This window comes from Pedobacter miscanthi, from assembly GCF_032678605.1.
In the GTDB taxonomy this organism is placed as follows: Bacteria; Bacteroidota; Bacteroidia; order Sphingobacteriales; family Sphingobacteriaceae; genus Pedobacter; species Pedobacter miscanthi_A.
On the sequence record NZ_JAVTSU010000024.1, the window covers coordinates 57672 to 101201 of the forward strand.

A 43530-nucleotide genomic window follows, 5' to 3' on the forward strand; every position below is an offset into this window, starting at 1 on the left:
CCATCATCAACTGGAGGATTGATGGCAATCAGGATATGATTGTTTCCCACAACCATTCAAGCGACACCAAAAATGCCAACTACATTTTTACCCGCGAATCAAATTTCCTTCAAAAGAAAGCCATCGAGGTTTATGCCCGTGGGGTAAACGGTACCATGGTTCATCCGCAAAACGGGGAACTGTATTATTCGAGGTATAGAGCCGGTGATATCCGCAGGTACGATTTTAATACCAAAGAAGATAAACTGGTATTCTCCAATCCCTATAGTGCGGTAGCCGTTTACATGGTGATGCATCCTTCAGGAGATTATGCCTACCTGGTAGAATTTGAAAAACATTTCATTATGCGTACCGATTACGACCGCGTAACCAAAACTTTTAAAACGCCTTATACCATTTGTGGCGCTGCAGGTACCGCCGGTTATGCCGATGGCATTGGTACCAATGCCCGGTTAAATAGTCCGGTGCAGGGGGTATTTGTTAAAAATCCAGATTACGAAGCAGCAGGAGGAGATCAGTACGATTTCTATTTCTGCGATAAAGCAAACCACGCCATCCGCACTTTAACACCACAGGGAAGGGTAAGCACCTTTGCCGGAAGGGGAAATAACGGTACAAGCGGTTATGCCGATGGCGATTTACGTACCGAAGCCCGCTTTAATAATCCACAGGCCATTACTTATGATGAAACCAGGAAATGTTTTTACGTGGGTGATACCGGTAACTGGCTGATCCGCAAAATAGCTAAAGAAGAATAATTTATAAACATGCAAAATATAATGATGAAATTTATTTTACTAACATGCATGGTGTTGCTTGGCATTTCCTTTAATGTACTGGCGCAGGATGTAATTGTGAAAGGGGTGGTAACCGATGAAAAAAAACTGCCCGTTCCGGGTGTAAGCATAAGCGTGAGCAACCTGCCAGGCTTGGGCGCCATTACCGATGGAGATGGAAAATACAGCATAAAAATGCCTGCCTACCAAACCTTGGTGTTTAGTTATGTGGGTTACGAAAAGAAAGAAGTGCTGGTAAAGGAGCAGCGCATCGTAAATGTTACCTTAAAAGAATCGGATGCCAGTGTACTTAACGAGGTGGTGGTAACCGCTACAGGCTCCGAAAAAAAAATCGCCATTACAGGTGCCATTACAACCGTAAATGTAGAGCAGCTCAAGTCCAATCCTTCTACCTCCATGGCTGATGCATTGGCTGGCGTTGTTCCAGGCATTCAGGCCATGCAAACTTCAGGCCGGCCGGGCAGTATTTCCGAATTCTGGGTACGTAGTATTTCTACTTTTGGAGCCAGTAATGCCGCGCTGGTATTGATTGATGGTTTTGAGCGCGATATGAACGAAATCAACGTAGAAGATGTAGAATCCTTTTCGGTGTTAAAAGATGCTTCTGCCACAGCCATGTACGGTAGCAGGGGAGCTAACGGCGTAATTTTAATCAAAACCAAACGCGGTAAAGAAGGCAAAGTAAACATCAATGCCAAGGTAGAAGGTTTTTATAATACGCTTACCAAACTTCCGCAGTTTGTTGATGGATATACTTATGCATCGATGGCCAACGAAGCAAAAATTGTGAGAAACCAGGAACCTCTTTTTTCGCGTACGGAGCTTGAAGTACTACGTTTGGGCTTAGATCCTGATTTGTTTCCCAATGTAGATTGGATGGACGTGGTATTACGCGATGCCGCAAGAAGTCAGCGGAGCATCCTTAACCTGAGCGGTGGTGGAAAAACTGCTCGGTATTATTTATCGGGAAGTTACCAGAACCAGCAGGGAATGTACAAGGTAGATGATGCCCTGAAAGATTATAACACCAATGCCAGTTTTAACAAATATACTTATCGTTTAAGTGTAGATATGGACATTACCAAATCTACCTTGTTAACCGTAGGCGTATCAGGCTCATTACGCAAGCAAAACGATCCAGGGGTGGGTAGCGATGCGATATGGACCGCCCTGATGGGCTACAATGCCATTACCTCACCACTGCGGTACTCGGATGGAAAAATTCCTGCCAGCGATGATGGGGATAATAATCCAGATAATGATATGGACCGTTTTAATCCATGGGTGCAGGGTACCATGACCGGTTATAATGAAAGCTGGAGCAACAATATCCAAACCACGTTAAATTTAAACCAGGGGCTTGATTTCATTACCAAAGGCCTTCGTTTTGTGGGTCGTTTTGGTTACGATACCTATAACAACAACTATATCAGGCGTTATAAATTCCCTGAATTATGGAGTGCCAACCGTTACCGAAATACCGCAGGCGAGCTGGTGTTTAAACGGATAAAAGAAGAACAGAAAATGACACAATCTTCTGGTTCGGATGGGAACAAAAATGAGTTTTTCGAATGGGAAACGCATTATAACCGGAACATCGGTGCTCATAATTTCGGCGCTGTGATTAAATATACCCAGGCTTCCAAGGTTTTTACCCAAAACATCGGTACTGATCTTAAAAACGGAATTGCCCGCCGGAATCAGGGCTTTGCAGGCCGTGTTAACTATAACTGGAACTCACGTTATTATATCGATTATAATTTTGGTTATACCGGTTCCGAAAATTTTCATAAAGATTACAGATTCGGCTTTTTCCCAGCCATTTCGGGCGCCTGGAATGTGGGTGAGGAACCCATTATCAAAAAACTGGGTTGGGTAGATATGTTCAAAATCCGTTATTCGTATGGAAAAACAGGAAATGATAATTTAGGGAATATCAGGTTTCCTTACCTGTACAGTTTAGAGCAAATGGCTGCAGGAGGCTATAATTTCGGTGACTTTGACTCTTCAAACCAATGGACGGGGATCCGTTATTCTTCTGTAGCTTCTCCTAATGTAACCTGGGAGGTGGCAACCAAACAAGATTTGGGAATCGACTATTCATTGTTCCACGACAAGTTTAGCGGTGCGGTAGATTATTTCCGCGAACGCCGTGAAGGTATTTACATGAGCCGGAATTTTTTACCCGGATTTGTAGGGCTGGAAAATAATCCATCGGCCAATGTAGGCGAAGTAAAAGCACATGGATTTGATGGCAGTTTTACCTTTAAACAAAAGATCAATAATATCGATTTAACGCTACGTGGCAATGCGACCTATAGCAAAAACGAAATCATCGAAAGGGATGAAGAAAACACCATTTACGCTTATAAACTGCAGGAAGGGCACAGGGTAGACCAGGCTCGCGGGCTGATCGATTTAGGTCTTTTTAAAGATTATGATGATATCCGCAACAGTCCGAGGCAAAGCTTTGGAGACGTAATGCCCGGTGATATTAAATACAAGGATATTAATGGCGACGGGGTAATTGATGATAACGATATTGTAGCCATAGGTGCTACCACCAGGCCGAACCTTACTTATGGATTTGGAATGTCGGCAAGCTGGAAAGGCTTAGATATTAATGTGCATTTTCAAGGCATCGGAAAGTCGACTTATTTTATTAATGGTTCTTCTGTTTACATGTTTAGTTTGGGGCAGAACTGGGGAAATATCCTGAGTGAGGTGGCCAACAGTAACCGTTGGACTTTAGGTGCAAATGAAGACCCGAATGCAGCTTATCCACGTTTAACCTACGGACCAAATGCAAACAACTACCGCTCATCTACCTACTGGCTCAGAGATGGTTCTTATCTGCGTTTAAAAACACTGGATATTGGCTATTCTTTACCCAAAAGCCTGGTGAACAAGGCGCATCTTAATAACGTAAGGTTCTTTTTTATAGGTACCAACCTGTTCACATTCAGCAAATTTAAACTTTGGGACCCCGAGCTGGGTAGTTCAACTGGGAAAGTATATCCGTTGAGTAAAACATTATCATTAGGCGTATCAGTTAATTTATAAGCAATGAAGAATATGAAAAAAATAATAATGGTATTAAGCTTCGTTGGCGCAATTTTAACCGTTGGCGGATGTAAGAAATTTCTTGATTCAGATTACCTTTTTGATGAAAGGTTAACCACCGAAGAGGTTTTTACCAATCCCGATTATGCAAACAGGTGGCTGGCACAGGCATATTCCTTTTTGGGCAGCAACTATATGCAGGATGTAAGCAGCAAAAAATCTATACCCTTTAACTTTGCCGATGATATGTATTACGGTGATGAAAGTGACGGCTACAAAAGATGGAAAAACGGGCAGTACACCGAAAATGGTTTGAATGGCGAAAGTAAAGAAATATGGAATACCGCCTATAAAGGCATCAGACAGGCCTCGATTTTTATCAATAATATCGATATCAATACAAAATTTACAGCAAAAGAAATTGCCGATTTAAAAGGGCAGGCCCGTTTTTTAAGGGCTTATTTTTACTGGGTATTACTTCGTACCTACGGACCGGTGCCTATTGTACCCAACGAAGGTATTGATTATACAAAAGAGTACGATGACATTGCACAGCCACGAAATACTTATGAAGAATGTGCGGTTTACCTGGCTGCCGAGCTTGCAGAAGCAGCCAAAGGGCTTTCCCTTCAGCAAGGTATACAGCAGGTAGCTAGGCCAACCCGTGGTGCTGCTTTAGCGCTTCGGGCCAGAATATTATTGTATGCTGCAAGTCCGTTGGCCAATGGTAAAGCGCCTGCAGAGTTGGCAGCAGCCATGGTTAATAAAGAGGGCAAGCCTTTACTTTCCAGAACTTATGATGAATCTAAATGGGCCAGGGCAGCGGCAGCAGCAAAAGATGTGATGGATCTTGGACAGTACCGTTTATACGTAGCCTATAAAAAAGCAAGTGGAGATGCCGCTTATCCGGCAACCGTTACTCCACCTTTTGATGCTAATTTTTCCAACGCTGCCTGGCCATCCGGCTGGAGCGATATCGATCCTTTCGAATCGTACCGTTCTTTATTTAATGGAACAGTTCCCGCTTATCAAAATCCCGAACTGATTTTTACCCATGGCCAGAATCAGGGGGGAGAAGGTATCAATGTGCTGGTATTACATCAATTGCCACGTCTGGAAGGAAAAGGTTATAATTCGCATGGTATGACACAGAAACAGGTAGATGCTTATTATATGAATGATGGCAGCGATATCCCCGGAATGAACAGCATGTACGCAGGCAGACAGGGTTACGAAGGTCGCTACAACTCCGCACCACGGGCAACGGGTTATGTAAAACAGGAAGAACTCGCCAGTTTTCCCGAATTGGGTCCGTTGGGCGTTGGTGTAAATAAACAATATGCCCGCCGTGAGCCCCGTTTTTATGCTTCAGTTTCGTACAATGGCTCTACATGGAATTTATTAAATGCCGAAAGTGTAAGGGATGAAAAGAGCAATATGCAGATCTTTTACTACCGTGGCGACCCAAATGGCTATAAAAATACTTCCTACTGGCCACGTACAGGAGTGGGGATAAAAAAATATGTGCATCCCGATGATATTAGTAATGTGGCCGTTACAGCATACGATCAGAGCAGGATGAAGCCTAAAGTAGATCCTGCCATCCGTTATGCCGAAGTACTGCTCATTTATGCCGAAGCATTAAATGAATTAAACGGCTCTTACAACATTCCTTCGTGGGATGGCAGCCGTACACAGACCATATCAAGGAATATTTCAGAATTGAAAAGAGGAATCCAGCCCATCCGCATCCGTGCAGGATTAGCAGATTATGCAGGAGATGTATATGCCGATCCGAATAAATTCAGGATAAAATTAAAAAGAGAACGCCAGATTGAACTATTTGCGGAAGGACAACGTTATTTCGACCTTCGCCGCTGGACAGATGCCCAATCGGAAGAGTCGGCACCAGTTTATGGATACAATGCCTATGCCACCAAACTGCAGGCAGATCTTTTTCATACTGTGGTAGAAACACCTTCTCTGCCTTCCATTTTTACGCTTAAAATGTGGTTTTGGCCTATTCACTACGATGAGCTAAAACGCAACAAATACCTCACCCAAAATCCGGGCTGGACAAATCCTGAATAATTTATTAGCATTTAAAACGATGAAAAAGAGTATATATATTCTATTTTTAGTGGTAACAACAGCGATAGGCTTTGTTTCCTGTAATGATGAGTGGAAAGACGAGCAATTCGTCCAGATGGCATCATTTAAATCAAACCCAACGGCACAAGGGGTAACCTGGTGTTATATCCGTTATAATGCCCAGGGTAAATTGCGCTTTAACCTTCCGGTAATTATCAGCGGTTCTACGCCTAATGTTAAAAACCGGACCATACATATTGGTTTAGATCCGGATACGCTGGCAAAATTAAACCAGGAGCAATACGGGCATCGCCAGGAATTGTATTTTAAACAATTGGGTAACAAGTATTACACCATGCCACCGAGCGTTGATGCCCCGGCGGGAGTAAGTACGGTGACCATCCCAATTGATTTTACCCTTGGCGACCTCGATCAGGCGGATAAGTGGGTATTGCCTTTACAGATTTTAAGCGATCCATCTTACGATTATCAGGCAAATCCAAATAAATATTACCGCCGTACCATGTTGCGGATTACGCCTTTTAACGATTACTCTGGCGAATATGGCGGTACTTTATATAAAATCTACCTCGAAGGTGATACCGAACCTTTAACGTTAAATACGCACCGCACTTTTGTGGTGGATGATAAAACCATTTTCCTTTATGCCGGAATCAGAGATATCGATTACCTGGATCGTAAAAACTATAAGGTGTTTATTAAGTTTACCGATGAGAAAATTGATATTCAAAAGAAGAAACTAGAAATCCGGAGTGATAACGCGGTAAACAATAAATTTAAATTGGGTGCATCACAATCTTATTATACCAGAGATGAAGCATGGGATCCAAAACTTCCTTATTTAAAACATGTTTATACCACACTGTTTTTATCGTACGAATTTGAGGATTATACAACAGTGCCCGGCCAAAGGCTAAAATATAAGGTAGAGGGTACATTGTCCATGCAACGCGATTTAAATACCCTCATACCTGATGAAGATCAGCAAATTCAATGGTAAAAGGAGATAACTTTTGATCATAAAATTGTTTGTTTCATTGATAGATTTGTCATCCTGAGCCTGTCGAAGGATCTGTTTTCTAATGGTCGGTGTCTCACCGACCATATTTACATGGCGTTTCGACAAGCTCAACATGACAGATTCTAATAGAAATATAATTATAAGCCTTGCGCAGGCCTATTTACTCAGGTTTGGAACTAATAACTTATTTTGGGAATCCAATAAATTTTGCTAAATTCAAGTATATTTGAAAAAATGAAGAAGAAACGAAGTTTATTATTTTTCAAGTCAACCATTTCAGTAATTGAAGTTGTATTTTGGGTTGGAATATGCTTATTGACCTGTTTATAGGATTCATTAGCGGTAAGGGAATGTATCAAAGATCTCTACACTCCGCGTTGCTTCGGTTGAGATAATTTTTCCTAATGGTGGGTGTCTCACCGATCATATGTATCACCCTTCAACAAAAGATCTTTTCAATAGCTTTACTGTTCTTAGGTGATCAATTAAACCTGCTTTTTATTTTTACAACCACCCTAGGCACCTTAGCTCGCCTGAGTTTTTTATGTAGCTAAACAATAGGTTCACTAAAATTCCAGAGGTTTTATTAATTATTCACTATTTTACAATTGTTAAAGGAGCCCGTTTGCGAAGAATCTCCTTTTACCACAATACCAGCCCTGTAACCCATTCCCCAGGGTACATATTTTGCTGCTAAAAATACTGTACTATAAAAATTAGACCATTCTTTTCCTGTTTTTTTATAGAAAAACTCAATCTTTTTTCCATCGTCGCTGATCTGCATTTTTAATTCAACCGATCCTGATAAATTTTCTTTAATATCTTTAAGAATCGTATATTTTCCTTCAAAATTATCAAAAACAATAAAACCTTCTTTTGAAGCGGTAATTCCTATGCCGCCGAGTTCACCAGGCCATTTGCTTTTAAAAATGGCACCACCCAGGCAGATACCTGTTTTTGCAGCACCAGGATTTACCTCAGCTGTAATGCTAAAATTTACTGTTTTAATATACTGTCCCAAAAAGGTACCAAGCGCGTGGTTTTCATTAGAAGCGGCAAGGTGTAATCCTTTATCAAAAGACATGGCTGGCCTTTGCGATTTTGAAGGCCATTGCCAGGCAAGATCAAGTTTATTGTCATTCTTAAAGTTGTCCGAAAAATTCAGGTCAGCTTTGGGTCGGTTTGGCACTGTTGCATTATGCAGTACAGGCCAGCCATCCGTACCAACAACTAATTCTTCAATAATGCCTTCTCTGCCTACAAAAACATCGTAATTTTTATTAAAGGCGTGGTAAAGCATAAACAACCTGTTATCTGTAGTTTTTACCACAGTACCGTGGCCCGGACAATTCCATTTGTCGTTGCTTACCATAATCGGATTATTGCCGTATTTCTCCCACACACCGCTATTTAGGTCTTTAGTTCTGGCAATTCCTGTTTTGTAATTGCACTTGGCATCACAACAGCCACCAACAGAGTAAAGGCTATAAACGTATTCTCCTAAAGTAAAAAAGCAAGCACCTTCAACAAGTCCGGTTTCCCATGGCTGGCTATTGGTAAAAACTTTGCTCTTTTGGCCGAGTAGTTTTGTACGGCTCTCGTTAATTTCCTGTTTCCAGATCCAGCTTTCTTTGCCACAACCATTGCCGTCATTTTTCCAGAAGGCATAAATTTTACCATTCTGCTGTAACTCAAAGGCATCTATTGCACCGCATTCATCCTCTATTATCACAGGGCCGTTATCTGTAAATTTACCCGTTTCAATTTGGTCTGCATCAATCCATGCTGTGCCGCATTGTAAACCCGGATTACCTTTTGTTTCCCTGTTGTGCGCCGTGTAATAGGCATAAATCCGGTTCTGTTTTTGATCGTAAACCAACTCCGAAGCCCAGAAATTGTTTTCGCCCCATTGGTTTTTCATATCCTTAAAACCATTAGGGAAAACGTGGTTAATCAGTTTCCAGTTTTTTAGGTCTGTAGATTTATAAATGGTAAAATAGGGTGCCCACTCATTCGTAGTAGAAGTAGCATAATAGGTTTTTCCTACCCTGATGATAGAAGGGTCAGGATTATCGCCCGGCAGGGCAGGATTTATCAATAAAGGAGCAGTGTTTTCAGTATTCGAATTTGCAGATTGTGTTTTTTTTAATCCGCAGGAAACAAGGCAAAAGCTAATCAGCAAATAAACAAGATGGGTAGTCAAAGTTGGTATATATGGCTTTTGTGCAGCTAAATTTTTTTGGTTTTTTGTTGGGCGAATGCCTTTTACGGATTTTTTAAAAAATGTAGATAATCGAAAATTGATCATGTATTTTAAGGTATAAATTGTCTTTTTGATATTTGGTTATTTTTCCGAAAATAAACAATTATACACAGGGAGGAAGGGCTGGCAAAGTCAGGGCGCCTCTTACAAGTGAATGTTTTGTTACGGTTTATAACCGTATAATTCCTTCTTTTGTGCTTCCCTTTTAATAATTTTTGTTGTTGTAAATTATTGATTTTTAATGGATTGATTCCATTTTTGTTTGTCTGGTTGTGTTTTTTTAAAGGAGTTTTTAGTTCCGGTAATCAACTTCTTTTGCGCCTTTTGCTCAGGTAAAATGAGACAAATCAACAATAAATTGAACATATTTTACAAGGTGCATTGGCTTACTTTGGCAGTAGAAAACCAATTATAAACTTGTAAAGGCAATCAAATTGCAAATGCTATGACCGTCAGCATGGAGGATACTAATGGAACCTTTTTTCTCTCCTGCTTAATGTGGGTTTAAGTTCCTGGCGCACTATTAAACTAAATCTTTAAACACATAAACAATTACTATAAATTAAATTCAATGAAAAACTACAGGTTAATTTTTACGCTGTTTTTGGGCTTTTTTGCCGTAAACTTAGCTTATGCACAAAATGTTCTTAGCAAAAGCGAAAAAAAAGAAGGCTTCAAATTGCTTTGGAATGGCAAAGACGCAACCGGCTGGCGTGCCATCTTTAAAGAAGGGTTTCCTGCCAAAGGCTGGGAAATGAAAAACGGTATTTTAACGGTATTGGCATCAAACGGACAAGAACAGGGTTCAGGTGGCGATATTGTGACCAAGGCTGAATATTCTGCCTTTATATTAAAGTTCGATTTTAAACTTACACCAGGTGCCAACAGCGGCATCAAATATTTTGTAACCGAACAAGAGAAAACCAACTTATCAGGCATTGGGTTAGAGTTCCAGGTGTTGGATGATGAAAAACACCCGGATGCAAAACTCGGTAAAAACGGTAACCGCAAGCTCGCCTCTTTGTACGATCTTATTCCATCTAACAAACCCGCCTCGGTAATTAAACCCATTGGCATATGGAACAGTGGTGAGGTGAGGGTTTATCCTAATAACCACGTAGAACATTGGTTAAACGGTGTAAAGGTGGTTGAGTATGAACGCGGATCAGACGATTTTAAAAAACTGGTTGCGGGCAGTAAATACAAAACGTGGAAAAACTTTGGTGAGGCTAAAAAAGGACATATCCTGATTCAGGATCATGGCAACACGGTTTCGTACAAAAACATTAAAATAAAAACACTTCAATAATGGGCGCGATGGAAGAATCAAGAAGAGATTTTATAAAAAAGGCAGCAATTGCTGCAGCCGGAACCTATGTAGGTAGTTTCGGGATGTCGGCAAAAAGTTATGCCAATATCATCGGGGCCAACGATAGGGTAAGGGTGGGGGTAGTCGGCTTTTCCGACCGCTTTAAGGATACGCTTTTTCCATGTTTTTTAAACCACAACAAAGAATTGAATTTTGATATTGTTGCGCTCTCTGATTTATGGAATTACCGACGTAATTTAGGAGCCGATTATATTAAAAATAAAATCGGTCACGGTATTACAAGCTGCAAAAACAACGATGAGCTTTATGCCCTGAAAGATCTCGATGCAGTGATCATCAGTACGCCCGATTTTGCCCATGCATCACACGCGATAGAAGCGGTAAACAATAAAAAAGATGTGTACTGCGAAAAACCCTTCGCCGAAACCATGGAAGATGCCCGTGCTGCATTAAAAGCGGTAAGGTCTTCTAAACAGATTTTACAGATTGGTTCGCAACGCCGAAGCGGGCAAAATTATCAGGCAGCTGCAGATTTTATTAAACAGGGCAAATTTGGCAATATTACCATGGTAGAGCTAAGCTGGAATGTTAACCAGCCAGGCCGCTGGCGCCGTCCGGATCTGGTAGCGAAATTAAAAGAAGAAGATACCGATTGGAAACGCTTTTTGTTAAACCGGCCGTACGAAGCGTTTGATCCGAGGATATACCTGGAATACCGTCTTTTCTGGCCATATTCTTCAGGGATGCCCGGGCAATGGATGAGCCATCAGATTGATACTGTACATTGGTTTACCGGTTTATCTCATCCGCGTAGTGTAACCGCAAACGGAGGTATTTACCAATGGAAAGATGGTCGCCGCAACTGGGATACCACCACAGCCGTTTTTGATTACGGTCCGCTTGATGATATGACCAAAGGTTTTCAGGTGGTATTTACTTCAAGAATGCACAATGGCGACGAAAAACCAGCTGAGATTTATTATTCAAACGGTGGGGAGTTAAACCTGATTACCAATACCATATCGCCACAGGGTGGTTTAACTGCACGCGCAGCCGCGGCAATGAAAATGAAACCAAACCTGCTGCCCGACATCAAACTTGCTGCACCATCTGCAGCCGCAGCCTCGGCTAATACAGGTGCCGATGTATTAAGTTCTAACCACATGCGTAACTGGCTGCAGTGTATCCGCAGTCGAAAAGAGCCTCATGCTCCTGTAGAAGCAGGTTATCAGCACTCTATAGCCAACATCATGACGAATGCTGCCGTACGCACGGGAGGAAAGGCAACCTTTGATGCCAGCCGTCAGGAAGTAATGGTAGAGGGAAAAGTATTTAAATATTAATGCAGCTCAATTGATCAGGGATGGCAGGATTAATATGCTGTCATCTTTGAATTTTCTCGTCATTTTGTCGTTTGTCTTTTTACCACAGGTGCGTACAGATTTACTCCAGGGTATGTGTCCTCACAGACCTTTATTATATTTCAAAAATCCTTCACCAGCGTTCAGGATGACAGATAAAGTCTTGAACCAGGGGTTGCGTTTTTAGACCTGTGCCATGGTTCGTACCCCCACGAACAATAAGTAAAGCCTTGAGCTATATACAGGCTAACAACGGTAATATCATAAAAAACAAGTTAAGCAAAGTGGTTCGTGGAGACACGAACCAAGGCGACGAAAATCCTTCACCAGCGTTCAGGATGACAGATAAAGTTCTGAACCAGGAGTTACGTTTTTAGACCTGTGCCATGGTTCGTGCCTCCACGAACAATAAGTAAAGCCTTGAGCTATATACAGGCTAACAACGGTAATATCATAAAAAATAAGTTAAGCAAAGTGGTTCGTGGAGACACGAACCAAGGCGACGAAAATCCTTCACCAGCGTTCAGGATGACAGATAAAGTCTTGAACCAGGAGTTACGTTTTTAGACCTGTGCCATTGTTCGTACCCCCACGAACAATAAGTAAAGCCTTGAGCTATATACAGACTAACCACGGTAATATCATAAAAAACAAGTTAAGCAAAGTGGTTCGTGGAGACACGAACTACGGCGACGAAAATCCTTCACCAGCGTTCAGGATGACAGATAAATTCTTGAGCCAGGGTTGCGTCCTTAGACCTGTGCCATGGTTCGTGTCTCCACGAACAATAAGTAAAGCCTTGTGTCATATACAGACTAACCACGGTAATATCATAAAAAACAAGTTAAGCAAAGTGGTTCGTGGAGACACGAACTACGGCGACGAAAATCCTTCACCAGCGTTCAGGATGACAGATAAATTCTTGAGCCAGGGTTGCGTCCTTAGACCTGTGCCATGGTTCGTGTCTCCACGAACAATAAGTAAAGCCTTGAGCTATATACAGACTAACCACGGTAATATCATAAAAATAAGTTAAGCAAAGTGGTTCGTGGAGACACGAACCAATGCGACTGTGTTCAGGATGACAGATGAAGTCCAGCCCCATCATTCATGGCCTGTATCTTTACTTAACGAATTCATATATTCCTGCGGTGATACTTTAAAATACCTTAAAAAATTTTTGTTAAACAGGCTTTGAGAACTATAACCAACCATTTTGGCGATTTCAAAAAAGGTAAATTCGTTTTGGGCAATCAGTTTTGTGGCTTTTTTAAGGCGGGTAACATCAATCAGTTCTTTTGGCGATAAAGAAGAAATGGCCTTTATTTTCCGGTAAAGGGTAGGCCGGCTCATGTGCATGTGTTCTGCAAGCTGATCGATATCCAAATAAGGATCCTGAATGTTTTTACGTACATATTCATCCAGCCTTTTTAAAAATGCCTCTTCGGTTTTAGAGTTTGCCATTACCCGCACATCCTCAAAAGGCGAACTGGCAAAATGGGCCTTAATTTTTAAACGGTTTTGAAGCAGATTGGCCACCTGAACCCGCAATAATTGTGGCGAAAATGGTTTTTTGATATATAGATCTGCACCAACTTCCAGGCCTTCTATGTGGGCTTTGTAAGTATTTTTAGAAGTGAGCAATATAATCGGGATGTGGCAATATTCTACGTTTGATTTAATCAGCCTGCAAAGTTCGAATCCGTCAATCCCCGGCATCATAATATCCGAAATAATAAGGTCTACGATTTCATTATCCAGAATTTCCTGGGCAACTTCGCCGTTAATTGCCAAATGCAATTTGTAAACGTTTCCGAAAACCTGTGTCAGAAACTCCAGAATATCTTCATTGTCATCAATAATCAGAATGCTGTCGGTCATATTTATTTTATCTTTTTCCAACTACTCAGTTTAAATTCAAATTTTTGGTGAATGGGTAAAGTTAGCGCAAACACCACATTATTCACTTCACCCTCCACTAGTTTTAGTGAACCATTGTGCAATTCGGTTAACGATTTTGCCAGCGAAAGCCCGATACCTGTTCCCGGTTTATCTTTGCCGTATAACCTGAAAAAAGGCTCAAATATCTGCGACTGGTATTGTTGCGGAATACCTCTGCCATCATTGGTAAAGGTAATGGTAAACTGTCCATCTGTTTGTTGAGATGTAGTTAAACGTACCATTACCTTGCTGGTTCCGTATTTAATGGCATTTGAAATGAGGTTGTTGCAGATTTTCACCAAAGCCTCCCTATCGGCAAAGGCAATGATGTTGTTTTTAGGCAGTTCGAGATCCAGTGAGATATTGCTCTTTTGGGCTTCTGGTTTAAAAGCATCAATTTGCTCCTTAAGCAAGCTATTAATGTTGGTATTCACAAAGTTTAAACCGAACTGATGCATCTCCGTTTTGCGGAAATCGAGTAATTGGTTGGTTAATTTTGCTAAACGGTTTGCATTTTTTTCTACCATAAGCAGGCTGCTTTTTATCGGCTGTTCCTGTGCCTCTTCCAGCATCATTTCAACCGGACCTAAAATTAAGGTTAATGGCGTTTGGATCTCATGTGCAATATTGGTGAAAAATTCAATTTTAGACTGGTATATTTCTTTTTCCTTTTCATGTTCGAAAAGCTGCAATTTATTGAGGTTTTTATGTTCTATATAACGGTGATAATAGCGGATAGCCAGAAAAAGGACAATTGCAGCCATCAATAAGTAGCAAATATAAGCGGTAATACTTTTCCAGAAAGGCGGAAGGATTTTGATAAAAAGACGACGTTCCTTGCCTGTCCAGCTTTCTACATTACTTTTTGCCCTGACCAGAAAAGTGTAATTACCCGGCGATAAATCGGTAAAATATGCTTTTCTATTGTTATTAAGATAAGTTGTGCCCTGATCTACCCCATTCATCACATATTCGTATCGGGTAACCTCAGGTGAAGAATAATTGAGTGCAGCAAATTCGATGCTAAAGTTATTCTGATCGTGAGCCAACACAATGGTATCGGTATAAGAAATGGACTTGGTGAGCGGGCTATTTTTAACATTCGGAAAAACCTCCTTGTTATTGATCTGGAAACCGGTAATGAAAGTGGGTGGTGCGGTATCTTTTTGTTCAAAATCTTTTGGGTTAAAAGAAATCATTCCCCTTACCGATCCGAAATACATTCGCCCGCTCGGATCTTTATAGGCAGAACTGAAATTGAATTGATCGGTAATTAAACCGTTTGATTTGGTGTAGATTTTAAATTTCTCCGTACGCATATCAAAACAAATCAAACCTTTTAGCGAGCTGATCCATAAATGTTTTGAACTATCTTCGAGCACACGGAACAGGATATTGGTGGGTAAACCATTTTCTGTGGTAAATTTTTTCAAAACCTTTCTGTCGGCACTTAACCTGATCAAACCACCACCTTCGGTAGTAAACCACATGGCATGGCTGCTATCTTCCATAATCCCGCATACCGGAAATTCGCGGACGATGTTGTTTTTAATTTTGTCGCCAAACGTAATATTACCCTGTTTACCAGTTTTGGGATGGAAATAAAATGCTCCACGGGATACACTGCCCGTCCAGATATAACCAAACCGGTCTTCCCAGATATCATAAACATAGGAGTTTACCGGGATCTGTTTAACCCTTTTAAAGGTTCTTTTCTTTTGATTGAAGATAAACAAGCCAGATCCCATGTTGTAACCGGTACCTACATAAATGGTACTGTCTTTAGCCTGGTGGATCGAAAGCACAAAATCGCTCGTTTCTTCATTTTCCTCACCAATGGTTTTAAAACGGTTTCTAACTTTCCCCGTGTTAATATCCATGATTTCCATGCCGTGCAAAAACGGACCTACCAGTAACTGATTGCCAAAAGCTAACAAACCATGAATATTTGGATAGGATAAGTTGCCTGCTTTGCCATTGGCGGCGTAATTGGTGAAAGTTCCGGTTTTGGGGCTAAATTTATTTACGCTGGCATCTTCAGTACCAATCCACAGGTTGCCCTGGCTATCAGGGCAAATTTCCCGCACGGCATTGCCCGAAATGGAATTGGTACCAAGCAAAGGGTAATACTTTTCAAAACGTGCATTATTTTTCGAAAAATAACTCAGTCCGCCAAAATAAGTACCAGCCCACATACCGCCCTCATTATCCTTACAAACGGTATAAACAGCATTATCCGGAATAGAATAAGGGTCTCCTGGCCGTTTACGCAAGTTGCTGTTGGCGTTGGTTGCCAGGTTGTAAATGTAAATACCCGATTCTGTGGCAATCCAATATTCCTGATTTTCACCGGCCGTAATATCGCGCACATAAATATCTGTATTATCGCTGTTTTTAAGGATCAGTGATTTGATAATGCCCGTTTTGGTGTTGTAACTCTTTAAACCACGTTTAAAACAGCCCACCAATATATTGTTATTGCCCGCAGGAAAAATTTTACTAATCGACCGCAGATTTGAAGGTACATTCCGGCCGATAATGCTGACACTGGTTTTAGATCCATCCTGAGGGTTGTAGGTTACCAGTTCTCCGTTATCATTACCAATTACAATGTTGCCATGCTCATCAATGGCAATGCAGGCCGCACTTATTTTAAGGTTGATGACGCGGTTATCTTCCTGGATGTATTTGAAAAGTTCTCTGTTGGCTAAAAAATAGAGGTTGTTTTGATGGTCTACCACAATATAGTTAATGTACTTTTGCAGGGTAGAATCAAGGGAGGTAAATACTTCTTTATAAGGATCGTATTTAAAAACACCACGGCCGGTACCCACCCACAGCATCCCTTTTTTATCTTCTGCAAGGCTAACAATAATGTTGTTACCAATATTGCCGAATTTGTTTTTTTCGTTTTTAAAGGTTTTAAAGGTATAACCATCAAAGCGGTTTAAACCTCCCCGGGTACCAATCCAGATCATGCCTTTTTTATCCTGTATAATGGTATTTACCGAATTATGCGCCAAGCCATCATCTGCCTGGTACTGCTTAAAATAATGAGATTGCCCTTCGCAGTTAAAAACGGCAAAAAAAGGGCTTAACAGCAAGAAAAATAATACAAAACGCATATTCAAGTAATACCAAATATATTAAATCGGATTGTGGTATAATCTATATTTTAACCCACCATGATTTTGTTTGATACCGGTTGTTTTTTAACTCCTGATTATCAGTTGTTTGTAATTTTTTAAGGAGCTGCTTTGAGACAAATCGACAAAAAGATGAACAAATTTTATGGCAACCATTCTTTTACTTTGGTTTACAGCTAACCCAATAATAACCTTAAGCAAATTGCTCCGGCAGCATCCTGCCTTTGCTGTTTATTATTTTTTATGGGTCAATATCAATTTGAGATAAAACGACAAAGGAATGAACAGTTTTTGTAAACAGCATTTTTTTACTTTGATATCAGGAAACCAAATATAAAAATACCGCATCACCGCTTGGCAAAATGCTGCTTAGTCACCCCATGCCGATTTAACTATATAAAGTTTCCTGTACCCAATAATTTAACCAAATATGAAATATAGAGTTCTACCCAAAAGAATTATAGCTGTAACTTTTTTGCAGGTTGTGATATTGGCCTTTTCCACCAGGGCAAACGCTGCCAATAATGCCGGTATAACTGAAGCGTTGAATAAAGAACTTTTGTTTGCAGCTATTCACCAGGTTGATATCGTTATAACAGGTAAAGTAACCGATGAGCAAACAAAATCGCCCATACCAGGTGTTTCGGTTAAAGTAAAAAATGGAACCGCAACAGCCGTAACCGATGAAAACGGCATTTATAAAATAAGCGTAGCTCATGAGCAAACCGTTTTGTTGTTCACTTATATCGGATATGATGTGCAGGAAGTAACGGTTGGCAACCTTAAAAACATCAATGTGGTGTTAAAATCTTCGCAAGCTAACCTGGATGAGGTTGTGGTGGTGGGTTACGGAACACAAAAAAAGGCTGATGTAACTGGATCGGTGGTGAGGGCAAATCTCGATGATTTTAGAAATGCACCCACTACAAACGTAGCCAGCCTTTTGCAGGGAACCGTGCCGGGGTTAAATGTGGGGCAGGTTAACCGGGCCGGTGCAACACCAAGCATCAGTATAAGGGGGCAGAATACTTTGGGCGGTAATCAGAACGCGCTGATTATTTTAGATGGCGTACAGTACAATGGGTCGTTAACATCAATCAATCCTGATGATATTGCCTCTATTGATGTGTTAAAAGATGCCAGCTCTACAGCAGTATATGGTGCACAGGCGGCAAACGGGGTAATTTTGATCACCAGTAAAAAAGGTGCTATCGGGCAGACTAAAATATCCTTTTCAACACAATATGCTACCCAAAAACCCAATATTGATTTAAAACCCATGGGCAGGGATGAATATTTGGACCATGTGAAATATTTATATTATGATCAGGCCTTTCTGGCACCCGATTTTACCCGGCCAAACCCTGCATTCGATCTGGTTTCGAGGGTAGATGCATCCATGAAAGATGCACAGGGAAACTTGTTGCCAAACGATTTTAGCTGGTATGATGAGGCCACCAGAACGGGTTCTATTATCGATAATCAGCTCAGTGTATCCGGTGGAAGCGATAAGATTACCTATCTTTTATCAGGAAGCCTGACCAAAAACTCCGGTTTCATCCAAAACGACCTTTTTAAAAGAAAAACCATCAGGGCCAACATCGAAAGTAAAGCAACGAACTGGCTCACCATCGGTTTGCAATCCTTCGGAACCTTTACCAATGAAGATGGCGTAGAGCCAAACTTTACAGATATCAACCTGATGTCGCCATTGATTTTACCATGGGATAATAACGGAAACTATAAAATTAATCCTTTTGCCACCAATTTGGTTAATCCCTTTCTAAACTATGAGGCAAATGATTACGATCGCCACAATTATTTCTTTGCCAATGTTTATGCCAATGTGCAACTACCTATAAAAGGCCTTAGTTACAGAATAAGTTTCGGCAACAATTACCGTATCGACCTGAAAAATATTTCGAACCTTTACGATGCCAACCTTACCGGTCAGGCTTCGAAAGAAAATACAACCTATTACGATTATACCTTCGATAACCTGTTAACGTATAATAAAACCATAGGCAAACACAGTTTAACGGCAACTTTACTTTATGGGGCCAGCGAACGCGAAAATAGCTATACCAGGGCATATTCTACCGGTTTTTCGCGGTTAACACTGGGTTACGATAATTTACAGCAGGGAACCAACCGGTTTGCCATCTCAAACGCCTGGAAAGAGTCTTTGAACTACCAGATGTTGCGCTTAAATTATAATTACGAAAGTAAATACCTGTTTACGGGTACGCTAAGGAGAGATGGTTTTTCTGGTTTTGCCGAAAATAATAAATATGGCATTTTTCCATCCCTATCCGTGGGCTGGGATATTTCAAAAGAGTCGTTTTTCAAAGTCAACTGGATCGATAACCTGAAGCTGAGGGTAGGTTATGGGGTGGCCGGAAATCAAACCTCGCGTTATTCTTCACTGGCCGCTGTTGGTGTAGGGGCTTCGTATGTTTTTGGCGATGGCGGTTCAACCCAATTGGGGCAGCAGGTTAATACACTTCCCAACCCCGATTTAAGATGGGAGCGTACCACAGGTGCCAACCTCGGTCTTGAATTCAGTATCCTTAAAAACAGGTTATCAGGGGTAGTAGAGTATTATAACACCAAAACCACTGATCTGCTTTATTCGGTTAATATTCCGGTAATAACGGGTTTTAATAACATTCTCACCAATATCGGACAGCTGAACAACAAAGGTATTGAGCTTTCTTTAAACTCAAAAAACATCAATAGTGGCGGATTTCAGTGGAATTCTACCCTGAGCTTTGCCCGTAATACCAATAAAATTGTAAAACTTTTAGGTGATCTGAATGGCGACGGTGTAGAAGATGACCTGCCGCAAAGCGGACTTTTTATCGGCCAGCCAACCGCGGTAATTTATGATTATCAGGTAAACGGAATTTACCAGGTGGGCGAAAAAATCCCGACCGGTTATTCGCCGGGTACTTACCGCATTGTAGATCAGAATGGTGATGGCGTAATCAACGCTAACGACAGGGCAATTTTAGGATCATCTGCACCGGCTTACCGGGTAAGTTTGCTCAACAATTTCCAGTATAAAAATTTCACCCTGAGTATTTTCTTTAATGCTGTGCAGGGGGGTGAAAAATCTTACCTCTCGGGCAATACGCCAAGGGTAATCAGGGATGATAATGCCGTGAGGAACAATTACCTGAGTGGGATAGACTTTTGGTCGCCCGATAATCCAAACGGAAAATACCCACGGTCATTTGTTTCGGCTACATTAAATCCACCGCTTTTTCAGAACCGGAGTTTTGTGCGCTTACAGGATGTATCACTTTCTTATAAATTCAGTGGAAAACTGATCGAAAAGATGAAACTGCAGAATTTAAATCTATTTGTTAGCGGAAGAAACCTGGCCACCTGGACCAACTGGGAAGGCTGGGACCCGGAAACCAATCAGGGACTGACCAATGATGGCAGACCTGTTTTTAAAGGCTACTCAGTAGGTCTTAATGTTACATTTTAAACTAAAAGTGATGAAAAAAATAACCCTTACCATTATAGCTGCAGTTACCGTTCTGAGTTTCTCTTGTAAAAGGGATTTCCTGGACGAAAAGCCGCTAGATTTTTTAACAACCGATAATGCTTATATCACGGCGAAAGACTACGAAGCAGCCTTGAATAACCAATATAACCGCATAAGAAGCGAATTTTACAACAGTGGTGAACAACGTCCCTTTGATTATGTATTCGGCTGTGATTTGGTTTTTGATGGTCAGCCGGCTACCACAAGGCACACCAATATGATTGCTGCCTATTCTCCTTTAAGCACCGAAATCCCTCTGATCCACTGGACTTCGTTATACAAAATCGTGGCAGAATCGAACACCATTATTGACCGTATTCCGGCCTCTGCACTCACTGCTCCCGAAAAAATACTGATGGAAGCGAGGGCGAAATTTTTCAGGGGAATGGCCTACCGTACTTTGGCCTATTTATACGGAGGGGTTCCCTTAAATATCACCGAAGCGGTTAACCCTAAAACCGACTATGTAAGGGCCCCTAAAACTGCAGTTTTGGAGCAGGCCATCAGCGATCTCAAATTTGCTGCTACAAACCTGCCAGGCATTAATGCCGTGCAGGATGGGGAAGTAAACAACCTTGCCGCTTATCATCTTTTATCGGAAGTGTACCTTGCTGCAGGGCAATTTCAAAATGCTGCAGATGCTGCTACGAGTGTAATTGGTAACCCCAATGTAGGTTTAATGACCACCAGGTTTGGTGTGAAATCAACCGATGCCACTAAAAATGTGTATTGGGATCTTTTTCAAAGAGGAAATCAGAATCGTAAAAACGGAATCAATAGAGAGGCGCTTTGGGTAATACAGTTCGAAACCGATGTTCCGGGTGGCGGGACGGTATCAACAGGAATTGCCGGATCCTATCAGATGGAAAGGCATTTTGCCCCACAATTTCTTAATTTCAGACTTGCCGGGAGTGGTGTACAGCCATTTTTGTATCCCGTTAGCGATTATACCGGTGGTAGGGGGATTGGCTGGGCCATACCAACCAAATATTTTTCGGACGTCATCTGGCAAAGCGATTTTAATAACGACCTCAGAAATGCTCCTTTTAACTTTGTACGCGAGTTTAAAGTAACCAATCCTGCCCATCCCCGTTTTGGCGAAACCATATCAACCATCAACCCGCCAGCAGGAATAACCGTGCCCAGAAGAGATTTTTATCCCTTCCAGTCAAAAGTGACCACTCCAGGTGATCACCCGGATGGCATGTTCCAGGATAAATCGCAGCTTTTGCTTAAGGCAAGTGCCGGTGGTACTTACGCCGATCAATATATGTTCAGGCTGGCCGAAACCTATCTGTTAAGGGCTGAAGCTTATTTAGGTTTAAACCAGCTGGATAAGGCAGCAGCAGATATCAATGCGGTACGTAGCAGGTCTAATGCATCAGCTGTATTGCCGGCAAACGTAAATATTGATTACATTCTGGATGAACGCATGCGCGAACTGGGTTCTGAAGAAAAAAGAAGGATCACTTTGATGAGGCTGGGTTTGGTTTACGACCGCGTAAAAAAATGCAACCCTTATTATAATGACGTTTTAACCACCTATAACCTTTGGCCGGTTCCGGCCTCAGAAATTGAGCGTAATAATGGTGCAAAACTGGCACAAAATCCGGGATATTAATCGCTATACAGACTTTATTATATCAAAATACTCAACGCTAAAGGTCATAACATGGAAGAAATAATCGAAAAATCGGTTAAAAAGGTAGATGTGCTGATTGATCTTTTGGGTTACGGAATCGTGGAGCTATCAGTAGCGTACAGCCTGAAATTTACCGGTTTATCGCCCAGGGCTTATGATATTGACTGCCACATTGATCAGCTTGATCCGGGCTTACACGGCTGGCTTTATTCTCCTGATTTTAAATTGGTTTTTTCAGAAATAGAAACTGAAATAGGCCATGTGGTTTGCTTTAGCGGAGCAGGCTTAAATAAAAATGTTTACTATCAAACCATGCTGAATGTGGTTTCTGACTATATTTTTTTAAAGGAAAAACTTTTCCGGTGAAATAACTTTTAACCAAATGATAAACCAATATGTATAAAAAATTACTCACCCTGCTTGTGCTCTTCATCCTTTGTCAGCACTTGTTTGCCCAGGATAAGCTGCTAAAAGATTTTCCGGAAGGTTTTGGTCCAAAAGAAGTTGGAAAACGTATTGCTTACCGCTTTTTAGATAAAAAACACATGCTTCACGCCGGAAAATGGATCAGTTATCCCGAAACTTTCAATTGGACAGGAGCGCTTAAATATGCTGCAATAACCAAAGACAAAAAACTCTTATCGCTTTTAGAAGAACGTTTTGAAAAACTCACTACACAGGAGAAAGAATTATTGCCCATCATGAACCATGTTGATTTGAATATGTTCGGGAGCCTGCCATTGGAGTTGTATCAGATTACCAAAGATAAAAAGTATTTCGAACTGGGCATACCTTACGCTGATACGCAATGGGCGGTTCCGCAAAACGCAGATGCAAAACAAAAGGACTGGGCTGATAAAGGTTTTTCGTGGCAAACCCGTTTATGGATTGACGATATGTATATGATTACCATCGTTCAGGCAAAAGCTTATAAAGCAACCGGCGAGCGGAAATATATTGATCGTGCTGCTAAAGAAATGGTATTATACCTGGATGAATTACAACGTCCGAACGGGCTTTTTTACCATGCACCCGATGTGCCATTTTATTGGGGCCGTGGCAATGGCTGGATGGCTGCCGGCATGACAGAGCTTTTACGTTTGCTGCCTAAAGACAGTAAAGAGCGCCCGCGGATTTTGAAAGGCTACGAAACCATGATGAAGAGTCTGAAAAGTTATCAAACACCCACAGGCATGTGGAACCAGCTAATCGATGAACCCGATTGTTGGGCAGAAACCTCAGGATCGGCCATGTTTACTTATGCTTTGATCAGCGGCGTAAAAAATGGCTGGCTGGATAAACAGGAATATGCTGCGGTTGCACGTAAAGCCTGGCTGGCTTTGGTGCCCTACATTAATGAAAAAGGCGATGTTGCCGAAGTTTGTGTGGGAACAAATAAGAAAAATGATAAACAATATTATTATGATCGTCCGCGTAATGTAGGCGATTCTCACGGCCAATCACCTTACCTCTGGTGTGCTTTTGCCTTATTGGAAAAATAGCCTTACAGTGTGCTTTATTTGGTCTAGCCCCGGTTGCTCTCATACGACAGGGGTGTGCACACTCCGATAATCCTGGGGATATTATCCCCAGGTTATCTTTTAGCCTGCTGGCGTTTACAAAGTAGTTAAAGGTTGGTAAGTAAGCTCTACCACACCTGATTTGAATACCCTTGTGCCTGTTAATTTTAACCCGATCCGTTCTTTCAAATCTTCAAATAATGGCTTTCCGCTACCCAATACTATCGGGTGTACCGATATTTTGTAAATATCAATCAGTTTTAAATCAATAAAGGTTTTAATCAGTTTTGCGCCTCCGTATAACCAGATATCCTTACCCTTTTGTTTTTTAATTTCTGCTACTTTGCCTGCGATATCAGAAGTAATAAAAATGGCTTTTTCATTTTGCCTTTCCTGACCCGAAAAAACAAATTTATTCTTAGTATGTATAGCCTGCCACATCATTTTCTCCGCAGGAGGTGTATTTTCTTCAGGTTTAAAATTTCCCCAGGCATCATAACTTATCCTGCCATAAAACATGGTGTCGATACTTTCAATAAAGGCATCAAAATTCATATCATCATCCATGATACACCAATCAATCTCTCCGTTTGGTCCCTCTATAAAACCATCGAGGGTAACGGCGAGGTTTAAAATTACTTTTTTCATATCCATTTCTTTTAAGCAAAATTACAAACAGGCTGTTAACCATACTTTGGAAAAATGCGACAAAATCAAAGTTGTGAAGGTGCTAATCCCGTATTTCTTTTGATTTCGTTGCTCAGGTGCGAGTGGTCATAAAAACCGCATTCAAAAGCAATTTCAAGTAAACTGCGTTTCTGACCCGGATTTTTGATGATGGATAATGCATGCTGAAAACGAACGATATTTGAATATTCTTTCGGTGTTATGCCTACATGTGTTTTAAATTTCCGTTCCAGCTGCCTGATGGTAGTGCAGTTTCGTCTGGCAATTTCATAAATGCCGGTTTGGCCTTTAGCCTGGTGGATATCGGTGATCACCGCTTGTATTTGCGCATCCGTTTTTCCTATCCTGTTGCTGTAAAACTGGTTGAGGTAAGCCATTGGATTTTCGGTTATTTTTTCGGTATTAAACGAAAGTGCCCGGTCAAATTCAACGGTACTGTTAATCAGTTCATTTTGCGGTGCGTAGTGGTAAAAGTTTGAAAAAGCCGCCGGCTTTAAACATACACCCAATAAATGCGTACCGTTTTCAATAAAACTCTCATTAAAGGAAGTCATTGCACCAACAGCATAAGTTTTACCATATTCCATAGCATGGGTACCGTTATCTGTTTTACAGCTTTCGCCCAGGTTAATCACCAGTCCGGAGCAACCGTCAGGAAAGTTTCGTTCCCATTGGCTGTCATTTTTATCGCCCTTCAGTTCCCAAAAAGCATGGATAAAGGGTGATAATGCTGCGCAGGGTTTTGTTTCTGTAAACTCCATGGATAAAATGCGATGATGTCTTTGTCTGCTTTCCTGATTCAAATTTAAGAAAAACCAGACATTAGGTAAAACTGATCATTATTCCTTGCTGATTTTTTTATTAAAATCTTGTTCCAGGTTTTTCAATACCAGATCATAACCTTTACGGTCTATAAAAGCGGCAGGGTTATATTTGTCGGCAGGTTTGTGTTTTTTATGAAGATCAAACTGACTGGCGTGCGAGGAAAGCCAGATATCAAACGATAATTTTTTAAGCGAACCGAAAGTATAGGCATAATCCTTTTCAATATTCGGATAGGCTGGTATTTCAGAAAACTTTTTTTCGGTTACAATACTGGGCATATTGGCAATCAGCACTGAATACTCCTTTTTGTCATCTTCGGTTTTAAGCAGAAAACTACACGAACCTTTGGTATGTCCTGGATGGTGAAGCATCACAATGCTGGTATTTCCAAGCTGGATCTGGTCTCCGTCTTTTAACAAACGGTCTGGCATGATGGGAGCAAAAGTGGTTTTTCCACCACCGAGGGCATAATCAGTACGGCCGCCATTTTTCATCACTTCTGCATCTTTTTCATCAACCATCATTTTTGCGCCGGTAAGTTTTTTAATTTCTGCCATAGCGCCCAAATGGTCGTAATGTGCCTGTGTGGTTAATAAAATCTTGATATCCTTGAAATTAAAGCCCAAACTGGTTACGTTTTTTTTAATTTGCCCAGCTGATGAGCTTAGGCCGGTATTAATTAAGATATTCCCTTTTGAAGTGGTAATAAGGTAACAGGCCAGATCGTAAGTGCCCACATAATAAATATTGCCAACAATGCGGAATGGGGCATAGGGGGCCGACCATTCTTTTTGGGTATCGGTAGGTTCCTGTACGTTTTGCGAAAATACAGCGAGCGGAAAAAGAAGGAAATAAAGAATGAATTTATTTTTCATAAAGCAGGGAGAATAAAGTTTTTTTATCGAACCAAAACTAGTTAAAATTAACCTTCAGTTCTGCATCATGATGATGATTTTCGATCAGCATAATCATGATTTGGAGATGATGCTGATCAATTCGGCTGCCGGCAAAAAGCGACGTATGAAACAGGTTTAATTGCCGCTAAAGATCCACAACGGTAATGGTGGATAGATTTTTTTAAGCATTAAATAATTAATCGGGTTTTTTATAAGTTACAATATCAATTCCCAAACCATTCGGATCTTCGATGGCAAAATGCCGGTCTCCCCATGCTTCATCACGGATTGAAAAACTAATTTTTACATTTTTTTTCTTTAGCTTTTGATAAAAATCATCTACATCGGCAACTTCAAGGGTGAGGTAAGCACCAAAACCGGCATAAGCCTTATGAAATACAGGTTGTTGGGTAGCATGATTGGGGAGCAAAAAACTAATTTCAGTCTGACCATCGGGTGTGTGCATCAACACATAAAAATCATTTTCAAATGTAAGTTCAAAACCCAATACTTCGCTATAAAAAACTTTGCTCTCTTTTAGCTTTGAGGTGATAAAACCGGCGTTCAATTTCATTTTTTCTTTCCTTTCATTGTAATTGCCCATCTGTAGAAAAATACTTACCAATAAGAATATGACAGATGTAATTACAGACAGTTGTTTCATGGTATCAATTGTATTTTCTATTACAAAGAAAATAAGCGCCACTGACAACCCTATGGCAGTCTGAAAAAAGAAATGTTTTTTTAATTAAAAGGGCTCTTAATGTTCGTTAATCAATGCATTACGTCGTTTTGTTAAGTGTTTTGCGTATTTTACCCCATCACAAAAAGGTGAAAATACCTCCCTTATCTATATTTTTATTTCTAATTCTTTTGCTGATATTTGATACAACCAGAAGTTGTATAGGCGGCGTGTGCGCTGGCTTCCTAATCAACCAAACAATAACATGTTAAAAGAAAAAGTAATAGTTGCAGGCTACAACGATACATCCGGTTTTTTAACCCTGCTGGATAAACTAAAACAAACCATAACTTTTACTTATCATATTGTTTCTGCAACCATGGCTAGAGGTTTAGCGGGCATATTAGGCTCAATGAAACCCGATCTGGTTAATTTATCTTTTCGTAATAACCAAAATGTGCTTAATGAAATCGGGCCACTAACCGTACAGTTGTTGATTCCTCAAAAAATGAATAAATTTTCAGCCGGTGGTTTTTGTTTTTTCGCTTATTCCTATTTTTTTAATGGTGTTCAAGCTAGCTACGCTGGTCTTTTTGGCAACAAAAAGAAAGAGCTCATCGGCGGCGGCGGACCTGTACCGATTTTCCATAGGTAGCCGAGGAAAGACTGTGCGGATGGACAACGTCACTAATATTTTTTTATACCATAAATTATCCTTCAGGATGACAGATTGTACGAGAAAACTTATCTTCCCAGTCAACGATTTGTCTACGCCTTATTTCCCAATCAGAATTGATGTATATGAAAAGTATATGGATATATTTCTGTTATTTAATACAAGATGTCTAATTTTAGATTATCATCCCGATACAATTATCCATTACACACTACTTTATAAACCAATAACAGCTAAAAATAAGTTATGATTGAGTCAAACATTAAGTCTCCCGGTGTTTACATCAATGAGCAAAATGCCTTTCCCAACACGGTAGTCTCCGTGGCTACGGCGGTATCGGCATTTATAGGTTATACGCCACAGGCCGAGTATAATGGGGTGTCTTATACCAATGTGGCACATCGAATTACTTCTTTTGCCGAGTTTCAGGCTATTTACTGTTATCCCAATCCTGCACCACCAGCAAGCCCGGCGATACAATATAGCCCTGAGTATTACCTGGTACAGCAAAAAAGCCAGCCAGCCAACCGCGATTACATGATCATTAATGGCTTGTATTATGCCATTTTACCCGATCCCAATACCATTTACTATATGTATAACAGTATTGAGCTATTTTATCAAAATGGAGGTGGCGAGGCTTATATCGTATCAGTAGGCACTTATGGCCCTCCATCTGCACAGCCTATGGGCGTTGGACAACAGATTGTAAACCCGAATGTATCCCTATCGCAGTTACAAAGTGGCCTTTACCTTTTGCTTAATGAGCAGGAACCTACCATGTACATTTGCCCTGAAGCTACTTTGTTATCTGTAGAAGAAAACGCTAGCCTGATGCAAAGTATGCTGGCACAAAGTGAAGCCATGCAAACAGCCATTTCTATATTCGATTTAATTGGTGGCCGTAATCCAGATCCTTTAACTTACTCCACTGATATTGATGTTTTTAGAGGAGGTACTGGTGAACAGGGACTGAATTATGGCACCGCATATTATCCGTTTATTGGTACCACCATTATGGAAAGTACCGATATTAATTATACCAACCTTTTTGGTGGTGATGTTAAACAGTTAGATCCTTTACTTAATCCGCCTTCAAATCCTAACCCTACAGCAGCTACCATTCTCCGTAATATCGAAAATCCTCCGGGGGCGCCGTTAACCGTAACGCAATATAACAATGCGCTAATCAATGCCAGTAAAGTATATGCCACCATTATTAAAAACGTACTTGTACTGGCCAATATCCTTCCGTCAAGTTCGGGCATGGCAGGGGTAATGACTACTGTTGATAATCAGGAAGGTGTATGGCAATCTCCTGCCAATACATCAATCGTTGGTGCCGTATCTTTACCCATCAACCTGTCAGAAACCCAGCAGAGCAACCTTAACGTCGATCCTGTTTCGGGTAAATCGATCAATGCCATCCGCTTTTTTAACGGGATTGGTATCCTGGTATGGGGCGCGAGAACATTGGATGGCAATAGCCAGGATTGGAGATACCTTTCGGTAAGAAGAACCATGATTATGCTGGAGCAATCGTGTAAGCTGGCGGCACATTCTTATGTTTTTCAGCCTAACACAAAAAATACATGGGAAGCCGTTAAATCAATGATCAGCAGTTTCTTGAACAGCATTTGGAAAGAAGGTGGATTAATGGGCGCTACAGCAGCCGATGCCTATTCGGTAGAATGCGGTTTAGGCACGACCATGACTCCTGATGATATTTTGAACGGATTTATGAATGTAACCGTTAAAGTAGCCATTGTACGTCCGGCTGAATTTATTGTCCTTACCTTCCAGCAGGAAATGCCGGTTTCTAGTTAACAGATTTATTTATTATAATTTTAAAAAAAAAAAAACAATATTATGGCAGATGATGGAGGCGCACAAGGCGCAACATGGCCAATGCCCAAATTTCGTTTTGAAGTGGACCTTGGAACAGGATTAAAAGGCGTTGCATTTCAGGAAGTATCCGGAATGGATGTCGAAAATCAGGTAATCGAATACCGTAGAAGCAACAGCCCGCTTTTTTCTACAGAGAAAATGCCTGGTTTGGTAAAATATGGCAACGTAACCATGAAAAGGGGCATTTTTGTTAATGACAACGTTTTCTGGAATTGGCATGCAGAGATTAAAATGAATTTGATTAAAAGAAGAACCATATTAATTAAACTGCTTGATGAGGCTGGTAATGTAACCATGCAATGGCAATTGGATAATGCCTGGCCAACAAAAATCAGCAGTACCGATTTAAAATCAGAAGGAAATGAAGTGGCCATTGATACTTTAGAGATTGCGCACGAACAGTTAACCATTACAAATGGCAAGTAACAGCTACCCGGCAGGATTTTATTTCATGCTCTCATTAAAGGGAGAAGATGCTGCATTTCAGGAAGTTTCGGGGATTTCGAAAGAATTAGGTATAGAAGAAGTGATCTCGGGAGGGGAAAACCAGTTTAAATACAGGCTTCCCACCACTTCCTCCGGTCAGAATTTAGTGCTGAAAAGGGCACTGGTGCCTGAAGGTTCGAGCCTGGTCGACTGGTGTATCGCCTGTATAGATGGCGGGCTTAACGGTGCCATTCAAACCAACGATATTTCGGTAAGCTTGCTCAATGCCAATGCGGAGGTACTGGTGATGTGGGCTTTCCATAAAGCTTATCCGATAAAGTATGCTGTATCCGATCTGAAATCGCAGGAAAACGCCATCGTGATCGAATCTATCGAACTCGCCTACACCTATTCTGAGATTATAGAAAGCAGCAGTAACATTTCTAACCTATTTGATTAAATATTATGCCAGTAGAAATCAGGGAACTTATCATTAAAACGCAGGTATCCACTAACGACATGCACCGGCAGGCTGAAATCAACGAAAAAGATGTTCAGCAATTGAAACAGCAATTGTTGGCTGAATGCAAGAAAATGATCACCGAACGCACAAAAAAAAGCACTAATACAAGATAATTATGGGCAGTTTGGAACCAATGAAAATTACCGGTTATACGGATAAGCAGTTTACCAAACGTTTTCCCGGTCTGCCTTATTTAATGATGCTTAATCCCGAGTCGGTTAAATGGCAAAGGAGCATCGAATACAACCAGCAACAGGCACCCGATTCAAGTTCTCCTTCGCAACGTTACAAGAGTACGCCAAGCGATAAACTGAACTTTGATGTGGTGATTGATTGTACCGGAATTGTTGATGCGAAAAGGACTGACATGGCCAAAGAAATTACCACGTTAGAGAACATTATATTTACCTATAATGGCAACATTCATCGTCCGAATTTTGTTAAGGTGCAATGGGGTAAGGATCTGGTTTTTAATGGTGTATTAAATTCGTTTGATATCTCTTATACCTTGTTCAGACCAGACGGAAGTCCTTTAAGGGCAAAAATTTCGCTGGGCTTCGGACAATATATTGCACCACAAACGGTAAAAATCCAGGATCAGGACGAATCGCCTGATATCAGCCACCTTGTTACCATGGTAGAAGGTGATACCCTGCCCGGACTCTGCGAAAAAGTATGGAACGATGAAAAATACTATATCCAGGTAGCCCGTTATAACGGGCTCAATAAATTTAGAAACTTAAAAGGAAATGAAAAATTGATTTTCCCACCAATCATTCCAACTACATAATGGCATCATCAACAAACATCCCTAGTGGCAGTGTAGCCACTTACACTGTTAAAGTTGCAGGTAATACTATTCCTGCCGAATTAAACATCCTTTCGGTACATGTAGAGAAAAGGGTAAACCGTGTATCAACGGCAAAAATTATGATCCTCGATGGTGAGGCCAATACCGGAACATTTGAGGCCAGCTCTTCCTCTGTTTTTGTGCCTGGCAACCCCATCATTATTGAGGCCGGTTACGATAACACCAATACCGTGATTTTTAAAGGCATTATTACCGGCCAGTCTATCCATATCGATAATATAATCGGCTCAGCCCTCGAAGTAGAATGCAGGGACGAAGCCATAAAAATGACCGTTGGCCGAAAGAGTTTAACCTTTGCACAAAAAAAAGACAGTGATGTAATCAGCTCTATTATCAACAGCTATTCTTCTTTAACAGCTGACGTAAGCGGAACCACAACGATTTGGCCGGAGCAGGTGCAGTTTTATGTAAGCGACTGGGATTTTATGCTTTCACTGGCAGAAATGAATGGCCTTATTGTAACCACCATTAATGGTAAAGTGACGGTAAAAGCACCCGGTGCCGATCCCGCTTCGGTAATGACTGTTGGTTATGGTAACGGATTAATGGAATTTAGAGCCAATATGAATGCGGTAACCCAGCTGGAAAGTGTAAAAGCAAATACCTGGGATTATAAACAACAGGCTGTAGCCAGTGCCGAAGTGCCAAATAATTATCCTGGTCCGGGCAATATTTCTTCTAAAACATTATCTCAGGTAATTGGCTTGTCTGAATACGACTTGCAAACCACGGCACCTATGGAAACAGAAGAGCTGAGTAACTGGGCCAAAGCACAGATGTTAAAAAGTGAATTTTCAAAAATAACAGGCGAAGCCAAATTTCAGGGCACCAGCCTGGTTGATCCCGGTAAATTTATCACCTTAAACGGATTGGGAGGCAGGTTTAACGGCGATTACCTAATTTCAGGCGTGATACACGATATTTCTGCGGGCAACTGGCTTACCGAAGTTGCGGTAGGACTTTCGCCACAATGGTTTATTGAAGAGCCTGATGTAATGGCACCGGTAGCATCGGGCATGTTACCTGGCGTTCGCGGTTTATTTAATGGTACCGTTAAAAAAATGTACGGTGATCCCGATTCGCAATACCGCATTTTGGTTGATGTACCCATGTTTGATCAAAGTGGTCAGGGCATTTGGGCTAGGCTGGCTAATTTTTATTCAACCAGCGGCGCAGGCGCATTTTTTCTGCCCGAAGTAGGCGATGAAGTTGTATTGGGCTTTTTAAACGAAGATCCACGCAGTCCGGTAATATTGGGCAGTATGTACAGCAGTACCAAAATAAAACCATATGAAAGACTTAATCCTAATGAAAAAAACTCGATCAAAGCCATTGTTTCCAAATCGAACATCAATATAGAATTCGACGACGAAAACAAGGTATTGACCATTGCCACGCCCGATAAAAATACAATCATTCTAAGTGATAAAGACAAACAGATCACCATCCAGGATGAACACAGCAACAGTATTACCATGTCTGCAAGTGGAATAACCATTAAAAGTGCTACAGATATCAATATCCAGGCAAAGCAGCATGTAAACATATCAGGTTCAACCGGTGTAAAGGTCAATGCCGATGCAGGCGATGTGAATACGAGTGGTATTAACATTAAACAAGTAGCCGATAGTCAGTTTTCCGCAGAAGGATCGATGACTGCAGAAGTAAAAAGTGGCATGGAATTAACCCTGAAAAGTGCCATGGTTATGATTAACTAATCTTAAAACAAACGAAATATGCCACCAGCAGCCAGATTAACTGATTTTCACGAATGCCCAATGGTAGATCCCGGACCTGTGCCTATACCACATGTTGGCGGGCCAATTATAGGGCCGGGCGAGCCTACCGTATTAATAGGTAAATTACCAGCCGCAAGAGTAGGCGATATGCTGGTTTGCGTAGGTCCGCCCGATAGCATTATAAAAGGCTCAGCAACCGTAATGATCGGCGGTATGCCGGCAGCCAGAATGGGCGACCCAACTGCACACGGAGGAACCATTATGCTCGGGGCCTTTAATGTAATGATAGGTGGCTGATATGGCAACTAAAGCGGCAAACAAAGCAGGCCACCACTTCCTGGGCTCTGGATGGGCTTTCTCCGTTAGCGCCCCACGCATTTTTGCCTATGGCAAGTACCGGGCAGGAAGAACAGATTCGCCAATATCTGCAGCAACGAACTTCAGCTTTATCGGTAGTAAAAGTATCCAATCCCGATTTTCAGTCGCTAAGCGTTTATGCCGTTATTACCAATAAGCCCGGTTACGAATTTTCGGCTGTACAGCAGGCTTTGAATATTTATCTTTCCCCGTGGATTAAAAACACCAGCGCACAGGTAGAAATTTATCAGATACGCAACAACCAGACAGTAGTTAACATGTACGTTTGATCTATTATAAATTAATCAATTTAACGAATTAAGATAAAAATTATGAACTCTTACAACGAAAACCTACATTCCGTTGTCGTAAGCTCACTACAAAGCCTCGATATTGAAGAACAGGCCCTTAAATCGCAGGTAAATGCATCCATGTTTACGCTTTACCACGCCGAGGGGGCAACCATTACAGCAGAACAGAACCTCCATGCTGCGGAAAACACCTATAAATTCAAGGCGGCTACACATAGTCAGGCTGTTAAAGATAATAACGTTTTGGTTAACCTTTTGGGCTCGGCCACACAGGCCAACCAATATGTTAAGCAATCAACCAGCAATGTAGCCGTTTCTGCGTCCAATGTGCAAGTGGCAACCAATGCTATTGTTCGTTTGGCAAGCGATATGGGTAGCATTTACAGCATTTTAAATGCCGCAGATTTCGACAGTAGTATTTATATACTGGCTAAAGAAGCACGCGAATTAATCAACGAAACAGCCTACGAAGCAGAGGTAACCTCGCAAAGGGCTATGGAGGCTTCTACCTTAACCGCCGAAGTTTCTGCATCTACCGTACTCGATATGGCTAAGGCAACTAGTGGATTAATGACTTCTGTGTTAAAGATTACCACGGCTGATTTTAATAACGCAACCCAGGATATTACAACCGACAGCACCGCTATGGCCGCTGTACGGTCTGCCGAAAAACTGGATGAAGGTGCGCTTGAAATGATCAGTATTTCTTATCATGCCACCAAATCGGCCTATGCGCTTGCCAATGCCGAACTAAACCTAAACCTTAACGTAAAAACTACTGATGAAAACCCGCTTAGTTTTATGGTTAATTTTAACCTGATTCAGAGTTCATTTCCAGGCGAAAAAACAAACAATAATCCCATGTATCCGGTAGAGAAATACCATATCATGGTGGTTAAAGAACAAAATCAACAAACCTTTTCTATTTCCAATGCAGAAAATATCCTGTTAATGGGCAATGGTGAAACCATTAGTGTAATACCCCCAAAAGGTTCGGCAGTGCACCAGCAGGTAGATGTATATCATAATGTTGCGGGTAAAAATGTGCCGGCGGTAACCGATTCGGATAATGACCCGATTGAACTTGGCAAAAACTATGTGGTATTTGTAATGGCAGTTTTTACTGATGATTATAAAAGAAAAATCAATTGTTATGATGATTATTTGTCGGCACCATCTCAGTCATTTATCTTAACTTCTAAATTGCAGGCTGTGGCCGGCGAATCGATTAAGGTTAAAGATTATAATGATAAAGACCTTACTGATGAGGAACGTACGCTTGCGGTAAACACTAAAAACGAGCAACATAAAAAAACAATTGGCATTACAGATGATGATATCATTGCGGAATATAGCCATGTGATGAGATTTGAAATCAACGAAAATGCTGATACCCAGGTAGAATACCGTTGTATGTTTTTACCTTTTAGCGCAAATGCTTCAGACCGCTTGCTTACCGCCGAATCGCTTAAGTTTTTAATCGAAGATGAAATTGCAAGCGAATTCGACCCTAAGATTGCCCTTCTTCAGGAAGAAAGTTATACCAGCGAGCTGAAACTGGGTTTGGTGAATACTGAACTGAATGGCTTAACCGAACAGCTTAACACCATGACTAAAAATGATGGGCCGGCAAATGAAGAAGATGCTGCAACACAAAAATCGTTGGCGGCAGATCAAAAAACGTTGAGTGCGCAATTAAAGGAAATGCAAAAGAGGCATGATGCCAACCTGAAAAAATTGAATAATTTAACTGCAAAAAGAGATAAAGTAAAACACTCTACCACTAAAGCAGATGCCGCTAAACCCGGTTTCCTGTTTAATGTACCTATCGCAGAACAGGTATATGCCAACAGTTACATCGTTGCAAAGCAGAAAAAAGAGACCGCGGCAAATGGAGCATCACAATGGCTTGCCTTTATTGGCCCTGATAGCACAGATAATTTTGGAAACAAGCTTAATAAGGGAGATAAGTACCTTCCGGTAGTGCTTTCTTATTCAATAGCTGCAGAAGAAAATGCTGCCGACTTCGTAAATGCCTTGTCTAAAATGGCCAAAACAGATTACTTTCATTATTAACGGATCGTTAAATCAACTCAAATCATGAAAACTCAAACCCCGGCAAGAAATATATCCTCGCCTGTTATCGAACAGTTCAGAAAATACGGTGTTACCGAACGTAAAAAGAACGAACTTGATGCTTTAACCATTCAGGTAATGGATGCGCAGGGAGATGTAGCACAATACCAATCGATTGTAAACGCTTTAACCACAAAATCTAACGATTTACAGAATTTTTTGGCTATTGCTACCAATAATAAAACACAAGCCTATAACAATAAAATCCTGATTGATCAGCTGGTTCAAAGTGCTGCTGAACTCGAAAAAAACGCTGATATTGCCTTTAACGAAATGGTTGAAGCCAGTTTGCAAACCAAAAAACTTACTACAGATATTAATACCGTAATGGGTAAATTAATTTACAGTGCAGAAGTAATCAATAAACTGGCAAACCTGATTGTGCGGAAAAAAGCCCTTAACCCATTAATTTCTGATGAACTGGTAAGCATGGTTAGCACCGCCGGTACCGATGCCAACAATGCGGTTGCCCTAACCTTGGTGGCTTTGCAAAGCACGTTCGCTGCTCAGGCATCAGAGATGGAGGCAGAAACGGCGATAGGATTAACGTACACACAATCTATTGCATTAACCAAATTGCTCACCGGATCGGATGGCGATTGTCCGGCTTCTCTTCAGGGACTTTTTTACCAGGCCTATGCTGATACCCGGGTAAATTATACTTTGACGGAAAAAGCTAACTTTACTACCGTTAAACAATTGAATATGGCCAAAGCTAACCTCAATACCGCACAGGTTAAACTTAAATCGCTTCAATCAGGTTTAGCAGCAGCCAATGCAGCTGCTTTAGCTTCTTAATTTAGTTTAAAAATAACCCGCCGTTTCTAAAAAAAAAATGAACGGTGGGTTTAAATATAGCCAGTTCAATATGGAAAATGTATACAGAAATTTTTACCGGAACTTTTACATGCGTACAAATGGTTTTATACCTGTATCGCCATTAGGCCAAACGGTTTATCCCGGCGATTTTTTCCAGATCAGAAATGGACAAATGATTGTGCTTGGAAATATTTACCGCAACGGGGTGATAGAACCACAGGATATAGAGATGGGTTTTCCATCATTTGAACATTAAGATTTTATTGATGGATACTAATACGGTTGCTGTTGATCATTGTAAATTGCTTATTGGTCATTATTTTTATCCTCCATCTTCCATATTACCTCTTCCATCTTACATTTTTCTGCATTTATTTACAAATAAATCTGCTGATTAATCTTTTTTTAAAGTTTTATTAATGCTTTCCCGATAAGTTTGAGCCATTATGCTAACCAAATAGTTTCTTTTTGTAAAAAACCGAATACACTTTAAAAAGGTAAAACGATTTAACAGATGCTGCAGGTTAGCGGTTAAACGCTAGAATTATCATCATGGAAAAAATTGTTTTAGGGGCCGATATTGGAGGCTCACATATCACTGCTGCACTTATCGATCTTGATAAAAAAAACGAAATCAGTAAGACCAGGTGTAGGGCAGGTTTAGACACCAATGCTTCTGCCGACGAAATTATCGAAGCCTGGGCAGGAATTATAGAAAATACAATGAACAAACATGCTGAACGCCCGGCATGGATCTCCATCGCAATGCCCGGTCCGATGGACTATAAAAACGGCATCTGTATGATCAAAGATCAGGGCAAATACGCTGCACTTTACAATATCAATATCAAAGAAAAACTGGCGCAAAGACTGGGCTTTTCTCCAGCAGCAATCAGTTTTCGTAACGATGCCGTATGTTTTTTGCAGGGCGAAGTATTTAGTGGAAGTTTGAAAGGGATGGATAAAGCCATTGGTCTTACGCTGGGCACAGGCCTGGGTACCGCACACATTAAAAACGGAGAGGCTTTTGATTCGGATTTATGGAAAATGCCTTTTCTTAAAGGAATAGCGGAAGATTATATTTCGACAAGGTGGTTTGTAAATCGGTTTGAGGAGCTGGCAGAAGTTAAAATTAAGGATGTAAAAGATTTAGTCGAAAACCATCGCGATTCGCCTTATTTTCGTTCCATTTTTACCGAATTCAGCATGAATCTTGCCAAGTTCATCTATAAGTTTGTGCGAAAGAAAATGCCGCTGGCAGCCGTTATTGGGGGCAACATTGTTCAGGCCGAAGAATACTTTTTAGATGATACCCGTAAATACCTGGCGCAGATGATGGGTTACAGTTTTCCCATTAAACGATCAACACTTGGCGAAAAAGCAGCCTTAATTGGTGCAGGGTCAAGTTTGTAATAAAAATTTTTAATTTAATAATAACTTTAATTAATGAATCTAAATATTTCATTTCAAAATAATTAATTGTTTAATTAAACAAGATACCGATTTTATTTTATGCATTTCAAAAAAACAGCTGTATTCATCCTCAGTCTTTTATTAACCCTTTTCATTTTTGCTTTCAGGGAAAAACCAATTGCCCCTGATCAATCGTGGATCGATTTTAATAAAAACGGTAAAATGGATATCTATGAGGATAAAAAACAGCCGGTAGAAAAACGGGTAGCCGATTTGTTGAGCCGGATGACCATTGAAGAAAAAACCTGCCAGTTAACCACCTTATATGGTTACGGCGCTTTTTTAAAAGACCGTTTACCAACGGCTTCCTGGAAAGATAGTGTGTGGAAAGATGGGATTGCCAACATCGACGAACAGCTAACCGGATTGAGAAAAGATACCGTTCTGGCTTTTCCTTATTCCTCACATGCAACAGCCATTAATAAGATACAACGCTGGTTTATAGCAGAAACCCGTTTAGGTATTCCTGTTGATTTTACAACCGAAGGGATCCGCGGATTGAACCACATGAAAGCCACTTATTTCCCTGCGCAACTGGCACAGGGAAGCAGTTTTAATAAACAGTTAGTGAGAGAAATTGGTCGTATTACCTCAAGTGAAGCTAAAGCACTGGGTTATACCAATGTTTACTCGCCGATCCTGGATGTTTCATCCGATCCAAGATGGGGCCGGATGGAAGAAACTTATGGTTGCGATCCCTTTTTGGTTAGTCAGCTGGGTAAACAAAATATTCTAGGTATACAGGAAAATGGGATCATTTCTACTGTAAAACATTTTGCCGTTTACAGTATTCCCGTGGGCGGAAGAGATGGTGGTGTACGCACCGATCCGCATGTGGCACCAAGAGAAATGTGGAACCTCTACCTGGAGCCTTTTAGGGTTGCCTTTCAGGAGGCGCATGCAAAAGGGGTAATGGCTTCGTATAACGATTACGATGGACAGCCAATTATTGCCAGTCGTTATTTTTTAACCGAGATCCTCCGTAAACAGTTTGGGTTTAAAGGCTATGTTACCAGCGATAGCCATGCATTGGAAGATCTTTTTGCCAAACACCATGTAGCTAAAGATACTGCTGATGCTGCCCGTATGGCCCTTAACGCAGGTTTAAATGTACGTACAGAATTTAAAAACCCGGCCGATTACCTCCGTGGACTAAGAAGAGGCATCAAAAACGGGAGTATTAGCCTTGCTGTGGTTAATCAACGTGTGGCAGAAGTGTTAAGGGTTAAATTTGAGATTGGTCTTTTCGATCAGCCTTATGTTAAAGATACCGATGCTGCAGACCTGATTGTGCATAATGCCCGGGCTAAAACACTTGCGTTGCAGGCAGCACAGGAAGGAATTGTGCTGTTAGAGAATCACCAGAAAATTTTACCGCTTGATCGTTTAAAAACAGGCGCTGTGGCCATTATAGGTCCGAATGCTAAAGAACACAACAGTTTACTTTCCAGGTATGGGCCAACACATGCGAGTGTAATTACAGTATTTGATGGTTTAAAGGCTGCACTGCCTACCAGTACCAAAATTAATTATGCCAAAGGTTGCGACCATATTGATGCTCATTTTCCGGAAAGCGATGTACAGGATTTCGACCTTACCGAGAAAGAAAATGCTGCCATAGAAGAAGCTGTAGAAGCCGCTAAAAAATCGGAAACGGTTTTCCTGGTTCTCGGAGATAACGAAAATACGATCGGCGAAACCAAATCACGACTTACCCTCAAATTACCTGGCCGGCAAGAGCTTTTATTAAAACGGATTGTTGCCTTAAAAAAGCCAATGGTATTGCTGTTGGTAGGAGGCAGACCGGTAACTTTTAACTTCGACCATAAAACCATACCGGCGATTATTGAAACCTGGTACCTTGGCGAATATACAGGTAAGGCCATTGCCGATGTAGTGTTTGGCCGCTACAATCCCGGGGGTAAATTAAGCGTTCCTTTTCCTAAAACTGTTGGACAGATTCCACTTTCTTTCCCTATGAAACCTTCGGCCGATGCAGAAAGTAAGGAAGATGCCAATGTAAGTGGTTTCTTGTATCCCTTTGGTTATGGACTCAGTTACACCAATTTCGAATACAGCGACCTTAAAATTGCAAACGCTTACCCGAAGGAGAAAAAAATCAGGGTCAGTTTCAAAATTAAAAATACGGGGAGCCGTGCCGGAGATGAAGTACCTCAGCTGTATTTTCAGGATGAAGTAAGTTCGGTAATTACCTACAGTAAAAACCTCAGGGGCTTTGAACGTGTACAGCTGGATGCTGGCGAATCTAAAACCATCACTTTTACGCTTAACGAACATGATCTTTCCCTGCTTGATGCCAATATGAAACGTGTGGTAGAACCAGGCTGGTTTAAAATCATGATAGGCTCGTCATCCGAGGATGATCGTTTGGTAGGGAGGGTGAAGGTAGAGTAGTTCATTGGTTATTCGTTCATTGGTTGGCATGATGCCTGGGCGTAGTTAACTGAAAACTGCAAACTGGTTTATTGCGTTAACTGTTTAAATTGGTTAATTGTCAACTGAAAACTGCCAACTGAAAGCTGTCAACTGAAAACTGTCCCAGGTGCATAATGCTTTAAATTTACACAACTATGGCAACATTGGGATATATATATTATATTCGTAATGTTAATAAATGATGACCAAATTATATTTCTGGAGTGCAGTAATCATCCTTTTATGCTGCTGCGAAAAAAGCTTTTCTCAATCTTATGGCCTTGGCTTTTTTAGTCATGAAGTGGTTCAGGATCAACGTACCGGACTCGACTTGAGTCCGGGGAAAAACCTGTGCTTTGAGGATGGCTTTGATTTAAGTTTCGACCTGAATTTTCTTCCAAAAAGAGATGATTATTTCGGCTATATCCTGCGTTTGGTGGTTAACAATTCCGAAAATATCGACCTGCTATACGATAACGATTTTAAAGAAAAGCACCATTTTAAAGTAATTGTTGGAAATAAGTTTTCGAAAATTGCTTTCGAAATCCCACCTGCTACCCTGTACCACAACTGGAATCTGGTAAAATTGAAATTTGATGCTCAGCAATCACTTTTGACTTTAACTTCAGGTTCTTATACCGGAACGGCCAGTGTGCATCTCACAAAAGGAAGCTGTTTTAAAATCCTGTTCGGGGCAAATGAGTATCAGCAGTTTAAAACCTCTGATAATCCACCGATGAAGATCAGAAATGTCAAGATTACCGAAAATGGCGAATTAAAATACCACTGGCCACTTGATGAGTATGATGGCAACAGTGCGAAAGAACTCATTCATGATAATAAAGCCCTCGTAAACCGTGCATTGTGGATTAAAAAAATGCATTACGATTGGCAGCGCTTAGGTAGTTTTGTGGTAAAAGGTCCGGCAAGTACCGCTTTTAATGCCAAAAATGATCAGGTATATATTGTGGAGCGCGATTCGCTTAAAACGTTTTCGGTAAGTGATACCAAGATTAAATCTTATCCCTTTGCCAATAAACTCACCTTATTAAGGGGCAATTATTCATTGTATGATGAACGTAATAACCGCCTGCTAAATTTTTATGCAGATCAAAAAATTGTAAGTGTTTTCGATTCTGCATCAAGAACATGGTCCAAAGATTACAACCCCAAAACCCCCATTACCGACAACTGGCTTTTTAATAAATTTTATTCGCCAAAAGATTCGTCACTTTATATGATTGCTGGTTATGGTCATTTCATTTATAAAAATCAGATCAACAAATACCATTTTCCAACCGGACAGTGGCAGCAAGTTCCTTTTACGGGTGATGCTTTTACACCTCGTTACCTGTCTGCATTGGGTCAATCGGGTAATGGTGCCTATGTAATAGGTGGTTATGGAAGTAGCACAGGTAAACAGATGCTTAACCCACGGAACCTTTACGACCTGTTATATTTCGACATGGAGAAAAAGACCATTAAAAAGCTATATGAATTAAAAGTTGGGGGAGAGGATTTTGTATTTGCCAATTCGCTGATCATCAATGAAAAGGAAAATAAGTTTTATGGTTTAATCTTTCCACGGCACAAATACGATTCTAAATTGCAGTTGATTGTTGGCTCACTTAAAAGCCCCGAGTATAAGTTGAGTGGAAGTAAAATTCCATACCAGTTTCACGATATTAATTCTTATTCAGATCTGTATTACAGCAAATCATCAAAACGGTTTATTGCGGTAACCACCTTCCGCGATAGCACAGATAAAACGCATGTAAACATTTATGCTCTAAATGCACCGCCATTGGAAGCACCCGACAAGCTGTTTGCTGAAAATTCACCTTTCTGGTACTGGTTTTCAGGAGTATTTGTGGTAATTATGGCCATTCTTTTCTTTGTATTCAGAAGTAAAAAAGCCGTAAAAACGGTGGTTCATCGCCCTGTTCAGGTGGTTACAGAAATCAATATGGATGTTAAAGATGCCGTAGGTACTGAGGATGTTGTAAAAGAAACCAAAAGTTCTATTTTTTTATTTGGCGATTTACAGGTATTTGATGATAACGGACAGCAGATTACCAAGCAGTTTACACCGCTTATCAAAGAACTTTTTTTGGTGGTGCTGCTTTATACCATCAGGTGGGAGCGGGGAATCAGTTCTGATAAACTGAAAGAGTTGTTATGGTTTGATAAATCGAACGAAAGTGCACGGAATAACCGTTCGGTTAACATTGCCAAACTAAAAAGTATCCTCGATAAGATCAGTAACTGCCAGATTTCGAAGGAAACCGGTTATTGGCGCATCAACATCGATCCGGCCATTACTTATACCGATTATCAGGAATATGTGAACATTATTAAAGATAAATCGCGACTGGATCACGAAAAAATCAGGCACCTGGCCGCCATTATTAAACGCGGACCATTTCTGCCTACCGTGAATTACGAATGGATGGATAGTTTTAAGGCAGAAATTTCGAATGAAATCATAGATACTTACCTGCATTTCTCTCATTCGGTGGGCGTAGAAAGTGATCCGGAGTTGTTGATCGAACTTTCCAACTATATCTTTTATTTCGATTCGGTAAATGAAGAAGCCATGGTTATCAAATGCAAGGCGCTTGTGTTTTTAGGCAAACATTCTATAGCGAAAAATACCTATGAAAACTTCTGCAAAGAGTACAAATTGCTTTATGAAGATGATTTTTCGAAAAGTTTTTCAGAGGTGCTCGCTTCAAGCCCGGGACAGGTAAAGTAAATTGTTTGCGGTATTCGTGGTGTCGGATGTTACCATCCGAAACTGAGTTCAATCCTTTTTTGCCACAGAAAAACTACGTTGTAAAGATCCTTCGACTAAGCTACCAATGACAGGCTTAAAAATCGGTCGTCATTCCCGCGCAGGCGGGAATCTTAATCCAACCTGCAACTCCTACCAAGGCATTACGATTGCCAGTGGAGCTGGCAATGACGATTCTACGCACTGTCATTAAACCTCCAATGTATTTGAAAAATGCTA

The 43530-nt window shown here is 40.9% G+C and carries 32 protein-coding genes (1 of these 32 cut by a window edge); 25 read left to right on the plus strand and 7 right to left on the minus strand.

Annotated features, from left to right (window positions below):
• The 4 genes in view from R2R28_RS25720 to R2R28_RS25735 are tightly spaced (at most 21 nt apart) and all read left to right on the plus strand, a layout consistent with a single transcriptional unit that may run on beyond the window.
• A protein-coding gene (locus R2R28_RS25720; RefSeq protein WP_316828521.1) for an IPT/TIG domain-containing protein crosses the window boundary here: on the plus strand, positions 1–758 show its 3' portion. It extends 628 nt beyond the left edge of the window; 758 of the gene's 1386 nt are visible here — the last part of the coding sequence; the start codon falls outside the window, past its left edge; its stop codon occupies positions 756–758.
• Between the two features lie 21 nt (positions 759–779).
• Positions 780–3860, plus strand: a complete 3081-nt coding sequence (locus R2R28_RS25725) for a TonB-dependent receptor (RefSeq protein WP_316828522.1) — start codon at positions 780–782, stop codon at positions 3858–3860.
• A gap of 12 nt (positions 3861–3872) precedes the next feature.
• Complete coding sequence (locus R2R28_RS25730) at positions 3873–5951, plus strand: RagB/SusD family nutrient uptake outer membrane protein (RefSeq protein WP_316828523.1); 2079 nt, start codon at positions 3873–3875, stop codon at positions 5949–5951.
• A 19-nt stretch (positions 5952–5970) separates the two neighbouring features.
• The gene (locus R2R28_RS25735; protein WP_316828524.1) at positions 5971–6972 is read left to right on the plus strand and encodes a DUF4973 domain-containing protein; all 1002 of its coding nucleotides are present in this window, start codon (positions 5971–5973) and stop codon (positions 6970–6972) included.
• Positions 6973–7579: 607 nt separating this feature from the next.
• Here R2R28_RS25735 and R2R28_RS25740 read toward each other — a convergent pair.
• Positions 7580–9301 carry a family 43 glycosylhydrolase gene (locus tag R2R28_RS25740; protein WP_316828525.1) on the minus strand — a complete coding sequence of 574 codons (1722 nt, stop codon included), beginning with the start codon at positions 9299–9301 and terminating at the stop codon, positions 7580–7582.
• Positions 9302–9827: 526 nt separating this feature from the next.
• On the opposite strand from R2R28_RS25740, the gene R2R28_RS25745 reads away from it, so the two are divergent.
• Positions 9828–10565, plus strand: coding sequence for a DUF1080 domain-containing protein (locus R2R28_RS25745; protein ID WP_316828526.1), 738 nt, complete (start codon positions 9828–9830; stop codon positions 10563–10565).
• An 8-nt stretch (positions 10566–10573) separates the two neighbouring features.
• On the plus strand, positions 10574–11929 hold the full coding sequence (locus R2R28_RS25750; protein WP_316828527.1) for a Gfo/Idh/MocA family oxidoreductase: 1356 nt from the start codon (positions 10574–10576) through the stop codon (positions 11927–11929).
• Positions 11930–13051: 1122 nt separating this feature from the next.
• On the opposite strand, the gene R2R28_RS25755 is transcribed toward R2R28_RS25750, so the two are convergent.
• On the minus strand, positions 13052–13828 hold the full coding sequence (locus R2R28_RS25755) for a DNA-binding response regulator (protein ID WP_316828528.1): 777 nt from the start codon (positions 13826–13828) through the stop codon (positions 13052–13054).
• Positions 13829–13830: 2 nt separating this feature from the next.
• A complete protein-coding gene (locus R2R28_RS25760; protein ID WP_316828529.1) occupies positions 13831–17013 on the minus strand; it encodes a two-component regulator propeller domain-containing protein in 3183 nt (1060 codons plus the stop codon).
• A gap of 451 nt (positions 17014–17464) precedes the next feature.
• Between R2R28_RS25760 and R2R28_RS25765 the strand changes: the two genes are divergently transcribed.
• Genes R2R28_RS25765 through R2R28_RS25780 form a run of 4 tightly spaced genes read left to right on the plus strand, consistent with a single transcriptional unit; the run spans position 17465 to position 23734 of the window.
• Positions 17465–20530, plus strand: coding sequence for a TonB-dependent receptor (locus R2R28_RS25765; protein WP_316828530.1), 3066 nt, complete (start codon positions 17465–17467; stop codon positions 20528–20530).
• 10 nt (positions 20531–20540) lie between these two features.
• Positions 20541–22211 (plus strand): RagB/SusD family nutrient uptake outer membrane protein, encoded by a 1671-nt coding sequence (locus tag R2R28_RS25770; protein ID WP_316828531.1) that lies wholly within the window; start codon positions 20541–20543, stop codon positions 22209–22211.
• 51 nt (positions 22212–22262) lie between these two features.
• Positions 22263–22598, plus strand: a complete 336-nt coding sequence (locus R2R28_RS25775) for a hypothetical protein (protein WP_316828532.1) — start codon at positions 22263–22265, stop codon at positions 22596–22598.
• Between the two features lie 29 nt (positions 22599–22627).
• Positions 22628–23734, plus strand: a complete 1107-nt coding sequence (locus R2R28_RS25780) for a glycoside hydrolase family 105 protein (protein WP_316828533.1) — start codon at positions 22628–22630, stop codon at positions 23732–23734.
• Positions 23735–23848: 114 nt separating this feature from the next.
• On the opposite strand, the gene R2R28_RS25785 is transcribed toward R2R28_RS25780, so the two are convergent.
• From R2R28_RS25785 to R2R28_RS25800, 4 genes are all read right to left on the minus strand, one after another.
• Positions 23849–24400, minus strand: a complete 552-nt coding sequence (locus R2R28_RS25785; protein WP_316828534.1) for a dihydrofolate reductase family protein — start codon at positions 24398–24400, stop codon at positions 23849–23851.
• Between the two features lie 65 nt (positions 24401–24465).
• Positions 24466–25200, minus strand: coding sequence for a helix-turn-helix domain-containing protein (locus R2R28_RS25790; protein ID WP_316828535.1), 735 nt, complete (start codon positions 25198–25200; stop codon positions 24466–24468).
• Positions 25201–25278: 78 nt separating this feature from the next.
• A complete protein-coding gene (blaB3PEDO, locus tag R2R28_RS25795) occupies positions 25279–26139 on the minus strand; it encodes a PEDO-1 family subclass B3 metallo-beta-lactamase (RefSeq protein ID WP_316828536.1) in 861 nt (286 codons plus the stop codon).
• A gap of 217 nt (positions 26140–26356) precedes the next feature.
• Positions 26357–26824 (minus strand): VOC family protein, encoded by a 468-nt coding sequence (locus R2R28_RS25800; RefSeq protein WP_316828537.1) that lies wholly within the window; start codon positions 26822–26824, stop codon positions 26357–26359.
• Between the two features lie 283 nt (positions 26825–27107).
• Here R2R28_RS25800 and R2R28_RS25805 point away from each other — a divergent pair, with 283 nt between their 5' ends.
• From R2R28_RS25805 to R2R28_RS25875, 15 genes are all read left to right on the plus strand, one after another.
• Complete coding sequence (locus R2R28_RS25805; RefSeq protein WP_316828538.1) at positions 27108–27497, plus strand: hypothetical protein; 390 nt, start codon at positions 27108–27110, stop codon at positions 27495–27497.
• A gap of 267 nt (positions 27498–27764) precedes the next feature.
• Positions 27765–29345 (plus strand): phage tail sheath family protein, encoded by a 1581-nt coding sequence (locus tag R2R28_RS25810; RefSeq protein WP_316828539.1) that lies wholly within the window; start codon positions 27765–27767, stop codon positions 29343–29345.
• Between the two features lie 42 nt (positions 29346–29387).
• Complete coding sequence (locus R2R28_RS25815; protein WP_316828540.1) at positions 29388–29852, plus strand: phage tail protein; 465 nt, start codon at positions 29388–29390, stop codon at positions 29850–29852.
• Complete coding sequence (locus R2R28_RS25820; protein ID WP_316828541.1) at positions 29842–30312, plus strand: phage tail protein; 471 nt, start codon at positions 29842–29844, stop codon at positions 30310–30312. The genes R2R28_RS25815 and R2R28_RS25820 overlap by 11 nt, the downstream gene beginning before the upstream one ends.
• A 5-nt stretch (positions 30313–30317) precedes the next feature.
• Positions 30318–30488 carry a DUF5908 family protein gene (locus R2R28_RS25825; protein WP_316828542.1) on the plus strand — a complete coding sequence of 57 codons (171 nt, stop codon included), beginning with the start codon at positions 30318–30320 and terminating at the stop codon, positions 30486–30488.
• Positions 30489–30490: 2 nt separating this feature from the next.
• Positions 30491–31165, plus strand: a complete 675-nt coding sequence (locus R2R28_RS25830) for a hypothetical protein (protein WP_316828543.1) — start codon at positions 30491–30493, stop codon at positions 31163–31165.
• The gene (gene vgrG, locus R2R28_RS25835) at positions 31165–32964 is read left to right on the plus strand and encodes a type VI secretion system tip protein VgrG (protein WP_316828544.1); all 1800 of its coding nucleotides are present in this window, start codon (positions 31165–31167) and stop codon (positions 32962–32964) included. The genes R2R28_RS25830 and vgrG overlap by 1 nt, the downstream gene beginning before the upstream one ends.
• An 18-nt stretch (positions 32965–32982) precedes the next feature.
• Complete coding sequence (locus R2R28_RS25840; RefSeq protein WP_316828545.1) at positions 32983–33282, plus strand: PAAR domain-containing protein; 300 nt, start codon at positions 32983–32985, stop codon at positions 33280–33282.
• 89 nt (positions 33283–33371) lie between these two features.
• Entirely contained in the window at positions 33372–33632 is a 261-nt protein-coding gene (locus R2R28_RS25845) for a hypothetical protein (protein WP_316828546.1), read from the plus strand.
• A 42-nt stretch (positions 33633–33674) separates the two neighbouring features.
• Positions 33675–35729 carry a hypothetical protein gene (locus R2R28_RS25850; RefSeq protein ID WP_316828547.1) on the plus strand — a complete coding sequence of 685 codons (2055 nt, stop codon included), beginning with the start codon at positions 33675–33677 and terminating at the stop codon, positions 35727–35729.
• Positions 35730–35753: 24 nt separating this feature from the next.
• Positions 35754–36587 carry a hypothetical protein gene (locus R2R28_RS25855; RefSeq protein WP_316828548.1) on the plus strand — a complete coding sequence of 278 codons (834 nt, stop codon included), beginning with the start codon at positions 35754–35756 and terminating at the stop codon, positions 36585–36587.
• A 70-nt stretch (positions 36588–36657) separates the two neighbouring features.
• Positions 36658–36864 (plus strand): hypothetical protein, encoded by a 207-nt coding sequence (locus tag R2R28_RS25860; protein ID WP_316828549.1) that lies wholly within the window; start codon positions 36658–36660, stop codon positions 36862–36864.
• 296 nt (positions 36865–37160) lie between these two features.
• Positions 37161–38021 carry an ROK family protein gene (locus tag R2R28_RS25865; protein WP_316828550.1) on the plus strand — a complete coding sequence of 287 codons (861 nt, stop codon included), beginning with the start codon at positions 37161–37163 and terminating at the stop codon, positions 38019–38021.
• Between the two features lie 99 nt (positions 38022–38120).
• A complete protein-coding gene (locus R2R28_RS25870; protein WP_316828551.1) occupies positions 38121–40496 on the plus strand; it encodes a glycoside hydrolase family 3 N-terminal domain-containing protein in 2376 nt (791 codons plus the stop codon).
• A 220-nt stretch (positions 40497–40716) separates the two neighbouring features.
• Entirely contained in the window at positions 40717–43272 is a 2556-nt protein-coding gene (locus R2R28_RS25875; protein WP_316828552.1) for a galactose oxidase, read from the plus strand.
• Positions 43273–43530 lie beyond the last annotated feature (258 nt).

Bases quoted from the DNA above. Each gene is read 5' to 3' on its own strand.
- R2R28_RS25785 (WP_316828534.1), bottom strand. From the start codon at position 24,400: ATGAAAAAAGTAATTTTAAACCTCGCCGTTACCCTCGATGGTTTTATA.
- R2R28_RS25800 (WP_316828537.1), bottom strand. From the start codon at position 26,824: ATGAAACAACTGTCTGTAATTACATCTGTCATATTCTTATTGGTAAGT.
- R2R28_RS25730 (WP_316828523.1), top strand. From the start codon at position 3,873: ATGAAAAAAATAATAATGGTATTAAGCTTCGTTGGCGCAATTTTAACC.
- R2R28_RS25825 (WP_316828542.1), top strand. From the start codon at position 30,318: ATGCCAGTAGAAATCAGGGAACTTATCATTAAAACGCAGGTATCCACT.
- blaB3PEDO (WP_316828536.1), bottom strand. From the start codon at position 26,139: ATGAAAAATAAATTCATTCTTTATTTCCTTCTTTTTCCGCTCGCTGTA.
- R2R28_RS25815 (WP_316828540.1), top strand. From the start codon at position 29,388: ATGGCAGATGATGGAGGCGCACAAGGCGCAACATGGCCAATGCCCAAA.
- R2R28_RS25805 (WP_316828538.1), top strand. From the start codon at position 27,108: ATGTTAAAAGAAAAAGTAATAGTTGCAGGCTACAACGATACATCCGGT.
- R2R28_RS25760 (WP_316828529.1), bottom strand. From the start codon at position 17,013: ATGCGTTTTGTATTATTTTTCTTGCTGTTAAGCCCTTTTTTTGCCGTT.
- R2R28_RS25870 (WP_316828551.1), top strand. From the start codon at position 38,121: ATGCATTTCAAAAAAACAGCTGTATTCATCCTCAGTCTTTTATTAACC.
- R2R28_RS25875 (WP_316828552.1), top strand. From the start codon at position 40,717: ATGATGACCAAATTATATTTCTGGAGTGCAGTAATCATCCTTTTATGC.
- R2R28_RS25790 (WP_316828535.1), bottom strand. From the start codon at position 25,200: ATGGAGTTTACAGAAACAAAACCCTGCGCAGCATTATCACCCTTTATC.
- R2R28_RS25830 (WP_316828543.1), top strand. From the start codon at position 30,491: ATGGGCAGTTTGGAACCAATGAAAATTACCGGTTATACGGATAAGCAG.
- R2R28_RS25810 (WP_316828539.1), top strand. From the start codon at position 27,765: ATGATTGAGTCAAACATTAAGTCTCCCGGTGTTTACATCAATGAGCAA.
- R2R28_RS25765 (WP_316828530.1), top strand. From the start codon at position 17,465: ATGAAATATAGAGTTCTACCCAAAAGAATTATAGCTGTAACTTTTTTG.
- R2R28_RS25840 (WP_316828545.1), top strand. From the start codon at position 32,983: ATGCCACCAGCAGCCAGATTAACTGATTTTCACGAATGCCCAATGGTA.
- R2R28_RS25820 (WP_316828541.1), top strand. From the start codon at position 29,842: ATGGCAAGTAACAGCTACCCGGCAGGATTTTATTTCATGCTCTCATTA.
- R2R28_RS25860 (WP_316828549.1), top strand. From the start codon at position 36,658: ATGGAAAATGTATACAGAAATTTTTACCGGAACTTTTACATGCGTACA.
- vgrG (WP_316828544.1), top strand. From the start codon at position 31,165: ATGGCATCATCAACAAACATCCCTAGTGGCAGTGTAGCCACTTACACT.
- R2R28_RS25845 (WP_316828546.1), top strand. From the start codon at position 33,372: ATGGCAAGTACCGGGCAGGAAGAACAGATTCGCCAATATCTGCAGCAA.
- R2R28_RS25770 (WP_316828531.1), top strand. From the start codon at position 20,541: ATGAAAAAAATAACCCTTACCATTATAGCTGCAGTTACCGTTCTGAGT.
- R2R28_RS25745 (WP_316828526.1), top strand. From the start codon at position 9,828: ATGAAAAACTACAGGTTAATTTTTACGCTGTTTTTGGGCTTTTTTGCC.
- R2R28_RS25750 (WP_316828527.1), top strand. From the start codon at position 10,574: ATGGAAGAATCAAGAAGAGATTTTATAAAAAAGGCAGCAATTGCTGCA.
- R2R28_RS25735 (WP_316828524.1), top strand. From the start codon at position 5,971: ATGAAAAAGAGTATATATATTCTATTTTTAGTGGTAACAACAGCGATA.
- R2R28_RS25775 (WP_316828532.1), top strand. From the start codon at position 22,263: ATGGAAGAAATAATCGAAAAATCGGTTAAAAAGGTAGATGTGCTGATT.
- R2R28_RS25855 (WP_316828548.1), top strand. From the start codon at position 35,754: ATGAAAACTCAAACCCCGGCAAGAAATATATCCTCGCCTGTTATCGAA.
- R2R28_RS25755 (WP_316828528.1), bottom strand. From the start codon at position 13,828: ATGACCGACAGCATTCTGATTATTGATGACAATGAAGATATTCTGGAG.
- R2R28_RS25865 (WP_316828550.1), top strand. From the start codon at position 37,161: ATGGAAAAAATTGTTTTAGGGGCCGATATTGGAGGCTCACATATCACT.
- R2R28_RS25740 (WP_316828525.1), bottom strand. From the start codon at position 9,301: ATGATCAATTTTCGATTATCTACATTTTTTAAAAAATCCGTAAAAGGC.
- R2R28_RS25725 (WP_316828522.1), top strand. From the start codon at position 780: ATGATGAAATTTATTTTACTAACATGCATGGTGTTGCTTGGCATTTCC.
- R2R28_RS25780 (WP_316828533.1), top strand. From the start codon at position 22,628: ATGTATAAAAAATTACTCACCCTGCTTGTGCTCTTCATCCTTTGTCAG.
- R2R28_RS25850 (WP_316828547.1), top strand. From the start codon at position 33,675: ATGAACTCTTACAACGAAAACCTACATTCCGTTGTCGTAAGCTCACTA.